Raw genomic sequence first — 56,370 nt, 5'->3', positions numbered from 1 at the left:
GATGCTGGAATTCGAAGCCGGTCAGCAAGGTGTGCCCGACGCTGCCGGTGCCAAATCGCCAGACGGGTTCCAGTTGATAGTCGAAGCTGTTGTCATTGTCATCCTGCTCGCGCAACTGGCGCCCGACGACTTCATTGCCAACGATCTTCGTGCTCGTGCTGTCGCCATTGCCCAGCACGTCAAGCGTACGGTGCAGATAGGAGAAGCGATTGTTGATGGTCAGGAAGTCATTGATCTTCCAGCTATCCGAGAGGGTGGGGCGCACGAAATTTTCGTTGGCGAAGGCAAATGGTGTCGAATACTTCGAGTCGATCGACACGTCGCTGATGGGCGATCCGTGAAAATAGATCAGGCCGTACGAGTCAGGTGTTTCGTGAAGCTGCCGTAGATCGAGCGCGAAATCGATCGTATGGTTGCCGAGTTGCCACTGCAACTGCGGCCGGATTTCATCGTCTCGACTGTACAGATCGCGAAAGCCGTCGGCGCGCGAGAAGGTGGCATCCAGCCGGTAGTTCAGCCCCGCGATATCGGTCGGGCCGGTGAGGTAGTCCGTGTTCGAGACAGTGCCGAACGAACCGGCTTCAATGCTTGCACCGTAATAAAGTTCGGGGGAGGGCGTGTAATGAACCAGGTTGATGGTCCCACCCGGCGGCCCGCTGCCGAAGAGCGCGGAACCCGGTCCTTCGAGAATCTCGATCCGTTCGACGCCATTCAGTGAGTGCGAGATGCCGCCGAGCAGATCGCCGTCTGAGTAGCCGTCGCTATAGATCTGCGCGTTCAGGCCGCGGATCAGGAAGTGATCGTAGTAGCCTTTGCTGTCCTGGCCGCCTGCATTGATGCCGCTGGCGTTGCTCACGCTGTCGCGCAGCATGGTGGCGCCCTGTTCTGAGAGCAGAGCGCGCGGGATCACCTGGACGCTTGCGGGGAGGTCCTGCAGTTGCGTACCGGTCTTGCTGACGCCGGTGACCTGCTTCGGATCGTCGACGTTGTCGTTGCCGCCATAAGGACCGTAATCCACGGGCGTTTTACCTTCGACCCTGACCGCCGGCAGGGTGGTGACGGCAGTGGGCGAAGCCTGCTGCGCCCAGGTTGGCGTGGCTGTGAGCAGCGTCACTATTGAAAACACCGGGCCGACCGCGTACCTGCGTGCGCTGGCCTGGCGCATCGTCTCTCGATGCCTCTTGTCTAGCATGTTGGCTTCCTCGTTCGTTGTTTGATGCCAGATGGCTTACGGTTTTCCCCACAAGGGCGCGGCTGTGAGATCGACCTTGCGGCAGCCATTTACTGTCACGATTTCGTAATGCAAATAGAAGTGATTCGCATTAGCGGTTAACCAAACGAGGGAACAAACGGATTTATTCCATGCAAAGAAACTTTTTTGAGGTAAGGGCGTGGCGGGTTGCTGAGGTGTCTTTGAGGTCAGACGGTACTTGCGCGGGTGGTGATGGTCATCTCAAATTAAATATGGAGTACGAAACTTGACAGGGTGCATCCCGGAAAACAAACTGGCCGATGCCCTGAATCACGTTAGTCAGTCAATGCGCCATGCTTTTCACGGCGCCTGTCCCTCTGAGTTCTTTCCCCATAGTCCGGCGCGAGCGCGCCACTCAGCAGGACGCGGTCACCTGGTGACCCGTCTGCGGCGTGATTCTCTTCTAGTGATTGACCCAATTGAGGATTGCATGAACAAGAAAACTCTCGGCGGCATCGTCGCCGGCGCACTGATCGCTGTGTCCCCGCTCGTTGCTTCCGCGGCCGAAACGCTGCCGGCATCGTTTGAAGGCCGCAGCGTGTTGCAGGCAGACGGCGTGGTGAAGAGCATCGACCAGGCTCACCACGTCGTTACGGTCGTTGATCCGCATGGCGCCGTGGCGTCGTTCAACATCACGGACAACAGCAACCTCGCGCAGATCCAGTCCGGCAGCAAGGTGCTGGTTCACATGACCCGTATGGCGCTAATCAGCGCGAGCCACGGCGCGGACGCGACGGCACCGTCGACACCGCAAAACGTGTCAGCCGAAGTTCAGGGTGTCGATCACGCATCGGGCGTCATTGCCCTGAAGAGCGCGGACGGTTCCGTGTTCCATATTCAAGGTGGCGATCTGGCAAAGGTGGCAAGCCTGCAGCCGGGCACGCACGTGCGGGTCGCGTATGCGCCGCAAGTCAGCGTAGGTGTAACGCCGGCGCAATAAGCACCGCGTAAGACCAGCGTGGAGCGGTTCGATGATGAACGCTCCACGCAGATTGTTTGAAGTCACTCAGCTGTTTGTCGCCATCCGGTTTCATGCCGGATGCCACTGGCAGCGCGTTCTGTCGCCGCCATCTTCTTCGCCGCAACTTCTGCTGTACGTCCCGCCTCAACTCCTGCGGAAAGTCCTGCGGCAAATCCCACTTCAGGTGCCATCACCCGGCATCAAACGCAACCGCGTAATTTCCGATGGGGCGCCGAGGCGCTTGGGCGGTCCCCAATATCCCGTTCCGCGGCTCGTGTAGACCCACAGCCCGTTCAGCCGTGCAAGGCCGGCCGTAAATGGCTGCTGTAAGCGCACGAAGAAATTCCACGGAAAGAACTGGCCGCCGTGCGTGTGTCCCGATAGTTGCAGGGTGAAGCCAGCCTCGGCGGCGGCTTCGGCGGAGCGCGGCTGGTGAGCCAGCAGCACCTTGATCAGCACGTCGCCCGGTGCGCCGTGCAGGGCAGCAACCGGATCGCTGCGATGGGCGGGATCGAAATGGCCGCCCGAAAAATCGGTGACGCCCGCGATCACGGCACGCGCGCCATCGTGTTCGACCACGACATGCTCGTTGAGCAGCACATGCAGCCCGAGGCGGCGAAACTCCTCGATCCACGCGTCCGCGCCGGCGTAATACTCGTGATTGCCCGTCACCAGATAGGCCCCGTGCCGTGCACTGAGCCGCGCTAGCGGCTGGGTGTGGGCGCTCAGTTGCGGCACGCTGCCGTCCACCACGTCGCCGGTGACGGCAATCAGATCCGGCTTCAGACGATTGACCGCGTCGACGATCGCGTCGACATAGCGGCGCTTGATGGTCGGGCCCACATGAATGTCGCTGATCTGGACGATGGTGAAGCCTTCGAGTGCGCGCGGCAGGTCGTCGATGGGTATTTCGATCGTGACCACCCGCGCGCGACGCCGCGCGTTGATCAGGCCGACCGTGGTCGAGAGCAACGCCAGCAACGGCACTGCCGCCGCCGACCCCGTGCGCCACTCAGCCAGCGCAATGGCATGCGGCCAGATGGCGTCGACCGTCAGCAGCGAGGCCAGCATCAGATCGCGCGCGAAGGTGAGCACCAGCAGCGACGAGAAGAAGCCCATTGCCAGCAGACCGACCCAGGCGGCGCGATCCGCGAACGGTTGCTGTTCGATCGTGCGCGCGAGCATGCCAAGTGGAATCAGCAGGCAGGAGAGGACGAGCCATGACGCGGCCAGCCAGCGGCCGATCGGCTCGACTGGCAGATCGGGGATGATTCTCAGGCCGACGTAAATGTGCAGCAGAACGCCAATGCAGATGAAGCGGACGAGAAACGATGTGCGGCGCATAGGAGAGGTCGAAGGCCGAAGGGGTGCTGGAGGCGAGAGCGAAACGCTGCCGCGTCCATGCGGGGTTGCCGGCAAGGCAAATCATTCTACCGGCATGCGGTTAGACTTGTTGGCGCTTGCGGATTTCCGGCGCGCATAAAAGAAAATAGCAACGAAAAATGACAGAGCAAGCGGGTGACTGGTCCGCTGCCGCCGCGCATTCCATAATAGCGAGGCGTCCTGATGCTGAACCGCTTCCGCAGGCGCCTCGCCAGAAAGCCCATGCACGACTCGCACGATCTATTCGACGACCTCCCCAAGCCCGACGTGGCTTGGTATCCCGACTGGCTCGCAGCCGATGAAGCCGCACGCGTGTTTGCGCAAATCGTCGATGAGGTGGCGTGGCAGCAGGACACGATGGGCACGCCGGCGGGGCGCGTGCCGCTGCCGCGCTTGACGGCCTGGCAGGGCGAGCCCGAAGCCGTGTATGTCTACTCCGGCATCCGTAACGTTCCGCAAAGCTGGACGCCCGCCGTGGCCGAGTTGAGGACCGCCGTCGAAGCAACCGCCGGCTGCCGCTTCAACAGCGTGCTGCTCAACCGCTACCGCAGCGGTACGGACAGCATGGGCTGGCATGCCGATCACGAGCCGGAGCTGGGCACACAGCCGGTCATCGCATCGGTAAGCCTGGGCGTGGCGCGCACATTCGACTTGCGGCACAACAAGAGCGGCGTCGTGCAGTCGTTCCAACTCAAAGGTGGCAGCCTGCTGGTGATGAAGGGCGACACCCAGGCGCACTGGCGACACCGGGTGCCGAAAGAGCCGCGCGTGACAGGCGAACGCATCAACCTGACGTTTCGCTGGGTGTCGGCGCGGCGCTGATCGGCTTTCAGAAAACACCGCAATTGACCTGACGCGCGGCGGCAGATTCGCCTAAGCGCGCCCACCTTCGCTCAATCTCGATTCGCCGTATCGGCTTACAGAAGAGGTATGCCTGACTGCGGCATCCGTTCCCGGTCGCTATACCAAAATTGGTATCAAGGGCGCAAATCATGTGATTGGACGCCCGCTGCGTGAGCCTCTACGCTTGATCACGATCCCCGTTGATACCTCGCCGCTGGCGGTCACGGGGTCGCCAGCACAATAACGATCAGGAGACAGTCATGGCGAATTCACGACGTGCCGCATGTCGTGTGTTGGGCGCGCTCGCACTCAGCGCAGGCATCGGGGCGCTGACCCTCTCAGCGTCCGGCGCATATGCTCAGGACAAACCCATCACTCTCGGTTTCGCGCAGGTCGGCGCCGAGAGCGCATGGCGAACCGCTAATACGGAGTCGATCAAGTCCGCCGCCGCGGACGCCAAGATCAACCTCAAGTTCTCGGATGCCCAGCAGAAACAGGAGAACCAGATCAAGGCCATGCGCTCGTATATCGCGCAGAAAGTCGACGTGATCGCGTTTTCGCCGGTGGTGGAATCCGGCTGGGAGCCGATCCTGCTGGAAGCGAAAGCCGCGAAGATCCCCGTGATCCTGACCGACCGCAACATCGACGTGAAAGACACCTCGCTCTACGTGACGATGATCGGCTCGGACTTCATGGAAGAAGGGCGGCGCGGTGGCCACTGGCTCGAAGACCACTATAAAAGCGATCAAGGCCCGATCAACATCGCCGAACTGCAGGGAACGGTTGGCTCGGCGCCGGCCAACGACAGGCACGCCGGTCTGATGGAAGTGATCAAGGACGATCCCAAATTCAAGATCATCGCCTCACAAAGCGGCGACTTCACCCTGGCTGGCGGCAAGCAGGTGATGGAGGCATTTATAAAAACTTACGGAAATAAAATAAATGTAGTTTATGCGCATAACGACGATATGGCGCTCGGTGCCATCCAGGCGATGGAAGAAGCAGGCATGCACCCAGGCAAGGACATCACCGTCGTTTCCTTCGACGCCACCAAGGGCGGCTTCCAGGCAATGGCCGCGGGCAAGATGAATGTCGACGTCGAATGCAGTCCGTTGCTTGGACCGCAGTTGATGTCGGCGGTCAAGGACGTAGTGGCCGGAAAGCAGTTGCCCAAGCGCATCCTGACCCAGGAAACGGTCTTCCCGATGAGCGTCGCCGCGCAGACGCTGCCTAACAGGAAGTACTGAGCGGAAGTATTGAGCGGAAGTATTGAGCGGAAGTATTGAGCGGAAGTATTGAGCGGAAGTATTGAGCGGAAGTATTGAGCCTGAGCATCAGACGCAATTAATCAGGCATACTGAGTAAATAAGTTGCTGGCGTCCGACACGCGCCTCGCGCAACACAAAACGTTTCTCCAGTGTGGTGCCTGGCCGCCCAGCTGTTGCCGCAGCGGGCGGCTTCTTTTCCATTCATCGAGCGAGGTCCATGGCCCACCCGACTCCTCCCATTGCCGATTCCCCGGAATCCGAACCTGGTTCTGATCCGGCGTGGGCGCACCCCTCCGCTCAGCCAGGCGAGATCCAACCTATCCTCGAAACCGCTGGTGTGAGCAAGACTTTCCCTGGCGTGAGGGCGCTGCACAACGTCGATTTCCGTCTGTTTCCCGGCGAGGTGCATACGCTGATGGGGCAGAACGGTGCCGGCAAATCTACCTTGATCAATGTACTGACCGGTGTGGTCGCGCCCGACGCGGGCGTGGTGCGCCTCGCGGGGCAGGCCGTGGCCTTCGCTTCACCGCAGGAAGCGGAAGCGGCCGGCGTGCGGACGCTGTATCAGGAAGTGAATCTATGCACGAATCTCTCGGTGGCGGAGAACGTGTTTGCCGGCCGTCAGCCAAAGCGTTTCGGCGCCATCGACTGGCGCGAAATCAAGCGCAGCGCACAGGCGGCGCTGGCGCGGCTGGACGTTTCGCTGGACGTCACCAAATCGCTGGATGCGTATCCGATCGCCGTGCAACAGATGGTGGCCATCGCACGCGCTATTTCCATCGACGCCCGCGTTCTGATTCTCGATGAACCCACCTCGAGTCTGGATGACAGCGAAGTCGCTCAGCTTTTCAAAATACTTCGGCATCTTAAGCAATCGGGCATTGCGATCCTGTTCGTCACCCACTTTCTCGAACAGACCTACGCGATCTCCGACCGCATCACGGTGATGCGCAACGGCGAGCGCGAGGGCGAATATCTGGCGCGAGATCTTTCGGCGGATCAGCTGGTCGCGAAGATGGTCGGCCATGAGCGAATGAGCGCGCGTCTGAAAGAAGCGGCGCACGAGCCGCCAGAGGACAAGGCAGCCGTGCCGCCCTACGTCGAACTGCGCGGCGTGGGACGTCGCGGCATGATGCAGCCCGTCGATCTCGACGTACAACCTGGCCAGATTCTCGGGCTGGCCGGCCTGCTGGGCTCAGGGCGGACCGAGACCGCGCGTCTGCTGTTCGGCGCGGACCGCGCCGATAGCGGCACGATCAGCGTGGGCGGTCGTGCCGTGCGCATGCGCTCACCACACGATGCGGTTGCGCTCGGTATCGGCTATTGCCCGGAAGATCGCAAGAAGGAGGGTATCGTCGCCGAACTGTCGATCCGCGAGAACATCATGCTCGCGTTGCAGGCGCAGCGCGGCTGGCTGCGCAAGATCAGCGGCGCCCGGGCGCGCGAACTGGCCGAATTGTGGATCGAGCGGCTCGGCATCAAGGCCGCGGACGCCGAGCAACCCATCGGACTGCTCTCCGGCGGCAATCAGCAAAAGGCCTTGCTGGCGCGCTGGCTGGCCACCGAACCCAGACTGCTGATCCTCGACGAGCCGACCCGCGGCATCGACGTCGCCGCGAAATTCGACATCATGGATCGCATGCTGGCGCTATGCGCGGACGGCCTCGCGATTCTGTTCATCTCGTCCGAGGTGAGCGAAGTGCTGCGCGTCAGCCATCGCGTCGCGGTGTTGCGCGACCGCCGCAAGATCGCGGAAGTGGCGGGCAATGCGTCCAACGAGGACAACATCTACCGGCTGATTGCGGGGAGTGGCGAATGAAGATTACGACGTGGTTCAGCCGCGATGGTGCAGAGCGTCCGCTGGTCTGGCCGTGCGTGACGCTCGTGTTGTTGTTCCTGCTGGATCTGTGGGTGAATCCGCATTTTCTGGCGCTGCGGGTTCTGGACGGTCACCTGTTCGGCGCGCCCATCGACATTCTGAATCGCGCGGCGCCGCTCGTGCTGGTGGCCACAGGTATGACGCTCGTAATCGCCACGCGCGGCATCGACATTTCCGTGGGTGCAGTGGTGGCGATTGCCGGCGCGGCGGCCGCCACGGTGCTGGCCACGCAGCCGTTCCCGAGCGCCGGGCTGATTGCTGAGGCGCTGGTTGCCGCGTTGATCGTCGGCATTTTGAGCGGCATGTGGAACGGCATGCTGGTCGCGTACGTGGGCATGCAGCCCATCATTGCCACCTTGATCCTGATGGTGGCCGGCCGGGGCGTCGCGCAGTTGCTGACGGGTGGCCAGATCATTCCCATCGGCGCGCAGGGTTATCTGTTCGTGGGCGGCGGTTATCTGCTGGGCGTGCCGTTTTCGGTCTGGGTGGCAACCATCGCCGTGCTCGCGACGGTGCTGCTCATCGAAGGCACCGCGCTCGGCCTCTTTATCCGCGCGATCGGCGTGAACCCGGTGGCGACGCGCCTCGTCGGGCTACGCTCGAAAGCCATCGTATTTGCCGTGTACGGTTTTTCCGGTCTTACGGCGGCATTGGCAGGCATCCTCATCAGTTCGAACGTGCGTAGCGCCGATGGCAACAACGCCGGCCTGCTGCTCGAACTCGACGCGATCCTGGCAGTGACGCTGGGCGGTACGTCGCTGCTCGGCGGGCGCTTCAGTCTCGCGGGTACGGTGCTCGGCGCGCTCATCATCCAGACGCTCACCTACACGACCTATTCGATCGGCGTGCCGCCCGAAGCCACGCTGGTAGTCAAGGCCGTGGTGGTGCTGGCGGTGAGTGTGATCCAGTCGCCGTCGGCCCGCTCGCTGGCCATGTCGCTGTTTCGTCCGCACGGGGTGGCACGATGAAACGACTCGTCGATATCTGGGCTCGCATCTTCGATCCGCGCACGCTGCCCATCGCCGTCACGATCCTGCTGTTCTGCGCACTGTTCGCGTTCGGCTCGGTGATGTACACCGGTTTCTTCTCGCTCCAGGTCCTGCTGGATCTGCTGATCGACAACGCCTTCCTGTTGATCGTCGCAATTGGCATGACCTTCGTGATCGTCTCGGGCGGCATTGATCTATCGGTTGGCTCGGTGGTGGCGCTGACCACGATCGTCGAAGCCGTGCTTTCCGAGCGCATGCATGTATCGGTGTGGATCATCCTGCCCATCGTACTGGTGATGGGGGCCGTGTTCGGCGCAATCCAGGGGGCGCTGATCCACTTCTTCCGCCTGCAGGCGTTTATCGTGACGCTGGCCGGTATGTTCTTCGCACGCGGTTTGTGTTTCCTCATCACGACGCAATCCATCACGATCACCGATCCCACCTTCAAGGCCATCTCTGCCTACCGTCTGCCGCTCGGCACGGGTTCGGTGAGTGCCAATGTGCTGATCGCGCTTGCGATGCTCGTCGTGGCGATCTTCGTCGCGCATTTCACGCGCTTCGGACGCAACGTCTATGCGGTTGGCGGCAATCCGCGCTCCGCGTTGCTGATGGGCCTGCCGGTTGCGCAGACGCGGATCGGCGTCTATGCGTTGAGCGGCTTTTGCTCGGCGCTCGGCGGCGCAGTGTTCACGTTCTACGTGTTGTCGGGCTACGGCCTGCAAGGGCAGGGCATGGAACTGGACGCGATCGCCGCGACGGTGATTGGCGGCACGCTGTTGACGGGCGGTGTCGGCTACGTGATCGGCTCGCTGTTCGGCGTCGGCATCCTCGGCACGATTCAGACACTGATTACCTTCGACGGCACGCTCAGTTCATGGTGGACGCGCATCGTGATCGGCGCGTTGCTGTGCGCGTTCTGCCTGTTGCAGCGGCTGATCGAGCGACACGCGCGGTCAGTGGGTCGGCCAGGAGGCACGGCGGGCGCCGTGGCTGCACCGTCACGCGAACGCGGACGTCATGACAACGCGGCGAGCGATTCGCAGGTGACCGGAAGGGTGCCACGTGACGCGCTGGGGAAGGTCGTAGGTTCTTGATATGCCAGCAGGTACACGCGGCCGTGGCACAAAGCGGCCCGGAAAGAGTGTGGAAACACTTGGGGAAGAAAGCGCGGCCAGAGCGGCGTAGAGCCTGCTTCTCGCCGCGCCGCACCACCGCAGCACGACTACACACCCCCCGCCGCATCGAGCCGGCGACGCAACGTCGCCGCCCAGCGCTCCGGCGCAAGACTGCTCGCAGCAATCGCCGTCACCTCCGGCCATTGCTCGCGCACGATATCGGTCAACACCTGGCCCGGCGGCGCTTCGAACAAAACCTGCGCGCCGATTTCCAGCATCACGGAGAGCGCGTCGAACCAGCGCACGGTGTAGCGCATATTCGTGGCGAGGTCGGTGCGGATGGCGTCAGCCGTATGCAATGGCCGGCCACCGCGATTGCCGATGTAGAGACTTTGCGGCGCGTGAAAAGGCACGTCACGCGCATAGTCGATCAGTTCGTCCGCGGCATCAGCGAGCAATTCGCAATGCGACGGCACGTTCACCGCGAGCCGCGTCGCCTTGCGCGCCCCTGTGGCGAGTGCGCGGGCAATCAGCGCATCGAGCGCTGCGTCGGAACCGGCCATGACGATCTGCCGTGGCGCGTTCACGTTGCCAACATAAGTGCGCCCGTCACCTTGTTGCGCCTGCTCCAAGGCCAGCTTTTCCAGTTGATGCTCGGTCAAGCCGGAAATGGCGGCCAGGCCGTATCCCGAGGGGTAGGCCGTTTCCATCAATTCCGCACGCTTGCGCACCATGCGCAGCGCGTCGCCGAATTGCAGCGCGCCGCAACTCACCGCGGCGGCATAGGCACCCACGGAAAGTCCCGCGCTTACGTCGGGCGTGAGCTGCGCCCCGGCGAGCACGCGTAGGCTCGCAACACCTGCCACCACGAGCCCGATCTGCACGGCGACCGTCGAGCGCAACGCGTCGTCGCTATCGAGTGTCAGGACATCAATGCCGAGGGCCTGTGATGCTTCGTCGAGGGTATCGCGCACCACCTCGAGCGACGGCAGACGGTGCAGAAAATCTGCGGATTGCGCGCCCTGGCCGGGAAACTGTAGCGCGAGCATCACGTCTGCCCGGCTTGAGTCGCCCACGGATCGGCGAGCAGCCGTGGACCTTGCGCATGACGTGCCATCACGCGCGCTCTGCCGGAGGCCCACTCGGCGAGTGCGACGCCACCAGCGGGCGTTTCGAGTTGCACGTCGACACGGCTGCCGGCGCGCAACGCGTGAGCCTGCAGCTCGGTAAAGAGTTGCGTGGCCTCGTCGCGTGAAAGATGGTTTGGAGTCCGGATCAATAGATCGAGATCGCTCGTCACGCTAACCGTGGGGACTTGCGTCGCCAGTTCGAAGCCTGCGCTGCCCGTGGGACCCCACGCAAATCCTCGCAGCGTCAGCGCTTCGCGCCGCAATACGTCGAGCGTGGCAAACGCGGGCAGTGCGCGGCGCCCAATCGCCGCCGGCCAGCTGGCAGCAAAATCTTCCGGGGAGATGATCTCCACGATATCGTCGGCTTCCGCCCATGTGGCGTAGCGTTGCGCGCGATTCGCGCCGCGCATGCCCACCGCCACCACACCGAACGCGGCCGGCGCGCGCCGCACCACCGCGAATGGCGCACGCGCGAAGGCGTAGCGTACCCACTCGGGCTCGCCTTCCGGTTGCGGCAGGCGACGCAGACGCAGCAGATCATGCGCCCGCCAGCGGGTGTCGCAGGACAACGCGGCGCTGGCGTCGAACGGCGCGGGGGCGCACGTTGGCGACATTACGCAGCGTCCCACTGCTGCGCGAGACGCCGGCGCACTTCGATGGAGGCCGCGCGGTTCTTCTGCGCCATTTCAGAGTCGAGACGGCGCGCGAGACCTGGCTTGTCGTCGCGAGCGCCGCGTACCGCATTGCTGAGCACCTGGCGCACGTTTTCGATGTGCGCGGCGGTCGGCGCATCGGCGTCGACACCCATGATCAATTCATCGAGCAGGCCGAGCTTGGCAAACGACGCCATCGAATACGACATCGGCACGATGGTTTCGCCGAGTGCTTCGAGCGCTTCGACCGTACGACGCGTCACGCGTGCGGCCGCTTCCTTGCCCATCGCATGCACCATCGTGCCGGGCGCATCCAGCGCGACGATCCGGTTGGCCTGGTAGCCATGTGCGAGAAACGCGCCGGACATGGCGGGCCCGACGATCATCGCAACCACCGGATGGCCGGCGTTGCGTGCGGTCGCGTAAGCATCCACGGCGGCCGCGCACGCAAGGTGAACGCCAAGCGTCTCTTCGCGGTAGCCATAGGCCTGACTCTTCACGTCGACAATCGCCACGATCGGACGGCGCGTGCTGGCCTTCTCATCGAGCGCAATCACTTCGCGCACGGCGCGGGCGAGTTGCCAGCCCTGTTCGAGGCCAACCACGTTGTCGACGGCGCGCGGAAAGCGGTTGTGCGGGTCGGGCACCACGGTGATAAAGCGCGCGGTTTCATTGCCGAGCGCGGCGTCGCCGCTCCACACCGGCGCGGCGCTGACAGGCTCGCCGGCGAGGGCGCGGAACCAGCGCGCGCCGCGGCTGAGCGTGGTGGAGTGGGTCGTGTCGCTCATACGGCCTCCTTGGACGATGCGAGCGCAGTGTTGGCATGGAACACGTTGCGCATGGTTTCAGGGGTGACGTCGGCCGGATCCATCTGCGCGAGCAGCGCGAGGTACGTCTCTACCTGCTCGGTACGATGCGCGGCAGGAATGCCTTGCTCGAAGGCCCGTTGAATCGCGGCACGCACCGCCTTCGGATCGTCCTCGACGAGAAGATCTGCGAGTCCCGTCTTTGCGCGCTGCTCGCCGCCAATCAGTTGCCACACACGACGCCGGTCGCTGGAATCCAGTTCTTCGATACCGGCTTCCTGTTCGATCACTTCCGGCCCGTTCATGCCGAAACGTCCCTGTTTCGTCACCACCAGATACGAGCACAGCGCGGCGGTGAGCGACATGCCGCCGAAGCAGCCCACCATGCCGGAAATCACGCCGACCACCGGCACGTGCCGGCGCAGGGCGACGATCGCGGCCTGCATCTCGGCGATCACGGCGAGGCCGAGATTGGCTTCCTGCAAACGCACGCCGCCGGTTTCGAAGAGGATCACCGGACGCACCGGCTTGCCGCGTTCGCAATCGCGCAACGCGAGTTCGAGCGTGGCGGCGATCTTGCTGCCCGACACCTCGCCGATGCTGCCGCCCTGAAACGCCGATTCGATCGCCGCGACGACAGCGGGTTCGCCGTCGATGGTGCCGCGGGCGATCACGCAACCGTCGTCGGCCTGGCAGACGATGCCTTGCAGCGGCAGCCACGGCGATTCGATGCGGTCGAACGGTCCGAGCAGTTCGCGGAAAGTGCCGGCATCGAGCAATGTGCGCGCACGTTCACGCGCGGACAGTTCGATAAAGCTGTCATGCAGCACCGGCGTGGATTGGGGAGTGGCGACGCTGCTCATGCTGTGTCTCCCCGTTCGGCTTCTTCGACGGCTTCAGCAAGACGCAACGCGACCACGCCAGGCGTGGCGCCGAAATCATTGATCTCGATCTGCGCGGCGCCGTCGTAGCGCGTGAAGAAGCGGTCCAGCACGCTCTTCCAGATATGGCTGTAGCCATCCACACTGGTGTTGACGACCACTTTCGCGGTCATCGCCTGAGCCGGCGACAGCAGCACCTCGAGGTCGCCCGAGCCGACCACGCCCACGTGGGCACGGTTCGTAACGGCGCGCTGCGCCGGATAATCGAAGGTCAGATGTTCCATGAAGCTTGGCTCCCGCTGATGTCGTGACGCACCAGCATGTCGATGAAAAGAGTGGCGGCGAGCAGATCGGCCGAGCCGCCGGGAGAGGCGTTGAGGGCCAGCAGCGCGCGCTCGAGTTCGGCGAGCGCGAGAGCGCCGGACGCGGTCGAACTGCCGCCGGATTCCAGTACGCGGCGCGCACCCGTCTTGCCCGCATGCAGACCCGCGAGACCCGCGCGATGCAGCAGGCAGGTGTCGTCGAGCGAGGCCATGATGGCTAACAGCGCATCGAGGCGGGCCGCGGCTTCCGGCACGTGGCCTGCCCGCGCTGCGTGCAGCGCGGGCAGGCCGATCTCGATCACGTGGGGAAAGCCGTCCTGTGCCTGCTGGCGCGCGCCGCCCACCTGATAACGCTGGCGTACGCGTTCGCCGTGACTGTCGACGGACGCGGCCGGGTCAGCGGAGTGGTCGGGAAAGCAGGCGATCTGCGCCGCGAGCTGGCAAATCGCGGCCGCATGATCCACAGGCGTTGCGTGCTCGGTGGCTTGCATCGCCGCGCCCGCGACCAGCAAACCGACGATCCAGATTGCACCGCGATGCGCATTGCTGCCGCCAGTGGCCTGCATCATCGCCAGTTCGCCGGCGCGGCCGATCTGCGCCAGTTCGGCGCGCAGCGTGGCGGACGGGACACGGTGACGGGCGGCGCGCGCCAGCGCGGCGAACGTCGGTTCGAGCGAATGCGCGGAGCGCAGCATGAGATCGAGATCGAGATCGCGGTGCGCGCCGCTGCCGCGCCGATCCACCAGCGCAGGTTTAGGCGTGAGCTGCACTTCATCCATCAGCGCGGTGACGGCGAGCCGCGCGAGCGTGGCATCGTCATAGCTGCGCGTGAGGCGAGCTTCGCTCCGGCATTCGGACAACAAGGTAAGGGCGGCGGCACGCGACGCGGCGGTCACAGCCGCGCATGGCGCAGTTGACGCAGATGACGCGCCAGCACGCGACGCTACCGCACGCCGTAAAACGCGCCGCCCGGATGGCGTGATAAGCGCAGGAGTCCCCATGATTACCAGCTCCGGAAGCGTGCGGGCGGCGCATACAAACCGCCCGACCACGTCACGAGATCGTCGATGCTGCGCGCGGCCAGCAGCGAACGCTTGGCCTCGCCGCGACGGATGCCCAGGTCTTCCGGATACGCGACGATGCCGCGCCGACGCAGCTCGGCGGTCTTTTCCGGCTTCGCACGCAGACCGATCGGCGTGACGCCGGCCACGGCTGCAATCGCCGCGCGCCGTTCGTCGACACCCTCGGCCTTGTGCAAATGCGCGATGCCTTCTTCCGTGACGACATGGCTGACGTCGTCGCCATAGATCATCACCGGGGCGATGGGCATGTGACTCTTGGTGCCTACGGCCACGGCGTCGAGTTCGTCCACGAAGGTCGGCTCGCCGCCTTTCTTGTAGGTTTCGACCAGTTGCACGACGAGTTTCTGGCCGCGCGAAACCGGCCCTTGATCGCTCAGCAACTTGAGCCAGGCTTCGCTCGAATGACGACGTCCGCGCGGGTCGTGACCCATGTTCGGCGCGCCGCCGAAGCCGGCCAGCCGGCCCCGTGTGACGGTCGACGAATTGCCGTCGCCATCAATCTGCAGCGTCGAACCGATGAACAGATCCACGCCGTATTGCCCGGCCAGTTGGCACAGCACGCGGTTCGAACGCAGGCTGCCGTCGCTGCCGGTGAAGAAAACGTCAGGGCGTGCCTCGATATAGCGCTCCATGCCCACTTCGCTACCAAAGCAATGGATGCTGTCGACCCAGCCCGATTCGATGGCGGGAATCAGCGTGGGGTGTGGATTGAGCGTCCAGTTGCGGCAGATTTTGCCCTTCAGGCCGAGCGACTCGCCATAAGTGGGCAAGAGCAGTTCGATCGCCGCCGTATCGAAGCCGATACCGTGGTTGAGCGAGGTCACTCCATACGCTTCGTAGATGCCGCGAATCGTCATCATCGCGGTGAGCACCTGCAGGTCGCCGATATGACGCGGGTCGCGCGTGAACAGCGGCTCCACGGCGAAGGGCCGGTCGGCCTGCACGACCACGTCGATCCACGAGCCGGGAATATCCACGCGCGGCAGTTCATCGACGATCTCGTTGACCTGCACGATCACGATGCCGTGACGGAACGCGGCGGCCTCGGCAATGGTGGGCGTGTCTTCGGTGTTCGGGCCGGTGTAGAGATTGCCGTGCCGGTCGGCTTTCTCCGCGCAGATCAGGGCGACGTTCGGCGTCAGGTCCACAAACATCCGCGCATACAGTTCGACGTACGTATAAATGGAGCCGATCTCGAGCTGACCATCTTCGAGCAGTTGCGCAACCCGCAGGCTTTGCGGACCGGCAAAGGCGAAATCGACCTTATGGGCGATTCCGCGTTCGAACAAGGTCAGATGCTCGGGGCGGCCAATGCTCGAAATCAGCAGATGCACGTCGTGAATCTTGTGCGGATCGACCTTCGCAAACGAGCGCGACAGAAAGTCGGCCTGCTTCTGGTTGTTGCCTTCCAGCGCGACGCGATCGCCCGGACGGATCAGCGTTTCCAGCGCATCGACGATGCGCGCGGTGGGCAGCACGCCGTCTTCGAGCCACGGTTTGATAAGCGCGAGACGCCGCGCTTTCTCGTCGCGCTTCGTGGTCCATGAACGCGCCGCGAGTGCGTTAGCGGCAGTAGGTGAGGCTTCAGCTTGAGGGTTCATCGGCGGATTCAGCTCCCGAAGTGGTGCGCGCGGGTCTGCCGCGCGGTCTGCGTTGCTTCACTTGCGCGGCCTCGGCCGACGCACGTTCAGTCAGGAAACGGAACAGCAGGTCGCCGGTACCGAGCAGATGCTCGGTGACCAGTGAGCGAGCCGTGGGAATGTCGCGGCGCAGGACGGCGTCGAGCAACGCCACGTGTTCCTGGTCGGACTCGTGCTTGTAGAGAGGCAAGCCGAATTTGAGGCGCAGATAGCGCTCGCCGCGCCGGTGCAGCGTGGCGATCATCTCCGCGAGTTGCGGCCGTGCAGCCGGCGCATAGAGGCTCATATGAAACGCCTCGTTACGCGTGACGTACAGCGACGGGTCCAGTTCGGCTTCGGCTTCGCGGCAGAGTGTTTCCGCATGACGCAGCGTGGCCGCCGTGTGCAGCGGAATGGCGAGACCAATGGCGAGACTCTCGAGCGCCGAGCGGATTTCGTAGATTTCCCGCGCTTCGTCGGCCGAGAGCGGCGCGACCGTCGCGCCCTTGTGCACAGCGGTGCGCGCCCAGCCTTCGCTTTCCAGTTGACGCAGCGCCTCGCGCACCGGAATCGCGCTCACCGAAAAATGCCGCGCAATGGCGTCTTGCCGCAGCGGGGCGCCGGGCGCCAGTGTGCCTTCGACAATCGCCGTGCGCAGCGCGTCCGCAATGACGCGTGACGTGCTGGCCCGCGGCGACGCCGCCACCGGCAGGAAGGGGGCGGTTTGCGCGCCGCCTAAGGGAAAACCATCTGTTGCATCGCTCATAGTTCAAATATTATATATGAAATGAAGCGAATTTCGGCAAGGGTTAAATCAAGGGCGTGATCGGTTGGCGATGTACTCGCCGGAGGCGCGGGATAAATACGCGCCGATGCCGCACTGTTGGCCGCGGTTTCCTCGCGGTTTCCCGTTATTGCTGAAGATAAAGGTCCCGAATTTGCTGGTGCTGTAGCAGTCAAGCTGTCCCGTTGTCCATGATAGGCATTCCAACCGTAGGACCGGAGGAGCACGATGAATTCGATTACCGACCGCGCGCGGGCTGCGCGGCTACGCACGCCGCTAAACCGCTCGCAGATTGCTGGCTTCTGGGGCGCCTGGGCGGGCTGGACCCTGGATGGGATGGATTCATTCATCTACGCCCTCGTGCTCACTCCCGCCTTGACCGAATTACTGCCGCGCTCGGGCTACGCGGCCACGCCGGCCAATGTCGGGCTGGCCGGCTCGATCCTGTTCGCACTGTTCCTGATCGGCTGGGGACTCTCCTTCATCTGGGGGCCGCTCGCCGACCGCTTCGGGCGCACCAAGGTGCTGGCGGGCACCATCTTCACGTTCGCGATCTTCACCGGTCTCTCGGCGACTTCGCACAACGTCTGGGAACTCGCCATCTACCGCTTCGTTGCCGGGGTGGGGATTGGCGGTGAATGGGCGCTGGCCGGCACATACGTGGCGGAAGCGTGGCCGGAAGATCGCCGCAAGATGGGCGCGGGCTATCTGCAGACCGGCTATTACGCGGGCTTCTTCCTCGCCGCTGCGCTCAATTACACGATCGGCGTGCACTACGGCTGGCGCGCCATGTTCCTGACGGGCGCGGTGCCGGTCGTGGTGGCCATTCTGATCCTGCTGCGCGTGAAGGAACCGGAGAAGTGGCAGAAAGCCGAAAAGGCCGACGTCAAGACCGTGCAACGCAAGCCGCTGCGCGAGATTCTCGGGCCCGTGTACCGTCGCCGCACGTGGGTAGCGTGCGCGCTGCTGACCATTGCAATCATCGGTTTGTGGGCGGGCGCCGTGTATGAACCGTCGGCGGTGATCCAGTTGGCCACGCGCGCTGGCATGAACAAGGCGGATGCTGTCAGAACGGCCTCGATCGCGACCGGTTTGCTGTCGATCTCGACCGTGCTCGGCTGTCTCGCACTGCCGCCGCTCGCGGAACGGCTGGGTCGCAGGAAGACGCTGGCGATCTATTTTGCGGGGATGGCGGTGGCGATCGTGGGCAGCTTCGGCTGGTCCTTCTACATGCCCAACGGACTCGTGTCGTTCATCGCCTGGCTGTGCGTGCTCGGCTTTTTCGGCGGCAACTTCGCGCTCTTCAGCCTGTGGCTGCCCGAGCAGTTCGAAACGCGGGTACGGGCTACAGCGTTCGCGTTCTGTACGTCGTTTGGACGCTTCGTGGGCGCGGGCGTCAACTTTTTACTCGGCGCGGCCGTGCTTCATATGCACACCTTGGGGATTCCGGTGGCGTTGACGGCGCTGGCATTCGTCGTGGGCCTCTTCATCATTCCGTTCGCGCCGGAAACGAAGGGCGAAGTGTTACCGCAGTGAGTTGGGCGGCGGCCGTGGCGGCAGCTTATTCGGTGGGCAGATGCCTGCCGTGCCGCCGCAGCAGCGACACCAGCGGCCAGCCCAGATTCACGCCGAGGCTCGCCACCACGATCAGCACCATGCCGGCGAGCTGCGGCGCCGAGAGGGCGCGTCCGTAGACGACGGCATCGACCACGATTGCCGTCAACGGATACACGAACAGCAGCACGGCGATCACGGGCGTGGTGAGTTTCGGCAAGGCGCCGTAAATCAGCACGTACGACAGCCCGGTATGCAGCACGCCCATGCCGACCAGCCAGAACCACTGCATAGGCGCGATGTGCTGCGAAGTGAGCGGCGCGATGAACGACAGACAGATCACGCCGACTCCACACTGCATGAGTGTCAACAGATGCGGGCGTAGCTGACCGAGGCTCTTCGCGATCAACGTGACGCTTGCATACAGCACCGAACCCGCCAACGCCTCGCCCACGCCGAACAGATAGTTCGCGTGGCCTTGCAGGTTTTCGGTGGTGGCCACGCCCGAGGCGAGCACGAGTCCGGCAAACGCCGTCGCGATCCAGCACAGGCGATCGCTGCCCAGCCGTTCGTTGAAGAGCGCGGCGCCAATCAACACGACCCAGAACGGCTGCACGTGAAAGATCACGGTGGCGACCGCGATGCTGGTGCGATGGATGGCGTCGAAGAACCACACCCATTGCGTGACCATCAACAGGCCGGACAGCACGCCGAGCACCACCATGCGCGGCGTGAAGCGCTGCGCCCTGAAATAGCCTTTCCACGCGCAATAGCCAGCGAGCGAAAGGAAGCCGAACAGGCAGCGGAAAAACACCAGCGTCATTGCGCCGAGCCGCGCTTCCTCGACGAAGATGCCGATCGTACCCATCAGCAAACCGCCGCTGGCGAGGGTGATGGCGCCTTGTTGGCGTGAGGTGAGGGACATGCGCGACGGCTCCGGAACAGTGACGGAGTCGAGTATCACGGACTTGCCGTCCGGCTACAAACGAATAAAATTGAGAAATTCGATAAGCCGGGCTTATGAATCATGCATCCAGAATTCGATGTCGATCTGCTGCGCACCTTCGTGGCGGTCGTGGAAACAGGCAGCTTCACGAAGGCGGCGACGATGGTGCATCGCTCGCAGGCCGCGGTCAGCATGCAGATCAAGCGGCTCGAAAGCATGCTCGGCACGACGTTGTTCGCGCGCGACACGCGCAATCTCGCGCTCACGCGTCCCGGTAACACGCTGCTCGAATACGCGCGGCGCGTGATCGATCTGCACGAGGAGGCGTGGTCGGCCATCGTGCGGCCCGAAGTCACCGGACGGGTGGTGCTGGGTGCGCCGGACGACTATGTGTCGGCGCTGCTTTCTCCCGTGCTGCGGCGCTTTTCGAACCTGTATCCGCATGTCGAGATCGAGATTGTCTGTGCGCAAAGCACGGCGCTGGCGCCGATGCTGGCCGACAACAAGATCGACCTCGCTTTCGTCACGCGCGATCGCAAGCTGCGCGGCGAGTTCGTGCGCAGCGAGCCGATGGTGTGGGTGGGGGCGTCGGACGATCCGCCGGTGCTGGCGGCCTCGCCGTTACCGGTGGGGCTGTATGAGCCGGGCTGCGTGGCGCGCAGCCACACGCTGGCCGCGCTCGACGCGGCGCGCATCCGTTACCGCGCGGCGTATAGCAGCGCGAGTCTGCTGGGGCTGGTGGCAACCGTGGATGCGGGGCTCGCGGTGATCGCGCTTACGCGTTGCAGCGTACCGTCGCGTCTGGCGATCCTTGGCGAGGCGCAGGGTTTGCCGAAAATCGAGCCGCTGGAAATCGTCGTGGCGCGCAGTGCCAAATCCGACCGGCCCACCTGCGATTACCTGGCCGCGCAAATGATCCAGGATCTTTCTATCCGGCCGCAGACGCGCGCCGCCGCGACGACTGCGGCGGCGGTTTGAGGGCGCGATTTAATGGAGCGGTGTGAGGAAGCGGCCCGACGGAACGCGCTCACGGAGTGGTTCACGCGGCCTTCTGACGAAGCCGCTGCGGCTCAGGCTCGCGCGTAGGCTGTGACGTCGCCGTCGATGGCCAGCTTGACGCGCTCGCCTGGCTGCGGCGTGCGGTAGCCCGGCACACGCGCCCGCACAACGGTGCGCGCGTCGGACTGCAATTGCAGCGCGACGCCCGCGTCCTGCCCCTGGAAGATCACGTCCTGAACGATGGCGTCGAAGGCGGCGGTGTCGTCGGGTGCCGTTTCACCCGCGCGCCACAGGCGAATCTGTTCGGGGCGCACCATCACATCCACGGCGCCGTCCCGCGCGGGGGCGGAGAGCGTCAATTCGCCGAGTTCGCAGCTCACGCGATCGCGCGCCGCCACGCCTTGCAGCAACACCGCCTCGCCGATGAACGAGGCCAGTTCGCGCGTGACCGGACGCCGGTACAGTGCCTCGGGCGTCGCGGTCTGGATCAGCTTGCCTTGCCACAGCACGGCAACTTCATGTCCCATCGAAAGCGCTTCGGATTGATCGTGCGTCACCAGCACGGCGGTCGCGCCCGCGGCCGCCAGCGCGTCGGCGACAGCCTGACGCGTTTCGAGCCGCAGCGCGGCGTCGAGCGAGGAAAACGGCTCGTCGAGCATCACCAGACTCGGCGACGGCGCGAGCGCACGAGCCAGCGCGACGCGCTGCTGCTGTCCGCCGGAAAGCTGTTGCGGCGCGCGCTCGCCGAAGTGGGCGGGCAGGCCGACCAGTTCGAGCAGTTCGGCCACCCGATGACGGGCGCGCCGCTGCGCGCGCGGCAGACCGAACACGATGTTGTCTGCCACCGAGAGATGCGGAAACAGCGCGCCTTCCTGCGGCACGTAGCCGATGCGGCGCTGTTCGGAGGGCACGTGCAGGCCATCGCCTGCCACGCGCCGGCCGTCGATTTCAACCGTGCCGCCGTCCGCGCGCTCGAAGCCGCACAGCACGCGCAGCAAGGTGGTTTTGCCGCTGCCGGACGGGCCGAGCAGGGCGAGCAGCGTGCCGCGTTCGACGGACAGATCGATGCCGTGCAGCACCGGGTGGCCATCGAATGATTTCTGCAGGCCGCAAATACGAAGTTCGCTCATGTAAATCCGCTGAGATATTGCCAGGGCTGTTTGCGTTGCCGCGCTGGAAGTTGCGCCGCGAGTGGTTCGCGCCGCCGGTTTCAGACTCCCGGCAGCTTAACCGCGCTCGCCGAGCAGGGCCGATCTGCCGAGCAGCGCGAACAGCAGCCCGGAGGCCAGCAGCGAAATGCCGGTCAGTAGCGCAGCATACGGCGCGGCGGCCGCAAAGGCCATCGTCGAGGTGTCGGACCAGACCTGGGTGGCGAGCGTCTGGGTGCCGATAGGGGAGAGCATCAAGGTGGCGTTGAGTTCGGTGACGACCGAAATGAACACCATCGACGCCGCCGCGCCGAGACCTGGGCCCGCCAGCGGCAGCAGCACGCGCACCAGTGTTTGCGCCCAGCCGAGCCCAAGGGCGCGCGCCGTTTCTTCGAGACGCTGCTGGGCCTGCATCAGCGCGGCGCGCACGCTGACCAGCGCCAGCGGCAGAAACAGAATCGAATATGCAATCACCAGCAACGTCGCGCTTTGATAGAGCGGCTGCAACGCGTGCACCGCGAGCGAGACGATGGCCAGCGCGATCACGATGCCGGGGATGCCCTGGGCGAGAAACACCGTGCGCTCGAACAGCGTCGCGAAACGGCCTGGATAGCGCACCAGCAGGAACGCGAGCGGCACCACCAGCAGCGTGGTCAGCACGGCGGCGGCGAGACCGAAGCCGAGCGAGGACAAGGTGGCGTTGAACAGCAGTTCGGGCGAGACATCGGCTGGCGTGACGGCAGCCGCGCCCGGTTGCGTGAGCCAGTAGCCGATCATGCCGAGCGGTACACCCAGCGTGGCGACAGTCAGCGCCGCGAAGCCCGCCACCACGAGCCAGCGCCACGGCCCGAGCTCATAGCGCAGCACCGCACGGCGCGCGCCGCGATCGACGCGTTCATAACGCGCTGCACCGCGCACGCGGAATTCGAACGCGAGCACGACAAGACACATGACGATCAACAGACACGCCAGCAGCGACGAGCCTGGCCCATCGAAACTGGTGCGATATTCGGCGTAGATTTCCGTGGTGAAGGTCCGAAAACGCAGCAGCGTGAAGGCGCCGAATTCGGACATCACCCCGAGCGCGACCAGCAGCATGCCGCCCAGCAGGGCCGGGCGCAGTTGCGGCAGGATCACGCGGGCGAACGTGCTCCAGCGGCCGCAGCCGAGGGCGCGGGCGCTTTCTTCGAGGGCCGGGTCCATGCTGCGCAACGCAGCGGCCACCGGCAGATAAACCAGCGGGAAATAGGCGGACGTCAGAACCAGCAACGCGCCGTTGAAGTCCTGCAGATCCAGGCTGAACGACACCCACGCATAGCTCGTGATGAACGCCGGCATGGCGAGCGGCGCGGCCGTTGCGACGGCCCAGAAGCGGCGTCCAGGCAAATGCGTGCGTTCGACGAACCACGCGGCCGCCGTGCCGATCACGGCCGAGGCGAGCGTGGTAGCAATCGTGATGGTCAGCGTGTTGACCAGCAGTTCGCCGACCAGCGGCCGGAACACCAGTTCAATGGCGTCCGACAGACCAAAGCTCGCTGCCCGCCACACGGTGAACGCGAGCGGCAGCAAGATCAGCAGGGCGCTCACCGCGGCCGCCGCAAACACACCTCGTGGGGCGCGCTTGCGCGCGCGTGCCGGGGTAGAGGCTAAGGCCGGCACTGCGGCGGACACGGTGTCGCTCATTTACAGCAGACCTGCCTGACGCAGCAGCTTGCCAGCCTGGCTGTCGTCACCGAGTTGCTGCACGGTCAGCGAGGGCGGGCTCAGTTCGGCGAACGGCTTGAGAATCGGGTCCGGCGCGACACCTGCATGCAGCGGGTACTCGAAGTCCACGTGGCTCTTCGCCAGCAGGTTCTGCGCGCGTTCGCTGACGAGGTAGGCGAGGAACTTCTGCGCATCGGCTTCGTTGTGCGCCGACTTCAGCACCGCTGCGCCCGACACGTTGACGAGCGCGCCTGCGTCGCCATTGGTGAAGTGATACAGCGCGCTGCGGGTCTTCGCGTTGCCGATCTCGGCATTCAGACGGGCCCAGTAGTAGTTGTTGATGATGCCTGTTTCCACCGCGCCGCGATTCACCGCGGCCACCACGCCTTCATCGTCGTCGAAGATCTGCGAGTTGGCTTTCAGGCCCTTGAGCCAGTCGAGCGTAGCGGCTTCACCCTTGAGGGCGATCACGGCGCTCACCAGCGGCAGGAAATCGCCATCGCTCGGCGCGATGCCAACCTTGCCTTTCCATTCCGGCTTGGCCAGATCGAACAGCGATTGCGGCAGTTGCGCCGGCTGAAGCTTGGCGGTGTTGTAGGCCAGCACGTTTTCACGCGCCGTCACGCCCACCCATGCACCGCTCGGCGAATCGAAGCGCGTCGGCACGGCGGCGAGCGTCGCGCCATCCACCTTGCCGAGCAAGCCCTTTTCTTCGAGCAGCATCAGTTCCGGCGAGTTTTCCGTGAAGTACACATCAGCCGGGGAATTCGTGCCTTCCGCGACGATCTGGGCAGCCAGTGCCGGACCTTCGCCGGTGCGGATCTTCACGGACACGCCGGTTTGCTGCTGGAAGTCCTTGGCGAGCATGTTGACGACCTGCTCGTGCTGCGCGCTATACAGCGTGATCGACGCTGCATGGGCGGCGAGGGGCACGGAACCGAGCGTTGCCAGGACGAGCGCGGCTGCGCTGCTCACGGCACGAACACGGGTGCCAAGCCAGGAATGAGTCATGGTGCGGAATTCCTTTTGTGATGGTAGTGATCTTTTGTTGTGCGCGGCACGCCGCGCATGGCCTCTTGCCGAGGCCGTTCGCGGTGCGGGTCTGTCCGGCGGTTCGGCCCACTTTGTTAGCGGCTGAGCCGAGCCCCGCGCGTCCCGTAGAAAGCTGCTGAACGGCTGGGTGCCACGGCGGCACCCAGGCGAGCTTAGGTTTCGAACAACCCCGCTCCGATGTACGAACCCGGACGCGCGCCCGGCGGGCAGGCAAACACCGCGCTGCCGACGTGCGTCGTGAACTGGTTCATCAGGTCGAACTTCGAGAGCTTCTCGTTGATCGGAATAAAGCCCGCACGCGGGTCGCCCTGATAGGCGACGAAAATCAGACCCGCGTCGTATTCCGTTTCCTGGCGCCATGGCGGCCAGCGCTCGATGTAGAAATTCGTGCTGTCGTTGTACGAATACGAGCGGCGCAGAATCTGCGCGCCGTTGTTGTTCGCCTGATTAGACAGACGCACGTGCGAGTTCTCCGGAATGACCGGATTGCCGTCCTTGTCCTCGGCGGCGAGATCGACCGGATCGAATTCGTTCTTGCTGCCAATCGGCGCGCCGCTCAGCTTGTGACGGCCGAACACCTGCTCCTGGAAATCGGCTTCCGTCATGTCCCAGTGTTCGAGCGTGATGCGGATACGGCGCACCACGCCATACGAACCGCCTTGCATCCACGGGGCATCCGCGCCGGTCGCCCAGACGAACTGGTTCATCAGTTTGGGGTTCTTCGTGGACGGATTGTTGGTGCCGTCCTTGAAGCCCATCAGGTTACGCGGCGTCTGACCGCGCGGCCCCGACAGGAAGCCGGCCTGACCCCAGCGCATGGTGGCCGCGCCGTAGCACTGGCGCACCAGTTGGCGCACCGCGTGGAATGCCACCTGGGCGTCGTTTGCGCAGGCCTGAATGTAGATGTCGCCGCCAGTCTTCTCAGGGATCAATTGATCGCCGTTGAAGCGCGGCAGATCGACCAGCGCCGCCGGACGGCGATTCGCCAGACCGTAGCGGTCCTTGCCGTCGGAGGTAAAGAGACCCGGGCCGAAGCCGAAGGTGATCGTGAGACCCGCGGCGCCGAGGCCGAGCACGTCGGCGGAGTCGGGCGCCGCCTTGCCGTCCGGACCCGGCAGCGGGCCGGCCGGCTGGCCCTGCGTCATGCGCGCGGCCGAATCGGTCCACGTACGCAGCAGGCCGATCACGTCCTCACGTTTGGTGGTGGTGAGGTCGAGCGCGGCGACGTACATGTGCGACTGCTGCGGCGTAACGATGCCGCTCTGATGCTCGCCAAAGAACGGTTCGACGGCGAGGTACGGATCGTCGGCATGGGCCTGCGGTTTGACAGCGGCCTGTGCGACGCCGGCCGCGCCCAGGCTTGCGCCTGCTGCGACCGCCGCGCCTCCCGCTTTCAGAAAGCCGCGGCGGGTGGGCCGCTTGGGGGGAGTGTTGTCGTTTGCCATGTTACTTCTGCTCCAGCTTGCTTACTTCGCCAGCACCAGCGTGTTGACGTCATCCTGCACATAGTAGAACCCATCGCCGGCCGGGGTCATCACGATGCCGAACAGGTCGCCGTTGCCCGGGGGCGACTGCGCCTTGTCGGTGTCGATCCAGCGTGCGTACAGTTGCTTGCCGCTTTCCGGATCGATTTCGACCACCTGGCCATTCAGCGCGTTGGTCACCAGCAGGTGGCCGTTCGGCGCCGTCACCATCGCGAGCGGACGGTGCAGCAGTCCGTCGGCGGTGATCTGGCGGCCGACGCCCGCGCTGGTGTCGCGCGTCATCGGATCTTCGATGGCGTTGACGCGGTTGCCGATGGCGTCCGAAATATAAAGCAGTTTCTGGTCGCCGGACAACGCGAGTCCGGTCGGACCGACGAGGAACACGCCCTTGTCGGCCTGCGCGCCGTAGCCGCTTGCCACCACGGTTTCCTTCTTCACGACCGGCGGCTTGCCTTCCGGAATGTCGAGGTCGAGACGCAGCACGGTAGCCTGCTTGAAGACCGGCGGTTCGCCCGCGGCCGAGCCGACCCCGAAGCCGGCGTTACTCAGGAACAGCGTGGCGCTGGTGCCGTTGTCGACCACCGCCATGTTGCCCCACGGATCGTTGATGTTCGGGCTGACGATGGTCGAGGTCACCTTGCCTTGCGGGTCCAGCACGATCAGGCAGCCGGCGCCCTTGGTGCCGGTAGTGCCGTCGTTGCTGGGCGTGCTGCCGACGATCACCCAGCCCGACTTCAGCATGGTCATCGCGGTAGAGAGGCCCACGCCGCCCGGACATTCCTTCAGATCGCGCGGAATCGTTGCAAACAGCGTCATCTGTTTGGTGTCAGGGTGATAGTCGACGATCGTGCTACCCGTGCCCTGCAGATTGGTCGAGTTATTGAAGTTGTCGACCAGCACATCGTCTTTCTTCACCGAGCCAGCGGACACCGGCGCGACCACGATCGCATACGGATTCTGGTCGCCGTTGTCCGGCACCGTGTTGATCAGCGTGGTGTGGTGATGGACGGTCTCGAGGAAACCTTGCGGATCGGCATGCGCCGTACCGGCTGCAACCAGCGTGACGGCGCCAGCCGCCGTCAGCAAGGCGCGCGTTGCGCGTGATGCGAAAGTGCGTTGCGGGGTGTTCATGCCTGTGCCTCCGTTGCTGCGCACATAGCGTTAAATACTGTCGTAGTTGAAAACATGGTGTCCAGATGAAATGAGCGGTCAGAACGTAATGTTGGTGCGCATGCCGATAACGAACGTGTTACGCAGCGGCTGGGTCGGGTCCACGGGGTTCTGGCCGGCGCCGGCGTTGAACGTGTATTGCGCGTCGGCCTGCAGTTGCCACCACGGCGTGACCTGATACTGATAGGTCGCTTCCAGCGTGGTTTCACTGGTTCGGACTCCGTACGGTCCGCCAATGGACGCTGCGGTTGCCTCGTCGAGATCGTGCAGATAACTGCCCACCTTGATGTAGGTCAGCGCAAGCCCGACGCTGTCGTTGTCACGTCCCTGGAACGGCGCCTTCATCACGACGCCGAGGTTGGCGGCGAGGCTCACTTCGTTTTGCGCGTTCGGCGCACCCATCACGCGGGCGAACACGTTGATGGCGCGCGGTTCGTCCGGATCGGGACGCCATACCATCTGGTCGGCCACGGCGTAGATGCTGTAGTTGCCGTGATGCAGCGTCGGGTTGTTGACGTTGGCCAGCCCCAGGCTGCCAAAGCCGCCATCCGGGAAGGTGTTGGTGTTGTACCAGAAGCCGACCTTGTAGACGCCCGGCAGACCGCTGCTCGCCACGCCGACCATTTCACCGTCGGCCGGCTGGTTGATCGAATACTGCAACTCGCCGATATACGTCGTGCCGTTGTGCAGGTTGAAGTTCGTGCCGCTGATGTTGTCCGGGTTGTTGCCGAGCGGGTCGCCGTCGAACACACCGGCCAATGCCGTCAACGACGGCGTGACCTGGCCACGCACCCGCACGCCGAGTGCGGAGAGCGGGTAAGCCGGACCGCCCGACGGCATGTCGTACGAGGGCAGGGCCGGCCAGCCGAACATCGTATTGACGAACAGCGCCGCGCTCTGGCTGCCGATGAACTCCTGGTCGAGACTCTGCTGACCGACCTTGACGTCCATCTTGTTGTTCAGGAACGACTGCTGGTACCACAGCTCCCACAGGCGCGTGGTGTCCTCGGCTTCGATGCCGCTCGCCGTGTTCAGCGTGCCGAGGTTGTCCGCGCTCAGATTCTGGCCGTGGATGTTCAGCGCGCTCACGTTGAACAGACCGCCCGGCAGATGGAAGGCCTTGTTGGTGTCGACCTGCACGGTGGCCGTGGTCAGGCCGTCGTACGTGCCGCCGGTGTTCAGGCCGCCGCGCGTGTTGTAGAGATATTCGCTGGTTTCAGTCAGACCGAACGTAATGCCGTATTTGCCGAGCCACGGCCGGATGCCGCCGATGTCGCCAAGCAGCGTGCCGCGCGTCCAGACGCCGGTCCACTGGTCGGCCGGCTTGGCCTGAATGCTCAGGTCGGCTTCAGGGGCGTCGTTGGGGTTGGCATCGGGATTGGCTTCGGCCATCGCGGTGGCGGCCGTCATCGAGGCCCAGGCGAAGGCGGTGCACAGTGCCACGCGGCGCACCGTGGGCAGACGCAGCTTGCGTGCGGCGCGACCGCGCGGTGTAGCATATTCCGTGGGAAGCGCGCCAGGCGCGGATCCTCTGAGCTGGGCGAACTTCATCGAAATCCTTGTTTGTGTTGTATCGACTGATCGGGCCACTCGCGTGAGCGTTCATGGCCAGCATGCCTGCGGATACCGCAGCGGTTCGCGACGCCTCATGCAGTAATGCCAAGATCGTACGCATGCTGAATAGGTGCGTCAATACAAATGAGAACGATTCGCAACAATATTACTGCCCTGTAATTCGCTTTTTTACGGAATTGCGCTTGATACAGAAAAAACGTAAATAAAAATTAAACTAAACGTAATGAATAAGCAGGGTTCGCGAATCGTCAAACTTCAGACTAAAGTGAATGACGGGGCGCGTTTAGTCGGTGCATCAGGGGTGCGGAAATTTGCGGCGTCCACCGGGCGGGCCGCGTAGACATTCGGCGTCTTTTACCCGAACGCCATCCGGGATGCACTGTCTACATGCACGATTGCCCGCAAGGTCATTGTCAGGAGAGACGCTCATGAATCACCGCAAGCTCATTCTTTCAGTGCTCGCCAGCGCAGGTCTGCTGGCGAGCGGCGTGTCGTACGCGCAACTCAGTCTGCCGAAGCTCGGCATTGGCGGCGGCGACTCGTCGGCCAATGGCGCCACGGCCGCGTCCGGCGGGGCGTCGTCGCTGCTGCAGAACTACGTCGGCGCGAATCAGCAGGTGCTGAGCGGGCAGTCGAGCCTCGCCTCGGCGATGGGCCTCGGCAGCGCGGCCGGGCAGGCGCAACAGGCGCAAGGTCTGCTGAGTGGCGGCACGCCTTCGGTCAGCCAGCTCACCCAGGTGGGCAGTGCGCAGCAGTCGGTCTCCCAATCGCTCACGCAGGCGTTTGCGGCGCGTAGCGGCAGCGGCGGCTCGTCCACGCCGGTCGACAAGGCGGCCTTCTCCGACGGACTTTCCTCGCTCGGCAAGGGCGTGAGCCAGTACTCGAGCCTGAAGTCGAGCCTGGGCGGCGCGGGGCAGATGAATCCGAGTTCGCTCTTACAGTCCGGCATGAATCCGCAGAACGCCCAGGCCGCGTCCTATATCGCGCAATCCGCGCCGGGCCAGTTGCAGTCGTTGATGTCCACGCTGAGCCAGGCGGTGCAGTTTGCGTCGAGTCACGGCATCAGCGTGCCGTCGGTGGCGAGTTCGGCGCTCAAAGGCGGTATGTAACGGATTTTCCGCGGGCGGTCGGGCAGGCTCGTGGTCGATCACCGCGGTTGCCCACTCAACGAGTTTCCGCCGCCCGTAACCGGGCACCCGGTGCGTCTGCTGCCATGTCAGCGGCCCGTCTCCCGTGCCTCGATTTCACCTCTCGCACGGTCCGCCAGTTCCGGCTGTCTCGCCTCATCTGAGCGCGCACCTGTCTAGACAAAATGCACCGCCTTGGCACGCAATGCGCTTCATCTGTGTGCGTCAGCGGCGCGGGTTACTCCTTTGAAAGCCTTGATAGATAGGGCTTACCCCGAGTTTTCCCGATATTTTGAGAATTTGCTTGCGACGATTTTTTTGCTCATGCAGACTTGTCTAGTCAATTCAGACGAGTGAGCAAAATCGCTCGGCGTGCAGGATGGCATTTCCTCAATCAAAGGAGTTTCCACGTGAAGGTAAAGCGCACTACGTTGGCGAAGGCATTGATGGGCGCTGTCCTCGGCGCCGCGACCATTTTCGCAGCACCGGTACAGGCAAAAGACTGGAAAACCGTGACGATCGCCTTGGAAGGCGGTTACGCACCGTGGAATCTGACACTGCCCGGCGGCAAGCTGGGTGGCTTCGAGCCGGAACTGGTGGCGAACCTGTGTGCGCGCATCCAGTTGCAATGCAACCTGGTCGCGCAAGACTGGGACGGCATGATTCCCGGTTTGCAGGCAGGCAAGTTCGACGTGCTGATGGATGCCATCTCCATCACGCCTGAGCGCGAAAAGATCATCGCTTTCTCGCGTCCTTACGCCGCCACGCCGGCCACCTTCGCGGTGACGGACACCAAGGTGCTGCCGAAGGCCGGTCCCACCAGCGCGGTCCTCAAGCTGACGGGCGATCCGAAGACGGACCAGCCGACCGTGGATTCGCTGCGTAAGGAACTGAAGGGCAAGACCATCGGCATTCAGTCGGGCACGGTCTACACGAAGTTCATCAACGACGGCTTCAAGGACGTCGCCACCATCCGCGTGTACAAGACCTCGCCGGAGCGTGATCTGGATCTGGCCAACGGCCGCATCGACGCCTCGTTCGACGACGTGACCTACTACGCGGCCAACACCGACAAGAAGGAAACGGCCTCCATCGTGATGGCCGGACCGAAGATTGGCGGCCCGATCTGGGGTCCGGGTGAAGGCCTCGCATTCCGCAAGCAGGACGCCGATCTGAAAGCGAAGTTCGACACCGCGATCAGCGCCGCGCTGGCCGACGGCACGGTGAAGAAGCTCTCCGAAAAGTGGTTCAAGACCGACGTCACGCCTTGAGCATCCAGGCCATTCGGCTTGAGATGGGCGCGCGCGGCGAACGCCGCGCAGCGCCGGCTGTGTGATGCAACGTTTGGATGAGGGGTAGGAAATGGCTCTGATCGGGATGTTCGGCTTCGGGCCGGACGGCTGGGGCGGCGTGCTGCTGCTGGCCGCCTTGATGACCGTCGCGCTGACGCTCGCGGCGCTCGCCGTGGGTGCGGTGTTCGGCGGGCTGGTGGCGGCGGCGAAACTGTCGCGCTGGCGTACGCTGCGTGTGATCGGCGATTTCTATACGACCGTGTTTCGCGGCGTGCCCGAACTCCTCGTCATTTACCTGTTCTATTTCGGCGGCTCGACGCTCGTCACCACGGTGGGCCAGTGGTTCGGCGCCGATGGCTTCGTGGGCGTGCCGCCCTTCGTGATCGGCGCGCTTGCCGTGGGCATGATCTCAGGCGCCTATCAGGCCGAGGTCTACCGTGCGGCAGTGCTCGCCGTGTCGCGCGGTGAACTGGAAGCCGCGCGTTCAATCGGCATGTCCACGCTCACCACGGCGCGCCGCATCCTGATCCCGCAAGTGCTGCGTTTCGCGCTGCCGGGCATCGGCAACGTGTGGCAACTGAGCCTGAAAGACTCGGCGCTGATCTCGGTCACGGGGCTCGCGGAATTGTTGCGCGTGAGCCAGGTGGCCGCCGGGTCGACGCACCAGTATTTCACCTTCTTCGTGGTGGGCGGCGCGTTGTATCTGCTGATGACGAGCATCTCCAACCGCATTTTCAACCACGCCGAAGCGCGCGTGGGCCGCTCCTTCCGCCGCAATTTCGCGCGCAACTGACGAGCGAGGTTCCACCATGCATATCGACTACGATTTTCTGTTCGACACGCTGCGCCAGTTGCTGGCCGCCGTGCCGACCACACTCGGCCTGTTCTTCTGTTCGCTGGTACTGGGTGGGCTGCTATCGCTCGTGATCGTCACGATGCGCGTGTCGCCGCACTGGTTGCCGAACCGCTTCGCGCGCGCCTACATCCTCGTGTTTCGCGGCTCGCCGCTCTTGATCCAGATGTTCCTCGTGTACTACGGGCTGGGCCAGTTCGGCGTGATCCGCGAGAGCTTTCTGTGGCCCGTGCTGCGCGAGCCCTATATGTGCGCAGTGTTGTCGCTCGCGCTCTGTACCGCGGGCTACACCGCGGAAATCATTCGCGGCGGTCTGATGGCCGTGCCGGTCGGTCAGATCGAGGCCGGCTATTCAATCGGCCTGTCGGGTTTCGCACTGCTGCGCCGCGTGATCGGGCCGATCGCGTTGCGCCAGTGCCTGCCGGCGTATTCGACCGAAGCGGTGTTGCTCGTCAAATCCACGGCACTCGCGAGCCTCGTCACCGTGTGGGAAGTGACGGGCGTCGCGCAGCAGATCATCCAGCAGACCTATCGGACTACTGAAGTGTTTATCTGCGCGGCACTCATCTACCTGTTCCTGAATTTCGTCATCGTGCGTCTGCTCGGTCTGCTCGAAGTGCGTCTGTCGCGCCATCTGCGCGCCGCGCCGGTCGCGCCGAAAGAACGCGCGGTTTCCGCCACCACCGAAGCCCGTCGTGCCGCGCCCTGAGCGGCTGCTATCCCGGACCTCTCAGGCCTTCTGCACATTCTGGAGAATCACATGAACGCTACGGCACCCGTTGCATTGTCGGTCAGGAACATTCACAAGTCGTTCGGCGACCATCACGTGCTGAAGGGCATTTCGCTCGACGCTCATCAGGGCGACGTGATCTCGATTCTCGGCGCAAGCGGCTCGGGCAAGAGCACGTTTCTGCGTTGCCTGAACCTGCTGGAGACGCCGGATGACGGGACGGTCGCGCTCGCAGGCGAGGAACTCAAGATGAAGCGCCGTGGCGACGGCAAGCTGCAACCGAGCGACCGCCGTCAGGTGGACCGCGTGCGCTCGCAACTCGGCATGGTGTTCCAGAACTTCAACCTGTGGTCGCACATGACGGTGCTCGAGAACCTGATCGAAGGTCCGATGCGCGTGCAAAAGCGCAGCCGCGCCGAAGCAGTGGAGGAGGCCGAAGGCTTGCTCGCCAAGGTGGGACTCGCGGAAAAGCGCGGCCACTATCCGGCGCATCTCTCTGGCGGCCAGCAGCAACGTGTGGCGATTGCGCGCGCGCTCGCCATGCATCCGAAAGTCATGCTGTTCGACGAGCCCACCTCGGCGCTCGATCCGGAACTGGTCGGCGAAGTGCTGCGGGTGATGCGCTCGCTTGCCGAAGAGGGCCGCACCATGCTGGTGGTCACGCACGAGATGGGCTTCGCGCGTCACGTGTCGAACCGCGTGATGTTCCTGCATCAAGGCGAGGTGGAAGCGGACGGCACGCCCGACGAAGTATTCGGCGAGCTCAAGTCAGAGCGCTTCAAGCAGTTTGTTTCCAGCCACCACCATCGCACGACGAATTGAGCAAGATCATGGCCGTTATCCGTTCCGATCGTCCTCTCGACTGGCGTCAGATTGCGGCGGTTGCCGCCGGCGAACCGCTCAAACTCTCCCCGGAAGCGAGCGCGCGGATTGCCGCGGCGCACGTGCTCGTGGAACAGATCGTCGAGCGCGGCATTCGCGCTTATGGCGTGAACACGGGAGTGGGCGCGCTGTGCGATGTGATCGTTTCGCCGAGCGAACAGCGCGCGCTGTCGCGCAACATTCTGATGAGCCACGCGGTGGGCGTCGGCGCGCCGCTCGGCGTGGCGGAAACACGGGCCATCATCGCCGCGGCGGTCAACAACTTCGCGCATGGGCACTCGGGCATCCGGCTCGCGGTGGCCGAACGGCTGGTAGCTTTGCTCGACGCCGACTGCCTGCCTGAAGTGCCGGCCTTCGGTTCGGTCGGCTATCTGAGCCATATGGCGCATATCGCGCTGGTGTGCATCGGCGAAGGGCACGCACGTCACCACGGCGAGCGCATCAGCGGCCGCGCGGCGTTGCAGCGGCTCGGCCTCGAACCGCTGGTGCTCGAAGCCAAGGAAGGCCTCAGTCTGATCAACGGTACGCCGTGCGTCACCGGCCTTGCCGCCCTGGCGCTGGCGCGCGCCGAACGCCTGCTCGACTGGACCGATGCCGTCGCGGCCATGAGCTTCGAGAACCTGCACGGCCAGCTCGCCGCGTTCGATCCCGAGTCGCTTGCCTTGCGCGTCTCGGACGGACTGAACCTGGTGGGCGCAAGAATGCGTGGCGCGCTCGCGGACAGCGGGATTCTCGCCGCCGTGGTCGGCCAGCGCACCCAGGATCCGCTCAGCATGCGGACCATTCCGCACGTGCACGGCGCCGCGCGTGATGTGCTGAGCGCGACCGCGCAAGTGGTCAATCGCGAACTGGCTTCGATTACCGATAACCCGATCGTCGCCGGCACGCCCGAAGAGCCGCGCGTGTATTCGCAGGCGCATGCGGTGGGCGCCTCGATTGCTCTGGCGATGGATAGCCTCGCCACCGCCATCGCCCAGGTGGCGGCGATGGCCGAGCGGCGCCTCGACCGGCTGGTGAATCCGCTCGTTAGCGGCTTGCCAGCGTTTCTCGCCGAACCCGGCGGCACCTGCTCCGGCTTCATGATCGCGCAGTACACGGCCGCTTCGCTGGTGGCGCAGAACCGGCGTCTGGCGATGCCGGCGAGTCTCGACGGCGGCATCACCTCCGGCTTGCAGGAGGACCATCTGTGCCACGCGACGCCGGCCGCGCTCAAGGCGCTGGAGATCGTGGACAACGCTGGCCGGATCGTCGCCATTGAACTGCTCGCCGCGGCTCAGGCTTACGATCTGCAAACCGGCGACATGCCGCGTGCCCCTTATACCGATTCGCTATGGCGCAGCGTGCGCCGCGTGGTGCCGACCTATCGTGACGACCGGCCGCTGGCGGAAGATATGGCCATCGCGTTTCGCATGATTGCGGATTCGGCACCGCCGTTGCTGCCCAATCCAGGTAAGATGCGGCCTGTGACAGCCGGGCCAGCGGGGGAGGCGGCCTATGCACCGCTCGATCCCACCTTGCATCTGACAGCCGGTGCGCACGATGCCGCTGCGAACGAGCAGCAATCGGCTGCGTGATGCGGCACCCGGCGCTCAATCAGCCGCGCTCGCGTGACGCGCGAGGTGGCTCACGAACTGGCGCTCCGGCCCATCCGCCGGCGTGCCGGAAATATTGCGTACCACCCACGAGGTCGACGTGAATATGAATATGAACGCGCCACTGGCAAACGCCCCTGCATCGGCCGCGGGCAGTGCCAGCGAGACGCCCGCGAAGGCGATGCCCGCCTACGAGCAGATCAAGCGCTATGTGCTCAGGCGAATCGCGGAAGGGGACTGGAAACCGGGCGGCTTGATTCCGTCGGAGACCGAACTGGTGAAGGAGTTCAGCGTCGCGCGGATGACGGTGTCGCGTGCCTTGCGCGAACTGACCGCCGAGCGCGTGCTGACCCGCGTACAGGGCTCCGGCACCTACGTGGCGCCGCAACGCTACGAATCCACGGTACTCGAGATTCGCAACATTGCCGACGAAATCGCCGCGCGCGGTCATCGGCACTCGGCCCATGTGCTGACGCTCGAACCAAGCGACGATCCGCAGGCGCTCGATGCGCTCGGACTCGCGGCCGGGCCGGCGTTTCATTCACGCATCGTGCATAGCGAAGAGGGCGAGCCGATCCAGTACGAAGATCGCTACGTCAATCCGAAGGTGTTTCCCGAGTATCTGCAGCAGGACTTTTGCGTCGAGACGCCGAATCACTACATGGTGCGTCTTGCGCCCATCCAGCGCGCGGAGTTTCGCATCTACGCACAGAAACCCGATGCCCATGTGCGCCGCTATCTCTCGATGGAAATCGGCGAGCCTTGCCTGCTGCTGTGGCGCCGCACGTGGGTGGGCGAAACAGTGGCGACGTCGGTGCAGCTCTGGCATCCGGCGTCGCGCTTTCACCTCGCGGGGAATGTCTGAGGTCTGGGCGGCGTGCCCCGGGCCGAACTTAAAGCGCAGCCGTAGGGCCGACTCCGGGGCCCACCTCGTCACGCAACTGCTTTGCGTAGCGCCGGTAGAGCCACGACGCCGCTGCTGATACCAGCACGATGATCAACGTGTTGACGACAGCAAGTCCGATCGCAAATGCCGGTGAGGCTTGTCCTTCGGCTGTCAGCATGACGGGCCGTGCGAGCGTCACGGCGAAGAACCAGATGAGCCAGACCGCTATGACTGGCAGCGCCACCACGACACCGACCCACCACATACTCCAGAAGTGACCGCGGCTGTCGTTCCACGCCGCGCGCAACTTCAGGCCCGCGCCGAGCGCCAACGCCGGATACAGCAGACCGAGCCGTACCGCCACGAAGATGTAGACAAGCGACAACGGCACAAGGACGAGGAAGACGTGCGTCGAATTGACCTGGTGGAGCAGGAGGACCAGGGCCACCGCGAGCAATCCCGCCAGCAACGCGAGACACAGCGACACGAGCAGGTAGCGGCCAAGTGGTTTGCCACCCAACGGTACGAGGGGCTGACTTCCCTCGCCGAGTAGAACGAACCGGTGGATCTTGATGATCAGGCTGCTCGACACGACGAAGTTGAGAATCGACAGGGCCATTCTGATGAGTGAATGGCTGATCAGGGTGGACGCGCTGAGGTGAGCGGCCTCGGCAGGCGTATGCTGAAATGAATCAGACAGCATGGTGACGCACGCGAATACCACGCATGCTCCAAGCACGATGGCAGGCATCTGGACGATGGCCTGCCATGTGCTGCCCCAGCTTTTCTTGACGCAGTCTCCGAAGCTCAACGGTTCCATAGCGATAATTAGTTTGTTTTATTGGATGGTAGGCCCATGTGGCTGGGTCCATTTCGCGCCGTGATTCTCCGGTAGCGGAGGGCCGGTTAGAGACGGCCAGTCGCGGATGGCACGGCTCCCCGATTATCCTGCCCCGTGGGCGCATGTCAAATCGCTACGCTTTTCCGTGCATCGCGCGCTCACTGTGGAGCATGTCGCGGCGTGACGCCCTTGCCATTCCATTGCAGAAATTTGATTGGCATTGCTTGAGATGGGTCACCTTGCGTTTGCATCCATCCATCGGCGCTCGCTCATTATTCGCCTGGCTCGAGACTGCGCGTGGCGGCTGCATGAAACGCGCACGACGTTGCGGCTAGGCGGCCTCGTCCGTGATTTCGCCTTCGCTGGATTCGGCGGCGAGCAGATTCAGCGCGATCAGAATGGCCTCGCGATTATCCGGCTGGATCTCGATGCCGAGTACGTCGATCAGCCAGCGGCCGATCTTGGTATTGGAAAAGTCGTCGGCATTGGCCGTCTTTTTCATGGTGACGCCAAGTTTCACCGCCCGATAGTGATAGGACGGCACCCGATGCTGCGCCGCCACCGCTGAGAGGCCGCCCTTGCATTCCGAGCACCAGCCGAGGCTGCCGGCCAGCACGATGCGCTCCGGTTCGTCGAGTTGCTCGATGAAGGTGCGCGCCGCCACACGCACGCGGGCTTCGTCGAGACCATATTGAATCAGTACGCTTTCGACTGGGTCCTCGAGCGCGTGGGCGCGGATGTCGATTTCCTGCTCCACGCCTTCGGTTTCCATCGAGACATTGCGTTGATGTCCGGCGCTGCGCAGGCAGTCGATCAGGTAGCGTCGGAAATAGGCGCACAGCGCGTAGCCATTGGAGGGCGCGCTCTCGGCGCAGGCGTGCGTGTCAGTGTGTCCGGGCGCGAGTCTCAGCACCTTGGAGAAGATGAACTGGGCCACGAGTTCTTCCTTGTCGTCGCCGAGTGCCTGGAGTTCGAGCGGATGGTAGGTTCGCAGCGCCCGTTTGACGAGGTCGACCATCGACACCATTTCGTCATCCGATAACTGCGTGCGGCGGCGCCACAGGTCAGGCAGGATGGCATCGTCAAGATTGCGGACGAACTCGCGGCTCGGAACAGCGCCCATGAAAACCTCCAAAGAAGGATGGGACAGGGAGCGCGGAGAGCCTTGAAGCTAGGCGATGAAGAGGTCCGAAGGACCGTATGCCGCGCTGGAAAGTGAACCCAGTATGGTTTTCGCGGGGGGCTTCGCCTATATGCAATAAGTGGTAGATGGCGTATGCCGGGGGGTAATAAGCCGCCGGGCGGTGGGGGCGCGGCGGGGGCGGGCGCTGGTGGTATATCGGAGCCGGGCTGTGCCGAGGCGGGCGGCATGGCCGGTCTGGCGCGGCGCGCGGCGAGGGGCACACGGTGCATGGCACGGTGCACGGCGTATGGCTACGGCTACGGCGCAACATGCCGGCCACGCGCGCTTAAGCCTCCGCGATAGTGCTGCCGGCTGACAACCAGCCGTGTAACCACGATGATCCAGGCCGATACGGCGCAACGCTGCGGCAACCCTGTGGCAACGGCAGACGAGGCCGTCGCGGCGGGATTCGCCGAAGTTGCAGTGGGAGGGTGTTTTGAGCGATGGGACGCGCCATGTTATGGCGGTGTCTTGATACCAGCTCGGCAGCGCATGAGCGCGCTTTTGGGCGCTACGGACGCTTGCCCGCGTCGAGCCAGCCGTTGATCACGGCGGTTGCGGGCGGTTTGTCACAACGGCGGAGCCGGATGGCGCCTCCCTGACGCCACCCGTTCCGACAGGCCGCCACGAACAGGCGCGGCCTCGTGTTTCAACGCGTGCCTCTTTGACCTCGAGGCTGACGCGTTACAGCTGATGCTCTCTACCACCCGCTGCCGCGATCAAATGCGGATCGACGGCAACGGTGTTTCTCAGGCGGCCGGAACTCCGCTTCGCGTGTCCGGCTCATGGTGCAGATCCCCCAAACAGCATGGCAATTTCTCAAGGGCGTGAAACTGGTCTCTCGTGCCGCCGGTCCCGCGTCGTGGTTTGGTCTTGCGCACGCCCTTGTTGTTCCTTTCAACTGCGTTCTTGAATCCTGCTCTTGAACCTCGCGTTTGAGTCTCTTTTATGTACCCCGATTTTTGGCTTCCTTCTGGCTTTGTTCGTCATCCCCGTTATTGCTCCAGCCTGCTACATAAACGTGCGGCACCGCGCATTTTTTAAAGCACGCCGGCAGGGATTCGGTGATGTCATGCAGGGCCACGGCGCGGTTCATTCCACGGCTTGTTCCACGGCTCATTCCACCGCTCATTTCACGGCAAACAGCGTCAGATTCATCAACACCTTGAACGCAAAGCCGAGCGACACCGCGCCGCCCACCCCCGCGCACCACAGCGCGATAAACCAGACCCAGCCAGGCAGCCTGATACGCGCGAACGCGGCGCGGCGGTTAGTGATAGTGATGTTGGTCGTCATGGCGCACCTTGCCGCGAAATACCCAGTAACCCATCGTCGTATAGCTGAGAATGACAGGCAGAATCACCGCGGCGCCCGCCAGCGTGAACATCTGGCTCGAGCGCGGCGCGGCCGCTTCCCACAACGTCATGCTCGACGGAATCGCATAAGGCCAGAGGCTGACCAGCAAGCCGAGGTAGCCGAGCAGCACTAGCGCAAGCGCGAGCACGAAGGGCGTCTTGTGATGGCGTTCACGGACCGCGCGATACATCAAACCCGCGCAGATCGCGACGAGAAAAGGCACCGGCAGCAGACGATAGAACAGGCCGGCGCCAAACCAGCGCTGCGCCAGGTTGGGCGCTTGCAGCGGCGTCCACACGCTGACCAGCGCGATGAAGCCGAGCAGGATGATCGTCAACGGCCACACCACGCGATGCAGACGTCGTTGCAGATCGCCTTCCGTTTTGGCGATCAGCCAGCAGCAGCCGAGTAGCGCATAGGTCACGACGAGCCCGAGTCCGGTGAGCAGGCTGAACGGCGTGAGCCAGTCGAACGCGGTGCCGGCGTACGTGCCGTTTGCGACGGGGATGCCCTGCAAGAATGCGCCCAGTACGATGCCCTGGAAGAACGCGGCGCCGGTCGAGCCGCCGATGAACGCCAGGTCCCACAGATGCCGGGTGCGGTTGGCCTTGGCGCGCAGTTCAAACGACACGCCGCGGAAGATCAGACAAGCGAGCATGAAGATCAGCGGCAGATACAACGCCGACAACACGGTAGAGTACACCACCGGGAACACCGCGAAGAGGCCGGCGCCGCCGAGCACGAGCCAGGTCTCGTTGCCGTCCCAGACGGGTGCAACGGTGTTCATCATCAGATTGCGCTCGCGTTCATCGGGGAAGAACGGAAACACGATGCCAATGCCGAGGTCGAAGCCATCGAGCACGACGTACATGAAGAGGCCGAGCGCGATGATCGCGGCCCACACTACGGTGACATCCATTTTGCTGCCTTGTTCGGTTGGAGGAAGGCTGGCGGGTCGGTGACGAACGCCGTCAACAACCTGCGTGATTGGCTCGAGGACTCAGGCGTCGATCAACTGTTTGGCGCGCGGCAAAGTAGGCGCTGCCTTGCCGCCGGGCGCGAAATCCGGCACGCCATGCGGTGTGTGGCCGGGCAACGCCGGACCGGCGCGCATGAGCTTCAGCATGTAGTAGATGCCGGTGCCGAACACGACGAAGTAGACGATCACGAAGGCCATCAGCGAGATGCCGACCTGTTGCGTGGTGAGCGGCGAGACGGCTTGAGACGTACGCATCACACCGTACACCACCCACGGCTGACGCCCCGCTTCGGTGGTGACCCAACCGGCCAGCAGCGTGATGAAGCCCGTCGGTCCCATTGCGACGACGAGTTTCTGGAACCACCGCGCGTCATACAGCGTGCCGCGCCGGCGCAGCACCCATGCGGCCGCCGACATCACGATCATCAGCACGCCAAGCCCTGCCATGATGCGAAAACTCCAGAACACGACGGTGGAATTCGGGCGGTCTTGCGGCGCGAATTCCTTGAGACCGCGAATTTCGCCATCCCAGCTATGCGTGAGGATCAGGCTGCCCAGATGGGGGATAGAGACGGCGTAACGCGTGGTCTCCGCCTGCATGTCGGGGATGCCGAACAGGTTGAGCGCGGTGCCGCCTTTCTCGGTGTTCCAGAGACCTTCGATGGCGGCGATTTTTGCGGGCTGATACTTGCGCGTGTTCAGACCATGCTGGTCACCGACGAACGCCTGAATGGGCGTGAGGATGAGCAGCAGCCACAGCGCCATGGAAAACATCTTCTTCACGGCCGGATCGCGCCGCCCCTTCAACAGATGCCATGCGCTCACCGCCGCCACCACCAGACCCGCCACGATGAAAGCAGCCAGTGCCATATGGGCGAGGCGGTACGGGAACGACGGATTGAAGACGATCTTGAACCAGTCGAGCGGCACGACATGGCCATTGACCACGTCGAACCCTTGCGGCGTCTGCATCCAGCTATTGGATGCAAGAATCCAGAAGGTGGAGATCAGCGTGCCGATGGCGACCATCAGCGTGGCGCCGAAGTGCGCACGCGGACTGACGCGTTGCCAACCGAACAGCATGATGCCGAGAAAGCCTGCTTCGAGGAAAAACGCGGTCATGACCTCGTACATCAGCAGCGGCCCCGTGATCGGACCGGCGAAACTCGAAAAGCCTGACCAGTTGGTGCCGAACTCGTAACTCATGACGACACCGGAGACGACGCCCATACCGAACGCCACTGCGAAGATCTTCGACCAGAACAGACACAGATCTTTGTAGTACGCCTTACCGGTTTTGAGCCAGCGCCACTCGAGCACGGCGATAAAACTCGCAAGGCCGATGCTGAGCGCAGGAAAGACGATGTGAAACGAGACCGTGAACGCGAACTGGATGCGCGCCAGGTCGAATGCTGAGAAGGTGGGGTCCATAGCAGTGATGCCCGAAACAGCCTACGCACGGCGACCACTGTCGACGCGCACTGCGATTTGCAGATGGCGCAAGCGTAGGGGAATGCGCGGGAGTTTGCTGCGGCGCGTCCTGCGTCGAAAAGCCGCGTGGCGGAACCCGTAACGCGTATTTCAAGATGCTAAATGATTGATGAGTATCAAGATTTTATTTGTGCGCTTGAGGGTGTGATGAGCGGATGGCTTCGATAAGTGCGGCAATACACCGCGCTGCAGCACCGCGCAATTGATCGCGACTTGCGGCCTGTTGTCGCAGGTGACGAACGTAGCGCATACAGCCGCTCTTATGCGATGGAGATGACCAGCCGCTTGCCGCATGCGGCGGCGTATTTTCGCAGGGTATCGACGGATGGAGAGTGCTCTCCCGAGGCGAGCGCGCGTTCCAGCCGGGTGATGGCCGGCGCCTTGGTGCCCATGCGTTCGGCCACCTGCGCCTGACTCAGCCCCGCCGCGTGACGCGCAGCGAGCATCTGATCGAGCAGGGCGAATTCCTCGCGATTGAGGCGCTCGAATTCCGCGCGAACTTCCGGGTCCGACAGCGCCTGGCGGCGCAGTTCTTTATACGTTGACACGTTTAACCTCCAACAGTCTTTTTCGTGCCACCTCAAGCTCTTGGGGTGGCGTCTGTTGCGACTTCTTTACGAAAGAATGAAGCATGACGACCTTGCGATCGACGATCGAGCAATAGAAGACTCTGGCAATATCTTCTGCACCCTTTAGACGCATCTCGAACAGGCCTGCGCCCATGCACTGGGTGTGAGGTTCGCCGAGATCCGGACCATATTGCTCCATTCGATCCGCCAGCGCGATGAAGCGTGCCAGCAGCGTTTTGGGTAACGACGCAATGTCTGTTCTGACACGTTCGTTGTAGAAATCAATCGCGAATGTCATTGGGTTATATGATAACAAATATGTTATGTTTTGCAAGCGGTTCGTTGAGGTTGATCGAGTGAAGTGAGCGGAAGTTGACTCAGGTCATGCGGCCCATGACGCCGCTGATCTCGCGCCGTTTGGTTCGAAAAGAGTAAAGATCAGGATAACGTATCAATTAACACAAGAACATTGGCCAGACGGCCAGATCGATGTCCCTTGTGTTCCCCCGGCATTGGCCATTTGGCCGACTTCTTCCCGAAGCTTGAGCGCGATATCGTTCCCGGTTTGTCGGGTAAAAGATCAGGCTACCTAATCAATATCGTGAAAATCCGACGTCTACGGACCTTCGGGCAACAAGCCGGAAACCCCATGCTAGCGATGCGATTAAACGTACCTACAAATATGTCTTGACCCGTCCATTAACCGTAACTACAATTAATCCAATTGGACATTACCTACTATCTGGCCAAGAACGAACAGAACATCGCCAACCACGGCGTATCAATTGAACTTGCGGCAGAACTCGATTGGTCGGAAGTGGTGGCCTACGTTGACACGCGGCGCGACTATCGCGAGCTGCGCGAGGTTGGCTTTGGCGTCGTCAATGGCCGTCTTTACTGCGTCGTGTTCACGCAGCGCGGCAACACCATGCGCGTCATCAGCATGCGCAAGGCAAACAAGCGGGAGATACGCAACTATGTCGAGCAAACGTAAACTGATTCTGCCAACCGACGAAGAAGAGGCGGCAATCAACCGGGGCATCGCGGCAGACCCGGACACTTACGAGGTACCCGCGGAAGATTTCGCGAAGATGAAGCGGCTGGGCGTGCGCGGCCGCCCCAAGCTCCAGAATCCGAAAATTTCTCTAACCGTGCGCTATGACGCTGACGTGGTGGATGCCTTCAAGGCGACAGGCGATGGATGGCAGACCCGGATGAACGACGCCTTGCGCGAGTGGCTTAGTCAGCGCCGCGCTTAAACGGGGCGGCTATTACGGGTGTGACTGGCGCCGGGTGCGGCAGTGTGTACGGCGCCGCGTGTGATAGCAGGTTCGATAGCGGGTTCGATAGCTTGATCGACGTCGCGCCTGACATCGCTGTCAAGTCGTCGGCTGACACTGCCACGGCGCATCAGCCATTGCACGCCCCAGCAGGCGACCACGAACGGCGCGGTCATCGCGGGTAGGCCAGCCAGTCCGGCCAATTGCTGTAGCGCAACCGAGAGCAAAACGCCGCCAAGCACGACTACCCAGCCGCTTTCCGCGAGTGCGAGGGCGGTCAGCGCGCCGTTGAATCCGACGAGGCCCGCGTCGAACGTGGCGATGCTCGAGCCGAGCAACATATGCACGCCGCCCGCGATCGCAGAACCCGCCAGCGCCGCCAGTGCGTGTCGCCGTGACGACAACGCAATGCCGACCAGCATCAGCAGGCCCGGCAGCGCGCCGTAGGCGAAACCGCTTTGCGCCAGACCCGACAGCGTGCCTTCGGGCAGCGCAACGAGCATGGACGCAGGCGCGCCGGGGAGGGCTGCCGCACTGCTTTTCATGAGCGGCAGCCAAAGCCATGTGACGATCAGACACGGGCTCGAATACGTGCCCAACCCGTGGCTGCGCAGCCAGCGTGACCACGGTTGCAGCAACCAGGCGGTGCCGGTCGCGGCGAGAATGGCCAGCGCCGCGGCGGTGGCGTGGTCCGGCACGAAGGTGTAGGCGGCAAGCCCAGCCAGTGCGCCATTGAAGCCATGCAGGCCGTCGCGCGTGTCGTCCTCGGGGCAGCCGGCGACGATTGCGGCGATGTTCGCCGCAATCGCGCCGATCAGCGCGCCGCACGCCAGGCGCGGGTCGCACAGCAGCCACGCGGCCAGCAGGCACGCGCCGGTGGCGGCGTTAGGTTGCAGGACGATCTGGCCAAAGCTGCGCAGAAGCGTAAGTAGCCCGGCGGATTCCGGGCTATTGGATGCGGCGTTCATATGGGTAAGCGTGCACACATGGTCCGGACGCGGCGCGCGTTTGCTCGTCGATCGTGCCAGACCATCGGGAAAACCGCGAGCATAGGGCACCAGCGTCAGTCCTGGTATCAGCGCAGGTTGATAGCGGCTATTTGTCACGTTGGCCGTGATCATGCGCTTCGCGGCCGCCATAACCGTCGGTGATGCCTATGTGCGGGCAAGAAGGCACGCCTTCGCGATTGATCGTGTGCTTTACGCCTTTGCGGTGTATTCGCTAGCGGTGTGGCGTGCCCGTTGTTCGCAAGCGGCGGCATGTCGCGTGGCGAAGGCGTCGATACGGGCGGCAATGCCCGGGGCGTCGCGCAGCACCACCCAATGGCCGGCATCGACGGTATCGCGCGTGTAATCGCCGAGCCATCGTTCGAGCCCGAGCGAAAGCGCCGGTCCAACGTAGCGGTCGCGCAGCGGCACGATGAATTGCACCGGCGCATGCGCGTGCCGTGCTCGCGGCCGGCGCAACCGTTCGATGAAATTGGCCCGATACAGATTCAGGCCATTGATGGCATTGCGCAATTGAGCCGGATCGCGCAGCGGCTGCACGCGCTCGGTCAGACGTAGCCAGAGCGGCCAGGCGCGCGCGCCGCCGCAACGCCACACGAGTTCCGGCAACCACGGCAGATGAAAAAAGAAGATGTACCAGGATTTCAGCGTTTGCCGCAGCGCATCGACTAACCGGCGTGCTACGGGCGGCGATGCGGCATACCCGCTGCTGCCGCTGCGCAGCCCCATCGAAGCGTGATCGAGGCTCGGCCCGGAGATCGAGGTGAACGACGCAATACGTCCTTCGAACGAAGGGCGCGTCACGGCTTCCCAGCACTGGATCGAACCCCAGTCATGGCCCACCAGATGAAACGGTTGCGCGCCGCAGATGGAGTCGGCCACGGCGGCGAGATCGTCGGCCAGGCGCTCGAGCCGGTATCCGGCACGCCCAGCAGGCGCTTCAGACAAGCCGGCGCCGCGCACGTCGTAACAGATCACGCGGTAGCGGGAGTCGAGTTGCGCCCGCACGGCGTCCCACACCGTGGCCGAATCCGGATAACCATGCACCAGCACGACAGGCGGCGCATCGCGCGGACCGCTTACGTAGACCGCGAGCTGCACATCACCCGCATCGACCATCAGCGCGTCACGCTTCACGCTGCAGCTCGCACGCCGCGGCGGCTCGTCTGGCTCGTCTTCAACGCAGCGGGATCGGCGGCGTTAGCCAGGTGCACGGCGGCGACGAGCGAGTCAATACGCGCCAGTTGGGCCCGGTTGTCGTGATCCCACGGGTGAAAACCGGGTTTGAAAAACCGCAGCCATTCCATCGCAATGCCGGGAAATACCCCGTGCCTCGGACCGTATAGATACTTGATCACGCGCCACATGCCGCGCACGTGACCGCCGCGTTTGCGGTCCGCAATCAGCAGGCGCACGTGAAAGTCGAACACGATCATCCAGAACACTAGCGTCACGGCGAGCATGGTGCCGGTGCGCAGCAGATAGCGCAGCGGCCCTGGCTTGAGCGCCGCGTTCCAGACATCGAACGAAACCGCCTTGTGTTCCGTTTCTTCGAGCGCATGCCACGTCCACATCTGCAGATAGCCCGGCACCGAACCGGCAATACGCGTGTCGTCCTCCAGCAGCAGGCCGGCCAGCATGGCCGTGTAGTGCTCCAGCGCCACGGTCATGGCGAGCTGAAACGACTTCGGCATCTTGCGATGCTGGTTGAGAAACCACGTGAGACGCCGGTCCAGTTTGTGTGCGGGCAATCCCGCTGACTGCAGCAGATCGTTGTACTCGATATGCTCGCGCGTGTGCATGGCTTCCTGGCCGATAAAGCCAAGCACCTGCTTTTTCAGCACTGGATCGTCGATGCTGTCGCGGTAGTTGCGCACGCTGTCCATGAAGAAGCGCTCGCCCGCGGGAAACAGCAGCGAAAGCGCGTTGAAGAAGTGCGTCACGTGCGAGCCCTGTTGATGCCAGTCGCAGGCGCGCTCGGCGGGAAGGGCGAAACGAAGGTCGCGGCGAACAGGCATCATGGCCTTTCTCCTTGAGTTGCTGATTCGATCCGTTGCGTTGCATTGCGTTGCGCGGATCCGGTTGATCATCATGACTGTCGCAGCGTGGGCGTGGCCGCCAAGGTCACACATGACGGCTTCAAACCCGGCGCCCGGCAGCCTCGGCCACGCGTACGCGTTTTTGCGCGACACGCCGTAGACGGCGCGTCTGCATCACCACCAGCGTCTGATACGCGGCCGGCAGCACACGGGCGAGCCAATCCGCTGCGCGCGCATCGCGTCCTATCAGCACACGCCGTTTGTTTTTGCGCACGCCGTCGAGAATGACGGCGGCTGCGTCGTCGGCGCTCGTGATGAAGAACTTTTCGAAGTCGTCCTTGCCTTGCTGCTCGCTCTCGATCATGAAGCCGACCATGTTCGACGCGATGCGGCTCGACTGCGCGATGCTCGTGCGGATGCCGCCGGGATGCACGCAGGTCGCCGATACGCCGCACTTCATCAGGTCCAGTTCCTGGCGCAGTGCTTCGGTGAAGCCGCGTACCGCGAACTTGGTGGCGTTGTAGCCGCTCATGCCTGGCTGTGCGAACAGACCGAATACGCTCGACGTATTGACGATATGTCCCGCGCCGGCCGCCTTCAGATACGGCAAAAAAGCCTTGGTGCCGTGCACGACGCCCCAGAAGTTGATGCCGACAATCCACTCCAGATCTGCGTATTCCATGCCGTCGATGGTGCTCGACAGCGCGACTCCCGCGTTGTTGAAGACGAGGTTGACGCGCCCGTGCTGCGCGACGGTTTCGGCGGCCCAGTCGAACATGGCGACGCGGTCTGCCACATCCAAAACGCGGGTCGTCACACGCAGCGGCGCGCCGACCCGTTGCGGTGCGGCGGCCTGCGCCAGCTTCGCGGTTTCAGCGAGGCCGGCGGCGTTACGGTCGGCCAGCGATAAATCGCAGCCTTCGCGCGCGAGCTGGATCGCCAGTGATCGTCCCATGCCGGAGCCCGCACCGGTGATGGCAGCCACCCGGTCCGTGAAATTCTTCATCATGTTTCTCCTGTCCTCTCTGAGCGGTGCCCTGTCGTTTTTATGTTGATCTGGAATACGAAACGAATCTTTGAAACACGCCACGCTACGTTTATGACGCGGTGATCGCTCAGGTCGCCTCGACAGAAGAAGTCGCGCTGTCCCGGGTTTGCCCAAGCGGGCCGGAAGCGAGCGCGTCGTGCCCGTGCGACACCGCAGCCGGCGCATACGCGAAGTAATCTTCCATGCTGAAGCGGCGCGTCGCCTGACGGAAACGGAACGCAAAGCCGGGCCACAGTGTCGTGTTGTTGCCGGTGTTCGGATCGAGATACCAGCTTTTGCAACCGCCGGTGGACCAGATCGCGCGGCCGAGCTGTTGCTGGATCCGCTCGTTGTACGCGCGTTCCACCTGCGGACGCACTTCGATGGCCGCCGCGCGCTCGCTTCGCATGGCGTGCAGCGCGCGCAGAATGTATTCGACCTGCGATTCGATCATGTACACCATCGAGTTGTGACCGAGACCGGTATTCGGACCCACGATCATGAAAAAGTTCGGATAACCAGGCAATGCCGTACCGAGGTACGCATGTGCACCATCGCGCCAGGTGTCGACGATATCCACGCCACCCTTGCCGAGAATCACACCGCGCGGGAACGGATCGGCCACCTGAAAACCGGTGCCGAAAATCAGGCAGTCGGCGGGATGTCTGACGCCGTCGCTCGTCACCACGGCGTCTTCTTCGATGCGCGCGATACCGGCGCTAATGAGCGAAACGTTCTGGCGCGACACTGCGGGGAAGTAGTCGTTCGAGATCAGGATGCGCTTGCACCCCATCGTGTAATCAGGGGTGAGCTGCGCGCGCAGCGCCGGGTCGGCCACCTGGCGGCGCAGATGACGCTCGGCGATTTTTTGCGCGCTCTTCATCAACGAAGGATGAATCGCAAAGCCGAATGCGCGCGACTCCAGCATGCAATAAAGGCCCGCGCGCATGATCTTCTGCGTGAAGGGCAGATGACGGAACAGCCACTGTTCGAGCGGTTTCACGGCACGGTCGGCTTTGGGCATGATCCACGGCGGGGTGCGCTGGAACAGACTCAGTTGCGCGACACGCGGTGCGATCTGCGGCACGAACTGGATGGCGCTGGCGCCGGTGCCGATCACCGCGACACGCTTACCGTCGAGCGCGTAGCCGTGGTCCCACTGCTGCGAATGGAAGATCTTGCCCTTGAAACTGGCGAGGCCGGCAAGGTCCGGCAGCGCGGCGCGCGACAGACCGCCCATGCCGGAGATCAGCACCCGCGCCGTCCACTGCTGGCCGTTGGCAAAGCGGATTTGCCAGCCGTGGCGCTCTTCGTCGTACACCGCGCTCACGAGTTCATGGCCGAAGCGCAGATGCGGTTGAACGCCATAGCGTTGCGCGCATTCCTCCAGGTACCCGTGGATTTCAGGCTGGCGCGCGAACATGCGGCTCCAGCGCGGATTTGGCGCGAACGAGAACGAGTAGACGTGCGATTGCACGTCGCAGGCGCAGCCGGGGTAATGGTTGTCGCGCCAGGTGCCTCCTACTGAATTGGCTTTTTCGGCGATCAGGAAGTCTTTCAGGCCGGCTTGCCGCAGCCGGATCGCCATGCCGAGGCCCGCGAAGCCGGAACCGATGATCGCAACATCGGTGTCGACGGGCGGCAGCTCGGCGGGAGGCAGCGTGCGTGCGTTCATCCGGGCGGTCTCCTTTTGTTCATTCTTAACTGTTACATTGATGGATGTAACGATAGGAGGTGCAATGAAATCGCGCAAGCGGCGCGTTAGACGGGAGACTCTATGGGAGGGGGTGTGAAGGCGGGAAAAGCGGGAAAAGCGGCCGGCGTGCCCGGCCGCTAACTATGGTGGAAATGTTGGTAAAGCCAGCGGATGACGGCGGCGATCCACGCCGCGCCATATGAGGTCACATGCGTCGCCGCATGGATCGCCGCTGATTGCCGCGCTTACTGCGTGAGCGCGCGAGGTGTAGAAGAAACGCGCACAGTCGGCGTCTCGCGGGCGTCGCCGGCTTGCACGATATGCAGTTCACGCGTACGAACCGGCAGGCTGCATTGCGCATCGTTAAGCGTCTGACGAACCCGGCGCGCCAGATCCCAGCGCATGTTCCAGAACTCATCCAGTTTGGCCCATACGCGCACGTTCAACACCACGGTGCTGTCGTCGAAACGCGTCACCATCACCTGTGGCGCGGGTTCCTGAAGAGCGCGTGGATCAGCGCCGGCCAGTGCGTGCAGTGCCGCCAGCGCACGGTCCACGTCGTCGCGCACCGAGATTTCCACTTCCAGATCGAGGCGGCGGGTCGAATTGCGGTTGTAGTTGCGAATCGAATTGCTCCACAGCGCACTGTTCGGCACGTACTCACAGATGCCGTCCGATTTGGTGAGGCGCGTGGTGAAGAGGCTGATTTCTTCGACGGTACCGGCCACTGTGCCGCTGCCTGATTCGATCCAGTCACCCACCCTGAAGGGACGCAGCAGCAACAGCATGATGCCGGCCGCGATGTTCTGCATTGTGCCCTGCAGCGCCAGGCCGATGGCGAGGCCCGCGGCGCCGAGCACCGCCACGATGCTGGCGGTTTCAATGCCGAGTTGCGACAGGGCGCCAATGATCGCGACCACGCGAATGCCCCACAGCGTGGTGTCGCACAGCACGGGCCGCAGGGTGGCGTCCATGCGCGACTGGCTCGCGAGCAGGCGCTTGAGGGAACGCGAGACGCGGCGCGCGACCCACCATCCCACGACGAGGATGAGTGCGGCGGCGCACAGGTGCATGGCGATGCTGGTAAGCCCAGTCCAAAGTGAGGTCCACTGACTCGGGTGGATCTCGGCGAGAAGATTCTGCATGGCCTTGACGGTCCTTGATGACAGGCGACAGCGCATCGGGCGCCGCGCGGATTGAAACAGGAGTTGGATTGCCGATGTGCTCGCCGATGTACCCGTTGCGCTGCCCCTATCAGGAGGCGCGAGGTTGGGGTGGCGTGCACGCGGAAAAAGTGACGCGAATGAAGCGTGCGGGGGAGTGACTGTGCTAAAAGAGGAAAGTTCTACCGTGCAAAGCTTTTTGATAGATTGGACCCGTCTGGGTCAAAGAAACTACTTTTTCGCCTTGATGCGAGGCGTTGCGCGTTGTCTTGGGGACGTATCGCCAGCGTCGCCGTCCGCAACAGAAGTGGCAACCGCAGCAGACGCAGACGCCGCCACCTGCGCGTTGCCCAGTTTCTTCATGATCGACGCGACGCGGTCGCCCAGATAGTCACCGGCGGCGTCTTCGAGCGCGCGGTTCATCTCCGATTCCACCAGCACCATTGCCAATGGGCGCACACGCCAGATTGCCTCGACGAGCGCCGGGACGTCCGCGGGCGGGGGCAGGGCATCGGCCTCGTAGCGGTCCAGTTGCCGTACGACCAAATCGACCATCGCCTTGGCGACCGCATTGAAATGCGGCCGCGACACGCTGACTGCCTCCAGCAGGTCGAGGAGCGGAATGCCTTCTTGCGCCATCGTCGCACCCGCTGCGAGCGCAGCCGGACTGTTCGCGACGAATGACAGGCCGTGCCGCTCCAGCAGACCGAGTTCGACCGCCTTGGTGAGCGCGCCGGGCGACGCCTTGCCGCCGAACATCTGCAGCAGGTCGATCAGCGAATAGTGTTTGGGCCGCTCACGCGACCACGGGCTGCCGATGGCCGTCTCGAGTCCGAGAATGGAACGCAGGTCGTGACCTTCGTCGACGGCCTTGATGAGGTCCTGGATGTTGGCGAGGGTATAGCCGCGCGCGAGCAAATGATTGATGAGCTTCAGACGCGCGACGTGGGTGTCGTCGTAGACGCCGACCCGGCCGCGCTTCTCCGGCGGCGCGAGCAGCCCGCGATCCTGATAGGCGCGCACATTACGCACGGTGCTTTCGGTGACGCGGGCAAGCTCATCGACCGTGTATTCGTTGCGCGGCACCGCGGACGAAAGCGGCGCAGCGGACGTAGTGGACGCGGTGGACGACGGGGAAGCGTCTGAATGGGGCGTTTTTGGCATGCGGGGATTTTAACGCGGGCAGCATGACACGCGGGCGGCGTGGCTGCGCGAACGTAACTTAAAACGGCATCACGCGCTTGCGATCTAATCCGCTCGCGCATCCGGCAATGCAGCGTTACCCACCCCGAGCGCGCGTTGCATCAACGTGGTATCGAGCCACCGGCCGTGTTTGAATCCCACGGCCTTGAGCGTGCCCACCAGCTCGAAGCCGAGGCTGCGGTGCAGTGACATCGAACCGCCGCTGCCGCCATCGGCGACCACTGCAATCATCTGCCGCCACGGTCCGGTTTCGCAGCGTTCGATCAAAGCCCGCAACAGCACCCGTCCAATTCCTTGACCGCGGAAAGCATCGCTCATGTAGATCGAATCTTCGATCGTGTTGCGATACGCCGCACGCGGGCGATAGGGCGTCGCGTAGCAATAGCCGGCAATCGTCCCGTCGACTTCCGCGACGAGATACGGCAAGCCATGACTCAACACGGACGCGTGCCGGTTGCGCAATTCGTCCACGGAAGGCGGTGTTTCCTCGAACGAGGCCACGCCGTGCAGCACGTGCTGGGCGTAAATGGCCTGGATGGCGGGCAGATCATCTTCAGTCGCGTCCCGCACGAGAGCAGTGGCGCGCGTTGCCGCTGACGCGGTGGACGGCGGTGGATCGTTTTGGCTCGCGGTGCTCATGCGCATTCCTGTCGTTAGCCGGCGGATGGCCGGAAACGCCTCATCATGCCCGTTGAGCGCCGCGAATTGAAGCCCGTCAAAAAGCCCTCAAAAAACGAGTCAAACAGCGCGCTGCACCGGTGCGGTTTTCGCAAAGCGCCGCGCTCCCGCCACGCATGCCACCACGATCACGGTGACGGCGATCATCGCCGGCGGGACCTGTTCATGCAGCAGCAACGCCGCCAGCGAGAGGCCGAAGAAAGGCTGCAGCAACTGCAACTGTCCGACGCTGGCGATGCCGCCCAGAGCGAGCCCGCGATACCAGAACACGAAGCCGATCAGCATGCTGAACAGCGACACGTACGCGAGCCCCCACAGCGCGCTTTGACTCACGCCCGCAAACGAGGCCGGCCACGCCCACCAGGTGAGTGGCAGCATCAACGGCAACGACAGCACCAGCGCCCATGAGATGACCTGCCAGCCGCCGAGATGGCGCGAGAGCCGCGCGCCTTCCGCATAGCCGAGTCCGCACACGACGATCGCCGCCAGCATCAAGCTATCGCCCAGCGGCGAGGCCTGCACGCCGTCACGCAACGCAAAGGCTACAACCGCGCAACTGCCGAGCGCCGAGAACAGCCAGAAGGCGCGCTGCGGCCGCTCGCCGCCGCGCAGCACGCCGAAGATCGCGGTGGAGAGCGGCAACAGGCCGATGAACACCACCGCGTGCGCCGACGTGATGTGGCGCAGCGCGAGCGCGGTCAAGAGCGGAAAGCCGACCACCACGCCGAGCGCCACCACGATCAGCGGCACGAGTTCGCGTCGCGCCGGCCGGGTTTCGCGGAACACCAGCAGCAGGATGAGGCCGAGCGTTCCCGCAATGGTGGCGCGGGCAACCGTTAGAAAGATCGGATCGAGTCCCTGCACGGCCAGACGCGTGGCAGGCAGGGAGCCGCTGAAGATGAGCACGCCGAGCAGTCCGCTCAACCAGCCATCGGTGGCGCGGTGAGGCGGGTTGCTGCGGCTCGGATTGGATGTCATGGTGGGTTTTCAGATGCTAGGGAGAAACCGACAGCATCTACTCGAACGGGTAAAAGTGTAAGCTACGGAACAGTACAATTCACGCAAACTGTACGGTACATGGAGCAGTACAGATGACCCGCCGTTTCGACAGTAACGATAACCCAGGCGAGGCCGCCGCGCCGCGCACGCGTGTCGAAACCGTCATGGATGCCTTGCGCGAGCGCATGGCCAGCCGCGCGCTGCAATCCGGCGCGCGCGTCCCGTCGATCCGGACCATGAGCGACACGCTCGGCGTCTCCAAATCGACGGTGGTCGAAGCCTACGACCGCCTCGTCGCCGAGGGCGCACTGGTCGCGCGACGCGGCGCCGGCTTTTTCGTGTCGGGTCATGCACCGCCGCTTGCGCTGGCCGATCTCGGGCCGCGTCCCGAGCGCGAGGTCGATCCGCTCTGGCTCACGCGGCAGTCGCTGGATGCGGGTCAGGAAGGGCTGAAGCCGGGCTGCGGCTGGCTGCCGGCCGCGTGGTTGCCGGAGGACGGCGTGCGGCGCGCCCTGCGCGCGGTAGCGCGCGACCCGCATGCGCCGCTCGCAGACTACGCGAGCCCGCACGGACTGCCCGCGCTGCGTCAACAGCTTGCGTGGCGGCTCGCGCAGCACGGCGTGGATGCCACGCCCGCGCAGATCGTGCTGACCGACGGCGGCACCCATGCGCTCGACCTCGTCTGCCGCTTCCTGCTCGAACCGGGCGACACCGTCTTGATTGACGATCCGTGTTACTTCAATTTCCAGGCGCTGTTGCGGGCCCATCGGGCGCGCATCGTCAGCGTGCCGTACACGCCGTCCGGCCCGGATCTGGCGAGTTTCGAGCGCGTGCTGGCGGAGCATCGTCCGCGGCTTTACGTGACCAACTCCGCGATTCACAACCCGACCGGCGCGACGCTGGCGCCGGCCATCGCGCATCGGCTGCTGAAGCTCGCGGGCGAGCACGATCTGCTGATCGTCGAGGACGACATCTTTGCCGACTTCGAAGTGGAAGCCGCGCCGCGTCTGGCCGCTTTCGATGGCCTCTCGCGCGTGATTTCCATCGGCAGTTTTTCGAAGACGCTCTCGGCGGCGGCGCGCTGCGGATTTATCGCGGCCCGCGCGGACTGGATCGAACCGTTGATCGACCTGAAGCTCGCCACCTCGTTCGGCAATGGTCAACTGGCGGCGAGCGTCGTGCATCATCTGCTGGTGGACGGCACCTATCGGCGGCATCTGGAAGGCATGCGCGCGCGGCTCGCAGACGCCATGAGCGAAACCATCCGGCGTCTCACGCAGGCAGGGCTCGACGTGTGGACCCGGCCGCGCGCCGGCATGTTCGTGTGGGCGTGTTTGCCGGATGGTCTGGATGCCGCGGAGATTGCCCGGCACGCGTTGAGCGAGGGCGTCGTGCTGGCGCCCGGCAACGTGTTCAGCGCGGCGCAGACCGCTGCGGGGTTTCTGCGCTTCAACGTGTCGCAATGCAACCGGCCGAAGGTCTACGACACGTTGCAGCGGGCGATGGAGCTGACGCAGGCGCGTGTTTGACGCATGACGTGTGCGCTCGACTTCACGCACGCCGCGAGCCACATGCCCCGCGTCAAACTACTTGCACAGCATCAGCGTGCGCGCTTCGTCGGTGCAATTGCTCTTGACGGGCGTCTTGTCCGCGGTCTGCGCGGGTGCGGCAGCCGTGACCGCCGCCCGATGCGTCACGCAGGCACGCAGACGCTTTTCGACCGGTCCGTAGTATTGCCAACCATGTCCGAGGTTCGGCAGATCGAGCTTCACCTGCTTCCACTTCGGATGCCCGTGCTCCTGCAGATTGTCGAAGTTGGTGCAGAGCGAATCGGCAAAGTGGTCCAGATTGACCACCGTATCGCGCAGCCCGTAGTCGTAGGTCACGAGAAATGCCTTCACGGTGAAGGTCGGCACGTCTTCCTTCAGCCAGCTCGGGTAGCTCGCGGTGTGAATCGTCGCGGGGAAATACACCTGCTTGGCCCGTGCGGTTTCCGGCGCAGCAGGATCGACACGCAGCAGGCGGATCTGTTGCAGCAGATCCGGATTCATGTCGGTAAACAGCTTGGCGGGCTGGCCAACCACGATGATCGCGACGTCGATCTTCTTCACGATCAGTGCCGCGAGCGCGTCTTCGTTGCTTAGGTGCTGCACGTTCTGTTCGGGAATCGGCTGACCGAACATCAGGCGGTAGATGGTGTTGGCGGATTGCGCAGTGCCGCTGCCGAGCAGGCCCACGCTAATCACCTTGTCCTTGATCTCGTTGATGTTCTTGAGCGGCGAATCGGCACGCACCACGAAGTTAATTTCTTCGTCGTAGAGCGGCATGATGAGACGCAGCGGCCGGATTGCGACACCCGCGTCGGCGTTGCCGGCATTGGCCATATCCACGTACGCCTGATACACGTCCGACTGCACCAGTGCGAGCTTCACGCCAGGCTCGAAGCGCATGCGCTGCACGTTTTCCGCGGAGCCTTTCGAGGCCAGCACCTCGAGGTCGATGCCCACCGGCTCCGCCACCCATTTCGCCAGATCGGCGCCGAACTGGATGTACGTGCCGCGTTCGGGGCCGGTCACGATCTTGTAGTGCGCAGGCTCGGCCAACGCCCATGATGACGCGAGCAGCAATCCGAGCAGGCCGGCGACCCAGGCCGCAAGCCAACCTGCGGGCCAACCCGAAAAACGCCCCGCATGCCACCCCGTCGGAATTATCTTGAGCATGGTCTTCCACCTTTCAGTCTCGATTGAACAGGCTTGCGCGGCGAGAGCGCGCGAAGCATCGCTGAGTCAGTTCGGTTTTCTATTTCAGTTTTCTATTTCAAGGTGCTGCGTTTCTGCGAGACGTCGAAACAGGGACCATGCGCGCACCGCTCAATGAGCGGCGGCCGCGCCCGACG

General features: G+C 63.7%; 54 protein-coding genes (2 of these 54 running past the window's edge). 18 read left to right on the top strand and 36 right to left on the bottom strand.

Translation table 11 applies throughout. The features are described 5' to 3' along the window. A protein-coding gene (locus D0B32_RS30145; RefSeq protein WP_117337995.1) for a TonB-dependent siderophore receptor crosses the window boundary here: on the bottom strand, positions 1 to 1,192 show its 5' portion. The gene continues 1,040 nt to the left of window position 1, outside the view; 1,192 of the gene's 2,232 nt are visible here — the first part of the coding sequence; its start codon is at positions 1,190 to 1,192; its stop codon lies off the left edge, out of view. 490 nt (positions 1,193 to 1,682) lie between these two features. Here D0B32_RS30145 and D0B32_RS30140 point away from each other — a divergent pair, with 490 nt between their 5' ends. Continuing rightward, the gene (locus D0B32_RS30140) at positions 1,683 to 2,192 is read left to right on the top strand and encodes a hypothetical protein (protein ID WP_117337994.1); all 510 of its coding nucleotides are present in this window, start codon (positions 1,683 to 1,685) and stop codon (positions 2,190 to 2,192) included. Positions 2,193 to 2,393: 201 nt separating this feature from the next. Here D0B32_RS30140 and D0B32_RS30135 read toward each other — a convergent pair whose 3' ends face one another. Beyond that, positions 2,394 to 3,557 (bottom strand): metallophosphoesterase, encoded by a 1,164-nt coding sequence (locus D0B32_RS30135; RefSeq protein ID WP_117337993.1) that lies wholly within the window; start codon positions 3,555 to 3,557, stop codon positions 2,394 to 2,396. Between the two features lie 222 nt (positions 3,558 to 3,779). Between D0B32_RS30135 and D0B32_RS30130 the strand changes: the two genes are divergently transcribed. The 5 genes from D0B32_RS30130 (at position 3,780) to yjfF (ending at position 9,669) form a co-directional block, all read left to right on the top strand. Next, entirely contained in the window at positions 3,780 to 4,418 is a 639-nt protein-coding gene (locus D0B32_RS30130) for an alpha-ketoglutarate-dependent dioxygenase AlkB family protein (RefSeq protein WP_404935619.1), read from the top strand. A gap of 281 nt (positions 4,419 to 4,699) precedes the next feature. After that, the gene (locus D0B32_RS30125) at positions 4,700 to 5,686 is read left to right on the top strand and encodes an ABC transporter substrate-binding protein (RefSeq protein ID WP_117337992.1); all 987 of its coding nucleotides are present in this window, start codon (positions 4,700 to 4,702) and stop codon (positions 5,684 to 5,686) included. Positions 5,687 to 5,924: 238 nt separating this feature from the next. Next, a complete protein-coding gene (locus D0B32_RS30120; protein ID WP_117337991.1) occupies positions 5,925 to 7,526 on the top strand; it encodes a sugar ABC transporter ATP-binding protein in 1,602 nt (533 codons plus the stop codon). Then, positions 7,523 to 8,554: an ABC transporter permease gene (locus D0B32_RS30115; protein WP_117337990.1), complete on the top strand. Its 1,032-nt coding sequence runs from the start codon at positions 7,523 to 7,525 to the stop codon at positions 8,552 to 8,554. The genes D0B32_RS30120 and D0B32_RS30115 overlap by 4 nt, the downstream gene beginning before the upstream one ends. After that, positions 8,551 to 9,669: a galactofuranose ABC transporter, permease protein YjfF gene (yjfF, locus tag D0B32_RS30110; protein ID WP_117337989.1), complete on the top strand. Its 1,119-nt coding sequence runs from the start codon at positions 8,551 to 8,553 to the stop codon at positions 9,667 to 9,669. The genes D0B32_RS30115 and yjfF overlap by 4 nt, the downstream gene beginning before the upstream one ends. 128 nt (positions 9,670 to 9,797) lie before the next feature. Here the strand turns inward: yjfF and D0B32_RS30105 are convergent, their stop codons facing one another. The 8 genes from D0B32_RS30105 to D0B32_RS30070 all read right to left on the bottom strand — a co-directional run bounded on the left by D0B32_RS30105 (position 9,798) and on the right by D0B32_RS30070 (position 16,950). Continuing rightward, positions 9,798 to 10,739 carry an ACP S-malonyltransferase gene (locus tag D0B32_RS30105; protein ID WP_117337988.1) on the bottom strand — a complete coding sequence of 314 codons (942 nt, stop codon included), beginning with the start codon at positions 10,737 to 10,739 and terminating at the stop codon, positions 9,798 to 9,800. Then, positions 10,739 to 11,434, bottom strand: a complete 696-nt coding sequence (locus tag D0B32_RS30100; protein ID WP_117337987.1) for a malonate decarboxylase holo-ACP synthase — start codon at positions 11,432 to 11,434, stop codon at positions 10,739 to 10,741. Before D0B32_RS30100 ends, D0B32_RS30105 begins: the two co-directional genes overlap by 1 nt. Further along, positions 11,434 to 12,261, bottom strand: a complete 828-nt coding sequence (gene mdcE, locus D0B32_RS30095; protein ID WP_117337986.1) for a biotin-independent malonate decarboxylase subunit gamma — start codon at positions 12,259 to 12,261, stop codon at positions 11,434 to 11,436. The genes D0B32_RS30100 and mdcE overlap by 1 nt, the downstream gene beginning before the upstream one ends. Beyond that, positions 12,258 to 13,142, bottom strand: a complete 885-nt coding sequence (locus tag D0B32_RS30090) for a biotin-independent malonate decarboxylase subunit beta (protein ID WP_117337985.1) — start codon at positions 13,140 to 13,142, stop codon at positions 12,258 to 12,260. Before D0B32_RS30090 ends, mdcE begins: the two co-directional genes overlap by 4 nt. Beyond that, on the bottom strand, positions 13,139 to 13,444 hold the full coding sequence (locus D0B32_RS30085) for a malonate decarboxylase subunit delta (protein ID WP_117337984.1): 306 nt from the start codon (positions 13,442 to 13,444) through the stop codon (positions 13,139 to 13,141). Before D0B32_RS30085 ends, D0B32_RS30090 begins: the two co-directional genes overlap by 4 nt. Then, positions 13,432 to 14,379: a triphosphoribosyl-dephospho-CoA synthase gene (locus tag D0B32_RS30080; protein ID WP_259295217.1), complete on the bottom strand. Its 948-nt coding sequence runs from the start codon at positions 14,377 to 14,379 to the stop codon at positions 13,432 to 13,434. The genes D0B32_RS30085 and D0B32_RS30080 overlap by 13 nt, the downstream gene beginning before the upstream one ends. A 107-nt stretch (positions 14,380 to 14,486) precedes the next feature. Further along, positions 14,487 to 16,166: a malonate decarboxylase subunit alpha gene (mdcA, locus tag D0B32_RS30075; RefSeq protein WP_117337982.1), complete on the bottom strand. Its 1,680-nt coding sequence runs from the start codon at positions 16,164 to 16,166 to the stop codon at positions 14,487 to 14,489. After that, positions 16,150 to 16,950, bottom strand: a complete 801-nt coding sequence (locus tag D0B32_RS30070; RefSeq protein ID WP_117337981.1) for a GntR family transcriptional regulator — start codon at positions 16,948 to 16,950, stop codon at positions 16,150 to 16,152. The genes mdcA and D0B32_RS30070 overlap by 17 nt, the downstream gene beginning before the upstream one ends. Before the next feature lie 246 nt (positions 16,951 to 17,196). Between D0B32_RS30070 and D0B32_RS30065 the strand changes: the two genes are divergently transcribed. Continuing rightward, a complete protein-coding gene (locus D0B32_RS30065) occupies positions 17,197 to 18,504 on the top strand; it encodes an MFS transporter (RefSeq protein WP_117337980.1) in 1,308 nt (435 codons plus the stop codon). A gap of 25 nt (positions 18,505 to 18,529) precedes the next feature. Here D0B32_RS30065 and D0B32_RS30060 read toward each other — a convergent pair whose 3' ends face one another. Beyond that, positions 18,530 to 19,447, bottom strand: coding sequence for a DMT family transporter (locus D0B32_RS30060; RefSeq protein ID WP_117337979.1), 918 nt, complete (start codon positions 19,445 to 19,447; stop codon positions 18,530 to 18,532). A gap of 102 nt (positions 19,448 to 19,549) precedes the next feature. On the opposite strand from D0B32_RS30060, the gene D0B32_RS30055 reads away from it, so the two are divergent. Continuing rightward, positions 19,550 to 20,446, top strand: a complete 897-nt coding sequence (locus D0B32_RS30055) for a LysR substrate-binding domain-containing protein (protein ID WP_117337978.1) — start codon at positions 19,550 to 19,552, stop codon at positions 20,444 to 20,446. A gap of 92 nt (positions 20,447 to 20,538) precedes the next feature. On the opposite strand, the gene D0B32_RS30050 is transcribed toward D0B32_RS30055, so the two are convergent. The 6 genes from D0B32_RS30050 to D0B32_RS30025 form a co-directional block, all read right to left on the bottom strand. Next, a complete protein-coding gene (locus tag D0B32_RS30050) occupies positions 20,539 to 21,597 on the bottom strand; it encodes an ABC transporter ATP-binding protein (RefSeq protein WP_117337977.1) in 1,059 nt (352 codons plus the stop codon). Between the two features lie 96 nt (positions 21,598 to 21,693). Continuing rightward, positions 21,694 to 23,298, bottom strand: a complete 1,605-nt coding sequence (locus tag D0B32_RS30045) for an iron ABC transporter permease (RefSeq protein WP_117337976.1) — start codon at positions 23,296 to 23,298, stop codon at positions 21,694 to 21,696. Next, a complete protein-coding gene (locus tag D0B32_RS30040) occupies positions 23,299 to 24,330 on the bottom strand; it encodes an iron ABC transporter substrate-binding protein (protein ID WP_117337975.1) in 1,032 nt (343 codons plus the stop codon). A gap of 194 nt (positions 24,331 to 24,524) precedes the next feature. Beyond that, the gene (efeB, locus tag D0B32_RS30035; RefSeq protein ID WP_117337974.1) at positions 24,525 to 25,817 is read right to left on the bottom strand and encodes an iron uptake transporter deferrochelatase/peroxidase subunit; all 1,293 of its coding nucleotides are present in this window, start codon (positions 25,815 to 25,817) and stop codon (positions 24,525 to 24,527) included. 21 nt (positions 25,818 to 25,838) lie between these two features. Next, entirely contained in the window at positions 25,839 to 26,987 is a 1,149-nt protein-coding gene (locus tag D0B32_RS30030; RefSeq protein ID WP_117337973.1) for a hypothetical protein, read from the bottom strand. Between the two features lie 78 nt (positions 26,988 to 27,065). Further along, positions 27,066 to 28,577 carry a carbohydrate porin gene (locus D0B32_RS30025; protein WP_117337972.1) on the bottom strand — a complete coding sequence of 504 codons (1,512 nt, stop codon included), beginning with the start codon at positions 28,575 to 28,577 and terminating at the stop codon, positions 27,066 to 27,068. 452 nt (positions 28,578 to 29,029) lie between these two features. Here D0B32_RS30025 and D0B32_RS30020 point away from each other — a divergent pair, with 452 nt between their 5' ends. The 7 genes from D0B32_RS30020 (at position 29,030) to hutC (ending at position 35,942) form a co-directional block, all read left to right on the top strand. Further along, a complete protein-coding gene (locus tag D0B32_RS30020) occupies positions 29,030 to 29,710 on the top strand; it encodes a hypothetical protein (RefSeq protein ID WP_117337971.1) in 681 nt (226 codons plus the stop codon). 464 nt (positions 29,711 to 30,174) lie between these two features. After that, on the top strand, positions 30,175 to 30,999 hold the full coding sequence (locus D0B32_RS30015) for a transporter substrate-binding domain-containing protein (protein WP_404935621.1): 825 nt from the start codon (positions 30,175 to 30,177) through the stop codon (positions 30,997 to 30,999). 91 nt (positions 31,000 to 31,090) lie between these two features. Beyond that, positions 31,091 to 31,813, top strand: coding sequence for an ABC transporter permease (locus D0B32_RS30010; protein WP_117337969.1), 723 nt, complete (start codon positions 31,091 to 31,093; stop codon positions 31,811 to 31,813). A 16-nt stretch (positions 31,814 to 31,829) separates the two neighbouring features. Then, entirely contained in the window at positions 31,830 to 32,582 is a 753-nt protein-coding gene (locus D0B32_RS30005) for an ABC transporter permease (RefSeq protein WP_117337968.1), read from the top strand. Between the two features lie 51 nt (positions 32,583 to 32,633). Then, entirely contained in the window at positions 32,634 to 33,425 is a 792-nt protein-coding gene (locus D0B32_RS30000; protein ID WP_117337967.1) for an ABC transporter ATP-binding protein, read from the top strand. Positions 33,426 to 33,433: 8 nt separating this feature from the next. Beyond that, entirely contained in the window at positions 33,434 to 35,059 is a 1,626-nt protein-coding gene (gene hutH, locus D0B32_RS29995; RefSeq protein WP_117337966.1) for a histidine ammonia-lyase, read from the top strand. A gap of 124 nt (positions 35,060 to 35,183) precedes the next feature. Beyond that, on the top strand, positions 35,184 to 35,942 hold the full coding sequence (gene hutC, locus D0B32_RS29990) for a histidine utilization repressor (protein WP_117337965.1): 759 nt from the start codon (positions 35,184 to 35,186) through the stop codon (positions 35,940 to 35,942). Between the two features lie 28 nt (positions 35,943 to 35,970). On the opposite strand, the gene D0B32_RS29985 is transcribed toward hutC, so the two are convergent. The 8 genes from D0B32_RS29985 to D0B32_RS29960 all read right to left on the bottom strand — a co-directional run bounded on the left by D0B32_RS29985 (position 35,971) and on the right by D0B32_RS29960 (position 42,680). After that, positions 35,971 to 36,783: a hypothetical protein gene (locus D0B32_RS29985; protein WP_117337964.1), complete on the bottom strand. Its 813-nt coding sequence runs from the start codon at positions 36,781 to 36,783 to the stop codon at positions 35,971 to 35,973. A 352-nt stretch (positions 36,784 to 37,135) separates the two neighbouring features. Continuing rightward, positions 37,136 to 37,927 carry a hypothetical protein gene (locus D0B32_RS29980; RefSeq protein WP_117337963.1) on the bottom strand — a complete coding sequence of 264 codons (792 nt, stop codon included), beginning with the start codon at positions 37,925 to 37,927 and terminating at the stop codon, positions 37,136 to 37,138. A gap of 1,006 nt (positions 37,928 to 38,933) precedes the next feature. Then, complete coding sequence (locus D0B32_RS32745) at positions 38,934 to 39,107, bottom strand: hypothetical protein (RefSeq protein WP_181969952.1); 174 nt, start codon at positions 39,105 to 39,107, stop codon at positions 38,934 to 38,936. An 8-nt stretch (positions 39,108 to 39,115) separates the two neighbouring features. Then, positions 39,116 to 39,283 (bottom strand): hypothetical protein, encoded by a 168-nt coding sequence (locus D0B32_RS32740; protein ID WP_181969951.1) that lies wholly within the window; start codon positions 39,281 to 39,283, stop codon positions 39,116 to 39,118. Further along, positions 39,258 to 40,262 (bottom strand): cytochrome d ubiquinol oxidase subunit II, encoded by a 1,005-nt coding sequence (gene cydB / locus D0B32_RS29975; RefSeq protein WP_117337962.1) that lies wholly within the window; start codon positions 40,260 to 40,262, stop codon positions 39,258 to 39,260. Before cydB ends, D0B32_RS32740 begins: the two co-directional genes overlap by 26 nt. 81 nt (positions 40,263 to 40,343) lie before the next feature. Next, entirely contained in the window at positions 40,344 to 41,753 is a 1,410-nt protein-coding gene (locus D0B32_RS29970) for a cytochrome ubiquinol oxidase subunit I (protein ID WP_117337961.1), read from the bottom strand. 320 nt (positions 41,754 to 42,073) lie between these two features. Beyond that, on the bottom strand, positions 42,074 to 42,361 hold the full coding sequence (locus tag D0B32_RS29965; protein WP_117337960.1) for a helix-turn-helix domain-containing protein: 288 nt from the start codon (positions 42,359 to 42,361) through the stop codon (positions 42,074 to 42,076). Next, positions 42,348 to 42,680 carry a type II toxin-antitoxin system RelE/ParE family toxin gene (locus tag D0B32_RS29960; protein WP_117337959.1) on the bottom strand — a complete coding sequence of 111 codons (333 nt, stop codon included), beginning with the start codon at positions 42,678 to 42,680 and terminating at the stop codon, positions 42,348 to 42,350. Before D0B32_RS29960 ends, D0B32_RS29965 begins: the two co-directional genes overlap by 14 nt. 426 nt (positions 42,681 to 43,106) lie before the next feature. Between D0B32_RS29960 and D0B32_RS29955 the strand changes: the two genes are divergently transcribed. Further along, complete coding sequence (locus D0B32_RS29955) at positions 43,107 to 43,376, top strand: BrnT family toxin (protein WP_117337958.1); 270 nt, start codon at positions 43,107 to 43,109, stop codon at positions 43,374 to 43,376. After that, entirely contained in the window at positions 43,360 to 43,641 is a 282-nt protein-coding gene (locus D0B32_RS29950; protein WP_117337957.1) for a BrnA antitoxin family protein, read from the top strand. Before D0B32_RS29955 ends, D0B32_RS29950 begins: the two co-directional genes overlap by 17 nt. On the opposite strand, the gene D0B32_RS29945 is transcribed toward D0B32_RS29950, so the two are convergent. From D0B32_RS29945 to D0B32_RS29905, 9 genes are all read right to left on the bottom strand, one after another. Beyond that, the gene (locus D0B32_RS29945) at positions 43,638 to 44,630 is read right to left on the bottom strand and encodes an urea transporter (protein ID WP_117338005.1); all 993 of its coding nucleotides are present in this window, start codon (positions 44,628 to 44,630) and stop codon (positions 43,638 to 43,640) included. The genes D0B32_RS29950 and D0B32_RS29945 overlap by 4 nt on opposite strands. Before the next feature lie 231 nt (positions 44,631 to 44,861). Beyond that, on the bottom strand, positions 44,862 to 45,806 hold the full coding sequence (locus tag D0B32_RS29940; RefSeq protein WP_117337956.1) for an alpha/beta fold hydrolase: 945 nt from the start codon (positions 45,804 to 45,806) through the stop codon (positions 44,862 to 44,864). Next, positions 45,803 to 46,690, bottom strand: coding sequence for a metal-dependent hydrolase (locus D0B32_RS29935; protein ID WP_117337955.1), 888 nt, complete (start codon positions 46,688 to 46,690; stop codon positions 45,803 to 45,805). The genes D0B32_RS29940 and D0B32_RS29935 overlap by 4 nt, the downstream gene beginning before the upstream one ends. 118 nt (positions 46,691 to 46,808) lie before the next feature. Further along, positions 46,809 to 47,714 (bottom strand): SDR family oxidoreductase, encoded by a 906-nt coding sequence (locus tag D0B32_RS29930; RefSeq protein WP_117337954.1) that lies wholly within the window; start codon positions 47,712 to 47,714, stop codon positions 46,809 to 46,811. A 109-nt stretch (positions 47,715 to 47,823) separates the two neighbouring features. Then, positions 47,824 to 49,410: an NAD(P)/FAD-dependent oxidoreductase gene (locus D0B32_RS29925; protein WP_117337953.1), complete on the bottom strand. Its 1,587-nt coding sequence runs from the start codon at positions 49,408 to 49,410 to the stop codon at positions 47,824 to 47,826. Positions 49,411 to 49,676: 266 nt separating this feature from the next. Further along, on the bottom strand, positions 49,677 to 50,576 hold the full coding sequence (locus D0B32_RS29920; protein WP_117337952.1) for a mechanosensitive ion channel family protein: 900 nt from the start codon (positions 50,574 to 50,576) through the stop codon (positions 49,677 to 49,679). Between the two features lie 249 nt (positions 50,577 to 50,825). Beyond that, on the bottom strand, positions 50,826 to 51,758 hold the full coding sequence (locus D0B32_RS29915) for a MerR family transcriptional regulator (RefSeq protein WP_117337951.1): 933 nt from the start codon (positions 51,756 to 51,758) through the stop codon (positions 50,826 to 50,828). A gap of 84 nt (positions 51,759 to 51,842) precedes the next feature. Continuing rightward, positions 51,843 to 52,436 carry a GNAT family N-acetyltransferase gene (locus tag D0B32_RS29910; RefSeq protein ID WP_117337950.1) on the bottom strand — a complete coding sequence of 198 codons (594 nt, stop codon included), beginning with the start codon at positions 52,434 to 52,436 and terminating at the stop codon, positions 51,843 to 51,845. 99 nt (positions 52,437 to 52,535) lie between these two features. Next, positions 52,536 to 53,453: a DMT family transporter gene (locus D0B32_RS29905; protein WP_117337949.1), complete on the bottom strand. Its 918-nt coding sequence runs from the start codon at positions 53,451 to 53,453 to the stop codon at positions 52,536 to 52,538. 113 nt (positions 53,454 to 53,566) lie between these two features. Between D0B32_RS29905 and D0B32_RS29900 the strand changes: the two genes are divergently transcribed. Next, on the top strand, positions 53,567 to 55,003 hold the full coding sequence (locus tag D0B32_RS29900; protein ID WP_117337948.1) for a PLP-dependent aminotransferase family protein: 1,437 nt from the start codon (positions 53,567 to 53,569) through the stop codon (positions 55,001 to 55,003). A 57-nt stretch (positions 55,004 to 55,060) separates the two neighbouring features. Here the strand turns inward: D0B32_RS29900 and D0B32_RS29895 are convergent, their stop codons facing one another. Both D0B32_RS29895 and D0B32_RS29890 read right to left on the bottom strand, forming a co-directional pair. Then, entirely contained in the window at positions 55,061 to 56,194 is a 1,134-nt protein-coding gene (locus D0B32_RS29895; protein ID WP_117337947.1) for a TAXI family TRAP transporter solute-binding subunit, read from the bottom strand. 150 nt (positions 56,195 to 56,344) lie between these two features. Next, positions 56,345 to 56,370, bottom strand: partial view of a hypothetical protein gene (locus D0B32_RS29890; protein WP_147329591.1) — the 3' portion only. The gene runs 1,225 nt beyond the window's last position; only the last 26 of its 1,251 coding nucleotides appear in the window; its start codon lies off the right edge, out of view — the gene reads right to left on this strand; the stop codon is at positions 56,345 to 56,347.

The organism is Paraburkholderia sp. DHOC27 (genome assembly GCF_003429005.1).
GTDB lineage: Bacteria > Pseudomonadota > Gammaproteobacteria > Burkholderiales > Burkholderiaceae > Paraburkholderia.
This window is presented reverse-complemented; position numbering and strand designations above follow the sequence as displayed.

Excerpts from the sequence above, each read along its gene's own strand:
- D0B32_RS30000 (WP_117337967.1), top strand. The coding sequence starts at position 32,634 with ATGAACGCTACGGCACCCGTTGCATTGTCGGTCAGGAACATTCACAAG.
- D0B32_RS29950 (WP_117337957.1), top strand. The coding sequence starts at position 43,360 with ATGTCGAGCAAACGTAAACTGATTCTGCCAACCGACGAAGAAGAGGCG.
- D0B32_RS29970 (WP_117337961.1), bottom strand. The coding sequence starts at position 41,753 with ATGGACCCCACCTTCTCAGCATTCGACCTGGCGCGCATCCAGTTCGCG.
- D0B32_RS29930 (WP_117337954.1), bottom strand. The coding sequence starts at position 47,714 with ATGAAGAATTTCACGGACCGGGTGGCTGCCATCACCGGTGCGGGCTCC.
- D0B32_RS30015 (WP_404935621.1), top strand. The coding sequence starts at position 30,175 with ATGGGCGCTGTCCTCGGCGCCGCGACCATTTTCGCAGCACCGGTACAG.
- D0B32_RS30065 (WP_117337980.1), top strand. The coding sequence starts at position 17,197 with ATGAATTCGATTACCGACCGCGCGCGGGCTGCGCGGCTACGCACGCCG.
- D0B32_RS30120 (WP_117337991.1), top strand. The coding sequence starts at position 5,925 with ATGGCCCACCCGACTCCTCCCATTGCCGATTCCCCGGAATCCGAACCT.
- D0B32_RS29920 (WP_117337952.1), bottom strand. The coding sequence starts at position 50,576 with ATGCAGAATCTTCTCGCCGAGATCCACCCGAGTCAGTGGACCTCACTT.
- D0B32_RS30055 (WP_117337978.1), top strand. The coding sequence starts at position 19,550 with ATGCATCCAGAATTCGATGTCGATCTGCTGCGCACCTTCGTGGCGGTC.
- D0B32_RS29905 (WP_117337949.1), bottom strand. The coding sequence starts at position 53,453 with ATGACATCCAATCCGAGCCGCAGCAACCCGCCTCACCGCGCCACCGAT.
- D0B32_RS30090 (WP_117337985.1), bottom strand. The coding sequence starts at position 13,142 with ATGAGCAGCGTCGCCACTCCCCAATCCACGCCGGTGCTGCATGACAGC.
- D0B32_RS29900 (WP_117337948.1), top strand. The coding sequence starts at position 53,567 with ATGACCCGCCGTTTCGACAGTAACGATAACCCAGGCGAGGCCGCCGCG.
- hutH (WP_117337966.1), top strand. The coding sequence starts at position 33,434 with ATGGCCGTTATCCGTTCCGATCGTCCTCTCGACTGGCGTCAGATTGCG.
- cydB (WP_117337962.1), bottom strand. The coding sequence starts at position 40,262 with ATGGATGTCACCGTAGTGTGGGCCGCGATCATCGCGCTCGGCCTCTTC.
- D0B32_RS29945 (WP_117338005.1), bottom strand. The coding sequence starts at position 44,630 with ATGAACGCCGCATCCAATAGCCCGGAATCCGCCGGGCTACTTACGCTT.
- D0B32_RS29985 (WP_117337964.1), bottom strand. The coding sequence starts at position 36,783 with ATGGAACCGTTGAGCTTCGGAGACTGCGTCAAGAAAAGCTGGGGCAGC.
- D0B32_RS29915 (WP_117337951.1), bottom strand. The coding sequence starts at position 51,758 with ATGCCAAAAACGCCCCATTCAGACGCTTCCCCGTCGTCCACCGCGTCC.
- D0B32_RS29980 (WP_117337963.1), bottom strand. The coding sequence starts at position 37,927 with ATGGGCGCTGTTCCGAGCCGCGAGTTCGTCCGCAATCTTGACGATGCC.
- efeB (WP_117337974.1), bottom strand. The coding sequence starts at position 25,817 with ATGGCAAACGACAACACTCCCCCCAAGCGGCCCACCCGCCGCGGCTTT.
- D0B32_RS30050 (WP_117337977.1), bottom strand. The coding sequence starts at position 21,597 with ATGAGCGAACTTCGTATTTGCGGCCTGCAGAAATCATTCGATGGCCAC.
- D0B32_RS30140 (WP_117337994.1), top strand. The coding sequence starts at position 1,683 with ATGAACAAGAAAACTCTCGGCGGCATCGTCGCCGGCGCACTGATCGCT.
- D0B32_RS30130 (WP_404935619.1), top strand. The coding sequence starts at position 3,780 with ATGCTGAACCGCTTCCGCAGGCGCCTCGCCAGAAAGCCCATGCACGAC.
- D0B32_RS29910 (WP_117337950.1), bottom strand. The coding sequence starts at position 52,436 with ATGAGCACCGCGAGCCAAAACGATCCACCGCCGTCCACCGCGTCAGCG.
- mdcE (WP_117337986.1), bottom strand. The coding sequence starts at position 12,261 with ATGAGCGACACGACCCACTCCACCACGCTCAGCCGCGGCGCGCGCTGG.
- D0B32_RS30085 (WP_117337984.1), bottom strand. The coding sequence starts at position 13,444 with ATGGAACATCTGACCTTCGATTATCCGGCGCAGCGCGCCGTTACGAAC.
- D0B32_RS32745 (WP_181969952.1), bottom strand. The coding sequence starts at position 39,107 with ATGAGCCGTGGAACAAGCCGTGGAATGAACCGCGCCGTGGCCCTGCAT.
- D0B32_RS32740 (WP_181969951.1), bottom strand. The coding sequence starts at position 39,283 with ATGACGACCAACATCACTATCACTAACCGCCGCGCCGCGTTCGCGCGT.
- D0B32_RS30010 (WP_117337969.1), top strand. The coding sequence starts at position 31,091 with ATGGCTCTGATCGGGATGTTCGGCTTCGGGCCGGACGGCTGGGGCGGC.
- D0B32_RS30060 (WP_117337979.1), bottom strand. The coding sequence starts at position 19,447 with ATGTCCCTCACCTCACGCCAACAAGGCGCCATCACCCTCGCCAGCGGC.
- D0B32_RS30115 (WP_117337990.1), top strand. The coding sequence starts at position 7,523 with ATGAAGATTACGACGTGGTTCAGCCGCGATGGTGCAGAGCGTCCGCTG.
- mdcA (WP_117337982.1), bottom strand. The coding sequence starts at position 16,166 with ATGAACCCTCAAGCTGAAGCCTCACCTACTGCCGCTAACGCACTCGCG.
- D0B32_RS30020 (WP_117337971.1), top strand. The coding sequence starts at position 29,030 with ATGAATCACCGCAAGCTCATTCTTTCAGTGCTCGCCAGCGCAGGTCTG.
- D0B32_RS29935 (WP_117337955.1), bottom strand. The coding sequence starts at position 46,690 with ATGATGCCTGTTCGCCGCGACCTTCGTTTCGCCCTTCCCGCCGAGCGC.
- D0B32_RS30105 (WP_117337988.1), bottom strand. The coding sequence starts at position 10,739 with ATGCTCGCGCTACAGTTTCCCGGCCAGGGCGCGCAATCCGCAGATTTT.
- D0B32_RS30005 (WP_117337968.1), top strand. The coding sequence starts at position 31,830 with ATGCATATCGACTACGATTTTCTGTTCGACACGCTGCGCCAGTTGCTG.
- D0B32_RS30045 (WP_117337976.1), bottom strand. The coding sequence starts at position 23,298 with ATGAGCGACACCGTGTCCGCCGCAGTGCCGGCCTTAGCCTCTACCCCG.
- D0B32_RS30030 (WP_117337973.1), bottom strand. The coding sequence starts at position 26,987 with ATGAACACCCCGCAACGCACTTTCGCATCACGCGCAACGCGCGCCTTG.
- D0B32_RS29895 (WP_117337947.1), bottom strand. The coding sequence starts at position 56,194 with ATGCTCAAGATAATTCCGACGGGGTGGCATGCGGGGCGTTTTTCGGGT.
- D0B32_RS30040 (WP_117337975.1), bottom strand. The coding sequence starts at position 24,330 with ATGACTCATTCCTGGCTTGGCACCCGTGTTCGTGCCGTGAGCAGCGCA.
- D0B32_RS30135 (WP_117337993.1), bottom strand. The coding sequence starts at position 3,557 with ATGCGCCGCACATCGTTTCTCGTCCGCTTCATCTGCATTGGCGTTCTG.
- hutC (WP_117337965.1), top strand. The coding sequence starts at position 35,184 with ATGAATATGAACGCGCCACTGGCAAACGCCCCTGCATCGGCCGCGGGC.
- D0B32_RS30025 (WP_117337972.1), bottom strand. The coding sequence starts at position 28,577 with ATGAAGTTCGCCCAGCTCAGAGGATCCGCGCCTGGCGCGCTTCCCACG.
- D0B32_RS30125 (WP_117337992.1), top strand. The coding sequence starts at position 4,700 with ATGGCGAATTCACGACGTGCCGCATGTCGTGTGTTGGGCGCGCTCGCA.
- D0B32_RS29925 (WP_117337953.1), bottom strand. The coding sequence starts at position 49,410 with ATGAACGCACGCACGCTGCCTCCCGCCGAGCTGCCGCCCGTCGACACC.
- D0B32_RS29960 (WP_117337959.1), bottom strand. The coding sequence starts at position 42,680 with ATGACATTCGCGATTGATTTCTACAACGAACGTGTCAGAACAGACATT.
- D0B32_RS30100 (WP_117337987.1), bottom strand. The coding sequence starts at position 11,434 with ATGTCGCCAACGTGCGCCCCCGCGCCGTTCGACGCCAGCGCCGCGTTG.
- D0B32_RS30070 (WP_117337981.1), bottom strand. The coding sequence starts at position 16,950 with ATGAGCGATGCAACAGATGGTTTTCCCTTAGGCGGCGCGCAAACCGCC.
- yjfF (WP_117337989.1), top strand. The coding sequence starts at position 8,551 with ATGAAACGACTCGTCGATATCTGGGCTCGCATCTTCGATCCGCGCACG.